The organism is Candidatus Merdisoma sp. JLR.KK011 (genome assembly GCF_036941125.1).
GTDB lineage: Bacteria > Bacillota > Clostridia > Lachnospirales > Lachnospiraceae > Laedolimicola.
Genome location: NZ_JAYWSZ010000004.1, coordinates 1,147,501 through 1,205,171, shown reverse-complemented (window position 1 = coordinate 1,205,171; position 57,671 = coordinate 1,147,501). Strand labels below are relative to the sequence as shown.

Here is a 57,671-nt window from a genome sequence, read left to right as displayed (position 1 = left end):
TTAACGCCAAGCTTCTTTACAGGTGTGGGAAGCTTTTCACTCAGGACGTCGCAGACTGCACTGCCAAGTCCTCCGATTACAGAATGCTCTTCTACGGTCACTACCTTGCCTGTTTTCTTAGCAGATGCAAGGATCAGCTCCTCATCCAGAGGCTTGATCGTATGGATATTAATCACCTCCGCAGAGATACCGTCGGCCGCAAGCTTTTCCGCTGCCTCCAATGCGCTGTTTACACAGAGCCCCGTTGCCACAAGGGTTACGTCAGTGCCTTCTCTTAAAACGATTCCCTTGCCAATCTCAAACTTATAAACTGCCTCGTCGTTGAATACCGGAACCGCCATTCTGCCAAACCGCAGATATACGGGGCCAACGTATTCCGCTGCCGCCTTCACGGCCGCACGGGCTTCTACATCGTCTGCGGGATTGATAATTACCATACCGGGAATGGTGCGCATCAGAGCGATATCCTCGTTACACTGATGGGTTGCCCCGTCCTCGCCTACGGAGATTCCTGCATGGGTTGCTCCAATCTTTACATTGAGATGGGGATATCCCACCGCATTACGTACCTGCTCAAACGCACGGCCTGCCGCAAACATGGCGAAGGAGCTGCAGAAAGGAATCTTGCCGGTAGCTGCCACGCCGGCCGCAATGCTTACCATGTTGCACTCTGCGATTCCGCAGTCAAAGAAACGATCCGGAAATGCCTTCTTAAATACGCCTGTTTTGGTTGCGCCTGCCAGGTCAGCATCTAATACCAGCACATTGGGATTTGCCTCTCCCAGAGCCTTCAGCGCATTGCCATAGCTTTCTCTTGTTGCAATCTTCTTTACTTCTGACATAATGCTTCACCTGCCTTCTCTAATTCTGCCATCGCGGCTGCATACTGCTCGTCGTTGGGAGCAGTGCCGTGCCATGACGCATTGTTCTCCATAAATGAAACGCCCTTGCCCTTTACGGTTTTCATAATGATGACCGTCGGCTGTCCTTTTACGGTTTTCGCCTCATCAAAGGCTGCTTTTAACTGATCAAAATCATGTCCGTCCACACTGATTGTATGGAAGCCGAACGCCTCAAACTTCTCCGGAATGGGATAAGGAGAGTTTACCTCCTCAATGGTTCCGTCAATCTGCAGGTTGTTGTTATCCACGATCACACAGAGATTGTCCAGCTTCTTGGCGCTTGCGAACATAGCCGCCTCCCACACCTGGCCCTCCTGGAGCTCGCCGTCTCCCAGAAGCGTGTATACCCGGTAATTCTCTCCGAATGTCTTGGCAGAAAGCGCCATTCCTACGGCTGCGGAGATTCCCTGCCCCAAAGAGCCGCTGGACATATCCAGTCCCGGCGTATGCTGCATACAGGGATGCCCCTGGAGATGAGAACCGATGTGGCGGAGCGTAGTCAGATCCTCCTTGGGGAAGAAGCCTCTCTCTGCCAGGGCTGCGTAAAGTCCCGGAGCTGTATGGCCCTTGGAAAGTACGAAACGGTCTCTGTCTGCCTTCTTCGGGTCCTTCGGATCGATATTCAGCTCTTCAAAATACAGATATGTAAAAACATCTGCTGCTGATAAAGAACCGCCCGGATGCCCGGACTTTGCACTGTGAACGGCTGTAACGATGCTCTTGCGGACTTCGTTGGCCGTCTTTTGAAGTTCTAACTTTGTCATGTTTGTCCCACCTTTTAAAATTTTTTAAGAATCCTGTCCCTGTCAACCGGCTCCTTCTTCCGAATGACAGCAAAATCTCTTCTTATAGTATACCCAGAGAATCCAGACCGGTCAAGGTATTCTTTCAATCTTTCCTTCAGCCTGCACGGGGCGTAATGCCAAGGCCGATATAACACCCGATACTTAATAAGCTCCAGATAACCACCAGCGCCACCAGCGCTTTTGCCGCCAATTTCTCTTCATGCTCCTTGATAAACCAGCCGAAAGCCGCACTTCCGGTCAGTACCGTAAGCGCAATATACCTAAAATCCATGCTGCACACTTTCGGATATTGAAAGCAGAATCTTATGTAAAAAGCCATCGTTATCACATAGAGCAGAAAAACAAAGCGTTTTTCCAGCAGTTCCCGTCCCCCTGCCTTTCCAAGGGAAAGCACCGCCGGCACAGAAAAGACTGCCAGGATGCCGTTAACAATGGTAAGCACAATGAGACATGCGTACTCAAGCCCCCAGCTCATCAAGATGTACTCTCCAAAAACAGAAGTTTTTAATAATGTAATACCGATATTATAGTCCTTAAAATCCCCTCGAAACTGCACGGACAGCTGGCGCAGGGGCCCGTCTTTCAGCCCAAACAGCCTCTGGCCCAGAGTATATCCGCCCACATCCTGGGAAGAAAATTCCGTCAATGCCGCCGGCGTAAAATCAAAAGGCATCCCGAATTTTATATAATTGTACACGCTCCAGGCAAGCCCCAGAGGAACCGTTGCTGCGCCGAAAACCAGAAACTGGATCAAAAGGTCTTTCCTCAAAGCCGTATCCTTCCAATTTTTTACCAGCACATACAAAAACACAAAGCCGATTGCCGGCGTAATTAAAAAGGTATTCTGTTTCGTCCAGATGCCTCCCAGAAGAAAAAGCGAAATCAGCAGAATATTTCCCATGGACTGCTTCCGGTACCAGCGCAGTGTGTATAGTACCGCCCCTGTCATAAACATCAGGCACAGTCCGTCATTGTTGATGCTCCCGGCAAACAGGTAAAACGTAGGGTGAAAGGCCGCCAGAAGATAAGCAGCCAGCAGCGCCCTGCCCCGGAATCCAAGCTCCGCCAGAATTTTCCCAAAAAGAACCAGGGTAATTACAGAATACAAAAGAGAGAGACACTGCAGATGCTCAAAGGCTTCCTCATAAGGCGTCCCCAAAAAGAGATCAAACCGCACCCAGGCAGCGGACAACAGATGCGACAGGGGCGGATGATAAAACTGATACCGGGTCATCGGATCAAAATCATGGATGATCTGGCCCCCTTCCAGGAAATATTCTATATATCCCAGATGCCCCTGGCCGGATCCCAGCACCGTCAAATCATGCTGTCCCATCATAAAAGGCGTATACAAAACATAGCCCAGACGCATCAGTACGCCCCAAAACGTAACAATGCCTATCTGGACTTTTTCATCTTTTATTCTTTCCACTGCCGGGATTCCTGCCCTCACAGCTCCACACGTCCTTCCAGTGCACGCAGAAGCGTCACTTCATCAATGTACTCCAAATCACCGCCTACCGGAACGCCGCTGGCTATCCTGGTCACCAGGATTCCTGTAGGTTTGATAAGCTTGCTGATATACATAGCCGTCGTCTCTCCCTCCAGGCTTGAGTTTGTGGCGATGATAACCTCTTCCACCTCTCCCTGAAGTCTTGTCATCAGCTCCTTTAAGCGGATATCGCTGGGCCCGATTCCCAGCATGGGGGAAATCGCCCCGTGAAGCACATGGTACACGCCCTCAAAGCGCCCTGTCTTTTCATAGGCCGCCAGATCCCGTGTGTTCTCCACCACCATAATCTGTCCCCGGTTGCGCTTCGGGTTACTGCAGATAGGACAGAGCTCCCGATCCGTCATAGTAAAGCACTGCTTGCAGTAGCGGACATTCTTCTTGGCGTCCAGAACGGATTCCGACAGGGCCTGCACCTTTTCCATCGGCATATTGACAATGTGAAAGGCCAGGCGCTGGGCCGTTTTGCTCCCAATTCCGGGCAGAGCCGACAGCTGTTCAATTAATCTGCTGATTTGACTGCCGTAGTAATCCATCAGAAAGGAAAGCCTCCGCCCATACCGCCGGTCAGCTTAGACATGGCTGCCGCTGAGTCCTCCTCCATCTGGCGGAATGCCTGGTTGGCCGCCGCCATAATCAGATCCTCCAGCATCTCAATATCGTCGGGATCCACCACTTCCTCAGACAGCTTTACCTTCACAATCTCCTTTTTCCCGCTTACGGTAATCTCTACTGCTCCGCCGCCTGCCGCCGCTGTGTATTCTTTTTCTTCCAGCTCTTTTCTGCTCTCTTCCATCTGGCGCTGCATCTTCTGCGCCTGCTTCATCAGATTGTTCATGTTGCCCGGCATACCCATTCCGCCGCCGGGAAATCCGCCTCTTTTTGCCATCTTAATCTCCTCCATTCCAATTTCGTAACATCCTTTGGGCTCCCTGGCGGAAAACCTTGCTTGGACATTCTCTTTTTAATCTTCTATTTCAATTTCCATATGGATAAGCTGTTCCATATCAATCGCCCCCACATCCAGATGCGGATCGTTATCCATGGATGCTATCACCAGCTCCATCTCTTTCCCTGTGCTCTTTTGAATCACCGTCCGGATTTCTTCCAAATGAGCCGGATCCTTTAAAAAGTCCTCCCCCGTAGCAGTAGGGGCTACAATTCCCAGACGATTGTCTCCCAGGGCCTTGAGACGGGCGTCTTTTAGGTAGGTGCGCAAAAGCGGATGCAGGCGGTTCACTACCTGATACCAGTTTTTCACCACATCCTGCACATCCTCCGGCAGGGCCTTCGGAGCCACAGGGGGCGCTTCCTGCTTCTTAGCTTCAGTCTCTGCCCCATAGACAGGCTCTCGCACGGGTGCAGCGGCAATGGCAATCCCCTCCTCCATCTGCTTTTCCAGCGCCCGGATGCGGTCTAAAAGTCCGTCCGGATTCACTTCCATGGCTGGTTTGCACAGCTTGATAAAGGCTACCTCCACCTGCACGCGCTTCTGGGAAGCATATCGTATCTGCCCTCCCAGCTCAGAAAAGATACGGATATAGCGCATCAGCGTATCCGTCTCTATCATCTGAGCCTCTTCCTGAAGCTTCAAGAGATTCTCTGTGGATACATCCAGAACATCCTCCATGTGATCAGAGCTTTTCAGCAGCAGAAGATTACGCAGATACCAGGTAAAGTCTGTCACAAACTGCCCAAGCTCCCTCCCCTTTTGCACCAGCTCTTCAATCTGCTCCATGATCCCGGTAAGATCCTGCTTTAAAGTCCGCCTAAGAAGCTCACTGTAGACTTCCGTGTCCACAGCCCCAAGCACATCCAGCACATGGTCGTAGGTCAGCTCTTCATTCAGATAAAAGGCAATGCACTGATCCAGGAGGCTTAGGGCGTCGCGCATGGAGCCGTCCGCCGCCTTGGCAATATAACGGAGGGCTTTTTCCTCTGCAGCCACGCTCTCCGCCTGAGTCAGCTCCTCCAGACGGGCCGTAATGGTATCCGCCGCAATCCGCCGGAAATCGTACCGCTGGCACCGGGAAAGGATTGTCACCGGAATCTTATGAGCCTCTGTAGTGGCCAGAATGAAAATCACATAGGAAGGGGGCTCCTCCAGAGTCTTTAAAAGTGCATTGAAGGCTCCGATAGAAAGCATATGCACCTCATCAATGATATAGACCTTGTACCGTCCCTCTGTAGGAGAATAAGCCACCTCGTCCCGAATCTCCCGAATATTATCCACTCCATTGTTGGAGGCTGCGTCAATCTCTATGACATTCATGGAAGTGCCTGCCGCAATGGAACGGCAGGCCGCACACTCTTTGCAGGGGTTTCCGTCCACTGGATGCTCACAGTTGACTGCCTTTGCAAATATCTTGGCAATGGTCGTCTTGCCGGTACCTCTGGTGCCGCAGAACAGATAGGCATGGCCTATCCGCTCTGCTTTTATTTGGTTTTTTAATGTTGTTACAATGTGCTCCTGTCCCTTTACGTCGCCAAACTCCCCAGGACGGAACTTTCGGTAGAGCGCCATATAAGACATGGGTTAATCTCCAAAGCTGATTCCTATCATCTTGGCCTCTGCAATAATAGAGGAATTGGGATCAACAAATTTTAATTTTCCTGCAGATTCCTGCAATGGAATTCTCTTAGTCTCGTCACCTACAATACCAATCATGTATCCGTAATCATCCTCAACAATCGCCTGAGCCGCAGCCGCTCCCAGTCTTGTGGAAAGAACACGGTCATACGGGCAGGGGCTTCCGCCTCTCTGGGTATGTCCGGGAACCGTTACCCTTACCTCTGTTCCGAGACGTTTGCCGATCTGATCCGCTATCTCATAGGAAACGGTGGGATACTGATAAGTCTCCATAAACTTCTTCAATTCTTTCTTGGACATCTCTGCCCTTTCCTTGGGGATGGCTCCCTCTGCCACCGCAAGAATGGTGAATCCCTTTTTCTGCTTATTCCTTGCCTCGATGGCATCGCAGATACTGTCAATGCTGTAAGGAATCTCGGGAATCAGTATGATATCCGCTCCCCCTGCAATTCCCGCATGAAGCGTCAGCTGTCCTACCTTGTGTCCCATTACCTCTACGATGAAAACACGTCCGTGGGAAGCCGCCGTGGTATGGATACAGTCAATACAGTCGGTTGCAATATTTACCGCGCTCTGAAAGCCGAAGGTCATATCCGTAGCCCAGATATCGTTGTCAATAGTCTTTGGCATATGCAGGACATTCAGCCCTTCTTCCCTTAAAAGATTCGCAGACTTCTGGGTTCCGTTGCCTCCCAAAATCACCAGGCAGTCCAGACGCAGCTTGTGATAAGTCTGCTTCATGGCCTCTACCTTATCCAGACCCTTTTCATCCGGCACGCGCATCTGCTTAAATGCCTGTCTGGAGCTTCCTAAGATAGTTCCTCCCTTGGTAAGGATTCCAGAGAAATCTCTCGGGGTCAGCATACGGTAATTTCCGTAAATCAGACCCTTATACCCCTCCTCAAAGCCGTACAATTCTACCTCGTCCAGAGCATTGCATACGCCTTTTACGATTCCTCTCATGGTCGCATTGAGGGCCTGGCAGTCTCCGCCGCTGGTAAGCATTCCGATTCGTTTCATAAAGCACGCCTCCATCCTTTTATTTCAGATTTTCCTGGGTTTTCGCCCATGCAATACGTAAATTTTAACATAAATATGAATTTCTCACAAGGGAATAACTTGAAAAATCTGCGAGACCATATTATAATGTATTTACTGTCTCCGTTGTACAGGGTTAAAAATATGGACGTACTACGGACGCATACCCTTGGAGGAGTACCCAAGCGGCTGAAGGGTCTGGCTTCGAACACCAGTAGGTCGGTAGCACCGGCGCGAGGGTTCAAATCCCTCCTCCTCCGTTATCTTTAAAAAGGATTGCTGCAATCCGCAGAAATATTCTATGGATTTGCCGCAATCCTTTTTTATATAAAAAATCAGGAGGACTTCTTATGACCAAACCCAAATCCTATATGTTCGCTGTCCCTTCCCAACCCAGAGACATCGAGGAACCGGAACTCTTTCTGGAACGGCTCCGCACAACCGGCGCCTTCCAGCTCTTATCGGAGCGAATGGAGGAAGAAACACTGTATCTGGAAATCATCTACGAGGGCCAAAGCTATTCTGCAGAGATTTACCCCTCGGATTTCACCCTTCCGGAGCTTTACCGCTGCCAGCATCTCTTTCCGGATGTAGACGCAGAGGCTGTTCAGGCCGCCCAGTTCGGACTTGCCATAGAGATGGAGTTCGGCTCCGATCCCCTCGTTTCCTACCACCTGCAGTTAAAGCTGATCCATACCCTGCTGCCGGATGTCCTGGCCGTGCTGGATGACAGCTCAGAGAAGATCCTTTCGGGCCGCTGGGTGATTCTGGCCGCCCAGTCTACCGTCCCCCCTGCCCCGCGTTATCTCTTTACCGCCCAGGCAGTTTCCGGGGAAGACGACTGTGTCTGGCTTCACACCCACGGGCTTAACCGCTGCGGCCGTCCGGAGCTTGAGGTGCTCAATTCTACCAAGGAAACGTACCAGACCCATTACAATACTCTGGAAGCGCTGGCCTTAAGGCTGCTGGATGATGAGAACACTCCCGAATACAAAGCGCCCTTTTTCCTGGCCTATGTAGATCAAGGCGTTCCCCTTGTAGTGACACTCATTGATTGGGAGGAAGCCATTTCCTGCTACCCTCCGGACATGCTGGGCGGAAAAAACGACCGGGAGGAGGGGCACAATGAAGATACCTGCGCCATCTTCGTATACCCGAACCAGGAAAGCTTTGAGGAGGGAAAATACTCCTCTCTTGCCATTTATGACGATATCCTGAAGGAAAACCCCATCTATATGCTTTCTACTTCTGAGACGAACCGGATGAAGGCTTTGGCCGCAGAACGGATGGAATATTTCTTCCAGGCCTTCAAGGATAAGCACAACCACCTTCTGGCTAAGATCGGGCTGCTGGTAGACGAGCCCCATCGAACAGATTTCAGCGAACGGGAGCATATCTGGTTTGAAGTGACAGAGATAAAGAACGGCCGCATTACCGCAAAGCTTACACAGGAGCCTTACTATATCGAGGGACTTCACGAAGGACATGTGGGCACTTACAGTCCGGAAGAAATCACCGACTGGCTTATCTTTACACCGGAGCGCAGACTTACGCCGGATGACATCTATATTCTGTCTCTTTGACCGCAAGAGGGGCTGCTTCCAAATATAGCGAAAGGAAGGTTTGACAAATGGGAACAACAATTTGTGCATAGCAAAGGCTGTTGCATAATCATTAAAAACATATTATAACCGCAAATGACAACAGCCTTTGCTAATCCTAAGATATTTTCAGGAGGCGCAAAGTGAGCTGTCAAAATTCAATCGATTTACTGCCAAAAGAGTTATTAGAGCAAATACAAAAATATGTTGATGGTAAAACCATATATATCCCTAAAAAGAGTGAAAACAAAAAGCATTGGGGAGATAATACCGATACAAAGCAGTTTTTAGCTTCTCGGAATTGCCAGATATGTTCCGATTTCCAAAACGGAATGAGCATCAGGCAGTTAGCAGAAAAGTATTATTTATCCGAAAAAACGATTCAGCGGATCGTAAAACAAAATAGTCTATAAGCAAGAGTGCGCTATGCTTTGTTCATGGCGCATTTTTATTTACAGAAAGAATATAAGGTTTTATATCTGTTTTTACATTGTTACAATGAATGAAAACGCAGGAGGAATGAAAGAATGGCATTTTTCAGATATGGGCAAAAAAACATTTATTATGAGGAAATCGGGGAGGGGCTGCCTGTTGTTTTATTGCATGGAGATACCGCCTCATCAAAGATGTTTGAACCTATCATACCTTTGTATGCAGATAGCTTCAAAGTGATTCTTATGGATTTTCTTGGGAACGGACGTTCTGACAGGATAGAGGCGTTCCCATCGGACTTATGGTATTCACAGGCCCAGCAGGTCATAGCGCTTTTGGAATATTTAGATTGCGGAAAAGTGAATCTGATAGGTACGAGCGGCGGAGCGTGGGTTGCTGTTAACACGGCATTAGAGCGTCCGGATCTTGTGTATAAGGTCATTGCCGACAGCTTTGACGGGAGGACGCTTCCAAATGATTTTTCAGAAAATCTTCTAAAAGAGAGAACAGCCGCAAAAACCGACGATTTTTCCAGACAGTTTTATGAATGGTGTCAAGGAGAAGATTGGGAAACAGTTGTTGACCTTAATACAAAAGCGTTGGCAGAATGTGCGGATTCCAAACTGCCTTTATTCCATAAGCCTTTAGAAACGCTCGCAGCGCCGATACTGTTTGTCGGAAGCACGGAAGATACCATGTGCCGCAAAGATCTTGCAGAGGAGTATCAGCAAATGGAGCAGCTTGTATCAAAGGGCAAAACCTTTCTATTTCCAACAGGCAGTCATCCTGCTATACTTACAAATGCAGAGAAATTCGCTGATATTGTAAAAGATTTCTTTGATTCCTATGTTCCCAAGGCGTTTCCGTAATATCAGCAATCATTTTTTCTGTAAAGAACCTTTTATCGTCGTCACAAGCGGCAGAGATTTCTCCCTGCCGCCTGGCTGTTTATATAATGATTTTTCCATTAATTGGTTTCACACTTTTTTATTACTTCTCGATACCCGCGGTTTTATAAATAAATCTTACGTTTCCTTCCGCCTCGTCGGAGATTCCGGCGAAGGAGCGGTATGCCCTGGCTGCGCTCTTGACGCCTTCGAAGCGGTCGGACAGCTCTTGAAGATCTCCGTTAAACTTATCTGTCAGCTTCTGTATGCCCTCGTCATTAAATTCAATCGTTCCGTCCTTCAATTCCTCAGAACCGTCTCTCAGCTCTTCTACGCCGTCCCGAAGCTCCTGACCGCCGTCTTTGAGTTCGCCCGTTCCGTCTCTTAATTCGCCTGTTCCGTCTTTCAGTTCTTTTGCTCCGTCTTTAAGTTTCCCTGCCCCGTCGCTAAGGGCGTCAATGCCGGAATTTAAGGCCGGTGCGTTTTTCATCAGCTCCTGTACGCCTGCATAGATCTGATCCACGCCCTGGGTGTAGCTCCCCACGCCCATGTAAACCTGGTATGCTCCCTCTAAAAGCTGCAGGGTGGACTTTGTCATCTCTATCAATTGCAGCTTTTGCTTTAGCTGTTCTGCTGCCGCAGCCGCCTGGGCGTTCCCTGCCTGGGAGGACTGAACCAGCACGGCTTCCTTCTCGCAGACCTCTGCCCTGGGTTCTTCCTGGCCGCTTTCTTCCTGGCCGGGTTCTTCCTGACTGCTTTCTCCCGCTTCCTTCTGGCCGGACTGCACCTGGGTGTCCTCCTGGTCTGCTGTCTCCTGAGACGCTTCATCCGTGGCAGGCTCCTGCTCCGCTGGATCCTTCACTGCCGGCTCCTGGGATGTTGGCTCCTGGGATTCCTGCTTCTGGCTGTTGTTTCCCTCGGAAGTGCTTTCGCTTTGAACCGGCTGCTGTTTTGTTTCCCCAGGCTCTTCCTGGGGCTTTGTCTCCTCCCTCTCCGTTTCGGCAGAGAGTGCCTCATTTTCTACCGCTTCTTTCTGCACTGTCTGGCCCTCTGCCGGCGCTTCGCTCTTCTCTTCCTTTTGCTCTTCCTCTATGGCTTCCTCTGCCAGAAGCTCCTCCGCCGGAATCTGGGATGTCACGTTTGGGATCTGCGCTTTCAGATTCTCTGCCAGAACATTCAGCTTTCCTATCGCCGCCTCAATCTCTGCACAGAACTGCTCCGGGGTCTTTCCCGAAGGATCCAGGGTCGGAACGCCGTATGCCGAAAAGCCTGCAAGCTGTGCATTTGCCAGCTTTAGGAGTCCCTCATATACGGCCTTTGCTCCCCCGTTCAGTTTCTCATTGTTCTGGGTAAGCTCCTGGAGCCCAGCCGACAACTGCTTCACGCCGGCAAAGAGCGCTCCGGCTCCGTTCTTCAGCGTTCCGATTCCGTCGTACAGTTCTCCGGCCCCGTCACGCAGCTCTCTGGCTCCGTCATTCAGTTTCTGTGCCCCTTCGTCCAGCTCGTCAATCCCGTCTGTCAGCTCGCCGGTTCCGTCATACAGCTCCAGCACGCCGTCGTAAAGCTCTGCCGTCCCGTCCATCAGCTCGTTCATGGCGTCCTGCAGTTCCTCCATATCCGCCGACAAATCATCCATTTTTTCCTGGGTATCCATATCCATGTCTCCAAAAATCTCATTGGACGCAACAGTCAGCGTGGCTGCCAGCTCAAAGTCTGTCACATCTGCCGTCAGTTCTACATAATCAGGAATATCCAGCTCTTCTACATCAAAATCCTCACTGCCGATATCCAGATTGTCTTTCAGCCCCGGCATTGCATAGCCCATTACGATGGTACGCTCTCCGTCATTGATAACCTTTCCGTTGGATACCTGGATGTTCCGGAAGTTCTCATTGTCAAGAACCAGGCTGGTCATCACTACGAAAGGCACATAAAGCTGCTCCTCCTTCTCTCCCACAGCCACGGTTTCCTTCTGCCGGTTCGTGTAATCAAAACGGATTGCCACCTTTCCGCTTTTGCCTGCCAGTTCCTCGGGAGAAATGGTTCTGCCGTTTAACTGATAAGCGACCTTCAAATCGATGGGGAGCTCCTTCTCTATGCTGCCCTGATAATAAATATCATTGCCTGCGGCATCCCATACGCCCAAAGAGCCTTCCTTTTGTTCAAAGCCCTCGGTGCCCTTTACATTGGTGATATTCGTAAGCTCTGTGACATCCTCCAGGGTTTCCTTTCCCATGGCATTTTTCAGCCAGTCACTGACAATCAGCTTTTCGGGGGAGCCGTCTGCATTTGCAATCACATAGACGGTTTCCTCCTTGGCAAGCTGCCCTCTGTCCTCATCTGACAATTCTGCTTCTATTGTTTTTATCTCCGGCTTGGGATTTTCCGCTGCTGACAAAGCGGTTTTCCAGATCCGGCTTTCAGCCTCCTTTGCCTGTGCCGGAATCTGTATGCCTCCGACCGCAAGCAGCGCGGCCATTGTGATCGAGATGCCCTTTTTCCATTCATTCTGTAATTTTTTCATTTTAAACCTCCTATTCCAGTTCCGTAATATCCCTCTCAGTACACTGGTCTGAAATCCATTTCCAGCCACAAACCCATGTGTCTGGAAATGGATTTGTGCACTGAGAGGGATATTACTGTTTTTAAGTCGCTGCGCGACAGCACTAAAGGGTAAAGCTGCTTCGACACACCGGTAATGAGAGAAACTTTTATTCGAAAAAGCACTCATAAAAGTTCCTCTCGTGCGCCTTTGCAGCTTTACCGTCCAGCAGAAATTATTTTTCAAAAACACTTGACATTTCTTAGCTGGACAATTCTAAGTCGCTGCGCGACAACACTATTAGTCTCATAACATTCTTTGATGTTACTGATTCCACAAACTCTTAAGCTGACTTTTTCGGCCGGAAGCCGGCGCTGGTTGCACAAATCAATCTATCAAATACCAGGAACATGGCCGGAAGGATGAAAGCTACCGCCAGAAGGCTTACAATCGCCCCCCTTGCCATCAATGCGCAGAGAGAACGTATCATATCCACATCCGAGTACACCGCCACGCCCAGGGTTGCAGCAAAGAACCCCAAAGCGCTGACAATTACCGACGGCAGAGAAGTTTCCAGAGCCGTGGAAATGGCTCCCACCCTGTCCTGCCCCATGAACCGCTCCCGTTTGTACCGGGTTGTCATCAGTATCGCATAGTCCACCGTCGCCCCAAGCTGAATGGTGCTGATACAGATGGGTGCGATAAACGGCAGGGACGTTCCTGTAAAATGGGGAATCCCCAGGTTGATAAAGATGGCAAATTCTATCACTGCCACCAGAATCACCGGCAGGGAAATGCTTTTGAGCACTGCCGCAATTATTACGAAAATCGCAATAATGGAAATGGTATTCACCACCTGGAAATCCCGGTCTGTAATCTCAATCAAGTCCTTCGTGCAGGGCGCTTCCCCAATCAGCATTCCGGTCTCGTCATATTTCTTCATAATCTCTTGAAGCTTTGTAATCTGCATGTTTACCTCGTCGGTAGCCGTACTGTACTTAGACTGTATCAGCAGAAGCTTCCAGTTTTCGCTCTCCAGCTCCTCCCGTGCTTTATCCGGTATCATCTCATCCGGAATTCTGGAGCCGATAGCGGAATCCATGCCCAGGGCAAATTCCACGCCCTCCACTTCCTTCATTTCGGCCACCATGTTTTTCACATCCTTGGCCGAGACATTTTTATCAAGGAGTACCATATGGGTAGCTCCTGCGGAAAATTCATCCTCCAGCTTGTTTGTAGCCTGCACATAGCCCATGTACTCCGGCAGGGAGCCGCCCAGGTTGTAGTAAACCTCGCCGCCCGCCTTGTTGTAGCCGTAATAGGATACGGGAAGAACCAGCACAAACAGAATCAGAAAAACCGGATAGCGCTTCACTACAAATCTTACAATCTTCCCGAAATCCGGCATCAAAGGCCGGTGCCTTGTCTTTTCAATGAATCTGTCAAGAACCAGAATCATGGAGGGCAGAATGGTTACGCAGCCAAGAACACCGAACACTACGCCCTTTGCCATTACAAGCCCCAGATCCAGGCCTAAGGTATAGCTCATAAAGCAGAGTGCGATGAAGCCTGCCACGGTTGTAATAGAGCTTCCTACTACCGAAGTAATGGTTGCTTTGATGGCATGAGCCATGGCCCGTTTTTTATCCCCTTCAAACCGCTCCTGCTGCTCCACGTAGCTGTGCCACAGGAAAATGGAGTAGTCCATGGTCACCGCCAGCTGGAGCACTGCCGCCAGAGCTTGGGTCAGAAAGGATATTTCTCCAAAAAAGATATTTGTTCCCATGTTCAAAAGAATTGCCATTCCGATACTGATTAGGAAAATGACCGGCAGAGCCAGGCTGTCCAGAAAGGCTGTCATTACAACGCTGGAAAGCACCACTGCCAGAACCACATAGATAACCTCCTCACGTTCGCAGAGCTCCTTCAAGTCCGCTACCATGGCCGTCATACCGGATACAAAGCACTGTTCTCCCGCCAGCTCTTTAATCTGCGCCGCTGCGTCCAGGGTTTCGTCCGCCGAGGTCGATGTCTCAAAGAAAACCGCCATCATGGTCGCATTTCCCGAATTGAAGATATCATAGTATTCGTCCGGCAGAATCTCCATGGGAACGGAAAGATCCATAAAGCTGTCATACCACAGTACGGTAGCTACGTGATCCACTTCTTCGATCCGCTCCCTAAGCTCTGCCACTTCCTTATCTTCCATTCCCTCTATGATAACGAAAGAAAATGCCCCTTTTCCAAACTCATCCATCAAAATGTCCTGGCCTATCATTGTCTCAATGTCACCTGGCAGATAAGTGAGCATATCGTAATTGATCCGTGTGGCCGCCATTCCCAGGGCCGACGGAATCATCAGCGCCAGTGTAAGAATCAAAATGGGGATGCGAAGCTTTACAACCCCTTTTCCAAATTTAATCATAACGTTCTCCATTCCAGTTCCGCAATGTTCCTCCCACTACACCTTAGGAAATCAATTTCCAGTCACAGAACCATGTGTCTGTAAATTGATTTGTGCACTGTGAGGAACACTGCTGTTTTCCAGTTCCGCAATGTCCTTATTTTTTTCTGTGCTGATTTTTTGTCTTGACGGTATATACCGCCACATACAAGTTCAGCAGCCCTTCCGTCAGGAGCGTAATTCCCAGAAGCACTATGGCCCCGGCAATTCCAGCATTTCCGAAGGGGTCTATGATAATCAGCAGCCCCAGAATGCTGGCAAACGCAGCCGCACCTCCAATCAGCCACCACTGTTTCAGTCCGAAGCGTCTGGCGTCTATGGCTGTCTGGATCTTTAAAAGGCCGTCCGTCATAACGATAATGCCCAAGACCAGATTGAAAAACCGCAGAAAACTGCCGCTGCGAAACATCATCAGACTTCCGATAATCACTGCCAGAATCCCTCCCGCCAGGTCAAACTGAAAAGCCAGCCGGTACAAATCCTCCGACAGATAACCGCATATTTTAAACACTCCGCACACTGCCAGCAAAAAACCAATTCCCTTACAGATAACCTCCGCCGAAATCTCCGGACAAAGAATCAACAAGATGCCAGCCATACAAAAAGCCACAGATGACGCCGCATAACCTCCCTTTGCAATCCGAACAGTTGTCATTTTTTTCACTCCCTTCTCTTTACAATCTCTATTGTAGTCAAAAGCCCTCTCCCTTGAAACGGGCAAACAAAAAGCAGTGTATGAAATCCATACACCGCTTTCCTATTAACCAAAATTCAGACACATGGGCTTATCTGCCTAAAACGCCCATGCTCCCCCAATGCTTTTACTGCTTTTTCCTTCCGGCTCTCTGACGGCCTTTTTCCATGGCCGACGCAATACTTCCTTTCAGCAAAGCTCCCAGGCTTCGAATCATCTGTTCCGGATCCGCCTTCATACCTTCTCCCACCCAGGCCATCACCATTCCTGACAGGCCGCATTTATAAAAATCGATGATCAGCTCACGGTCAGGCTCCGGCACATCCCGGGTGACGCTAAGCCCCTCCGCCAGACGTCTGACAACCTCCTGCGCAATGCTGTTCAGATAACGCTCCAGCTCCTCCCGGCTGACAGAATTGTAAATATGGTAAATCGCCCGTTTGTTGCTAAGGGCAAAACGGGCCGCTTCAATAAAGCCCTCCTCCAAGGACTGCACATCTGCGTTCTTTGCAGCCACGCGCTCCACCTCCCCGTCAATCACAAAGGTCAGCAAGGCGCGGATATCCTCAAAATGATAGTAAAAGGTATTGCGGTTGATTCCGCAGCTGTCTACAATCTCCTTTACCGTTATCTTATCCAGCGGCTTCTCGTTCAGAAGCTCCAGAAACGCCTCGACGATTGCTTTTTTTGTAAATTGAGCCATAGAAAAAACTCCCTTTCCTTCCATTGCTTTTGATTATAGCGGATTTTTTTTCGCTTTTCAAGAAATGCTGCCGGTCAGTTTATGTACCTCTTAGGATTACCGGCACGATGCTTTTTACAAAAAAATAAAGCGGGTGATGGGAATCGAACCCACGTGTCCAGCTTGGAAGGCTGGTGTTCTACCATTGAACTACACCCGCATAATACAAATATGAAACTTTCAATGCCCAGAACCGGAATCGAACCAGTGACACGAGGATTTTCAGTCCTCTGCTCTACCAACTGAGCTATCTGGGCAGATAACATCTGTTGTGCGACACTCTTTCACAACAGATGTTATTTTACACGATTACTAATTATTTGTCAACATTTTTTTGACAGCCTGCCTTCCGGCCGTGTCTTACAACATTTTTAAAAGGAGCCGCTCTATTTTGCAGCCGCTTCAAAACCCGGCAGTTTCTACAGCTTCACACGCCCGGCCAGAATTTCTTTGTAATCCGCATAATTTTTCTCCAAAAGCGCAGGCGTATCCAGTCCAAAGGGGCATTTCTTTTTGCATGCGCCGCAATGCCTGCACTCCTCCACCTTCTTCATCTTCGCCTGCACCTCCGGCGTCAGCTGAAGCTCTGAGGGCGAGCGCCGGATAAGCTGGGACATCCTGGCGCAGGTATTAATCTCAATCCCCACAGGGCAGGGCATACAGTAGCCGCAGGCCCGGCAGAAATCAAGCCCCAGCTCTTCCTTGTCCCTGGCAATCTGCTCCTTGATCTCCTCCGTCATGCCGGGAGGATTCTCTATGTAAGAGAGGAACTCGTCAAGCTCCTTTTCCTTTTGAATTCCCCAGATAGGAAGCACATGATCAAACTGAGCCAAAAATGCATAGGCAGCGGCAGAATTCGTCAACAGCCCGCCGGACAGCCCCTTCATGGCAATAAAGCCCATCTCTGCTTTTTTACACTTCTCCACAAGCTTTAGCTCATGCTCTGTGGCAAGATAACAGAAGGGAAACTGCAGGGTTTCATACAGTCCGCTGTCAATGGCCTCATGGGCTGTCTTAAGACGGTGGTTTGTAATTCCGATATGGCGGATCTTCCCCTGTTCCTTTGCTTCCAGCATAGCCTCATACAGTCCGCTTCCGTCTCCCGGCTTCGGGCAAAAAGGCGGATTGTGGAACTGATACAGATCCACATACTCTGTCTGAAGATTCTTAAGGGACAGCTCCAGATCCTTCCAAAACTCCTCAGCCGTCTGAGCCATGGTTTTCGTTGCAAGATAGATCTGATCCCTTACTCCGGCGAATGCTTCCCCCAGCTTTTCTTCACTGTCCGTATAAAATCTGGCCGTATCAAAGAAGTTCATACCGCCTTTGCGGGCTCTTCTTAAAAGGGACACTGCATCCTCCATACCGATTCTCTGAACCGGCAGCGCTCCGAAACCGTTTTTATGAGCCTCGATTCCTGTTTTTCCAAGTACTACCTTTAACATACTGCCTTCTCCTTGCAAACCATTTTCTTTTTTTCTTTTTCGGCTGCACGCTCTCTTTCTTTACCGCCTTGCGCGTGCGCAGTACCGCTGCCGAGAAAGGAGGCAGGAAAATCTCAATGGCCCCGTCAGACACAAGATAGCAGGCGTTCTCTGTGGTGAAACCGTCCTCCACCGACAGAATCAGCCGCTCCATCAAGACCCCGTCAAACACCTCGCCAATCCAGACAGGAACCGAAACCTTCTGTCCTTCCTCGTTATTATTGACCACAACAAGAACCTGGCTGCCCTTGGCAAACCGGATCATGCCGATAATTCCGTGAAGCGCCAGAACAATCTTCCCCGAACCCGTCCGACAGGCCTGGTTCTCCTTATGAATCCGAATCATTTCCTTATGAAATGCTATCAGCTCATGATCCTCCCTGCCCCAGGGATAAGTCCTCCTGTTATCCGGATCTGTAAAACCGCACAGCCCCGCTTCATCTCCATAATAAAGCGTAGGCGCACCGGACCATATCATCTGCAGGGCTACAGCCTCCCGGAACACGGCTTTTGAAATTCCAAGGGACGCATCCTCCGAGCTGCGGCTTCCCAGCCGCCCTTCCATATGGCTGGTTCTGGTCAGAAACCGGGAATGATCGTGGTTGGAAAGCTGGTTCATTGCAATCAGAAACGACGGTCCGTAAAAAGCACGTATATTTTCTCTTAATGCTCCAAGAAGCGCATGCTCATTATTCAGCAGATCCGCCCGGAAATACTCGCTGTGTTTCTCCATTCCCGTGAGAAACCAGGTAAGCGGCTCCATAAAAGAGTCGTAGTTCATAACGGAATCCCACTCTTCTCCCTTCAGCCACGCCGAAGCGTCTCCATAGTGCTCCGCATAAATCACGGCTTCCGAATTGGCCTCCTTAACGCTGCTGCGGAATTCCTTCCAGAAATCGTGGTTGTAATCTTCTTTAAGCCCCAGATCCGCCGCCACATCCAGCCGCCATCCGTCTACCGAATAAGGCGGAGACACCCATTTCCTGGCAATATTCATAATATATTCCCGAAGCTCCGGCGACGTCTCGTAAGCAAGCTTGGGAAGCGTCTTGTGCCCCCACCATCCGTCATAATATTCATTATAGGGCCACTCATGCTCATTGTTAAACCGGAAAAAATCACGGTAAGAGCTCACCTCTGATACGTAAGCTCCCTCCTCATAATCTCCGCTGCTCTCATACAGCCGTTCCCGATCCAGCCATTTATTGAAGGAACCGCAGTGATTGAACACGCCGTCCAGCAGAATCCGTATGCCGCGCTTGTGTACTTCTTCCACAAAATGAATAAAAAATTCATTGCTGGCCTCCAGGTTTTCCCTGTTTACCACGCGCTGGATATACCGTCCGGCCTTCCGGTTATCCTGCTCTCCCTGGGGAAGCAGATCTCCTCCGTCCTTCTTGATCACTGTAAAATGAGGATCGATATAATCATAGTCCTGGCAGTCATACTTGTGGTTGGAAGGAGATACGAATATGGGATTCATATAAATCACTTCCACACCCAGATCCACCAGATAATCCAGCTTATCCAGAATCCCCTGGAGATCCCCCCCGTAAAAGGAGCGTACATCCATGACATTCGGACATTGATTCCAGTCCTCCACCTTCTCTACCTGCTGGCCGATATAACTGTACTCCCCTGTCAATACGTCGTTAGAGGGGTCGCCGTTGCAGAACCGGTCTACGTAGATCTGGTACATCACCGCTCCCTTTGCCCAGTCCGGCGTAAAAAAGCCCGGAACAATCCCAAAGGAATATACGCTCTGGAGCTCCTCTGTAATTCCACGCTTATTGTAAAACACGCGTTCCTCTCCGGAACGAATCTCAAAATAGTAAAGCATCCTGCGGGTTCCCACACGCAGCTGAATCCGATAGTAGTCAAACCTCTCGTTTGACTGATATTTTTTCATGGGCAGACGGTTTCCCTTGCTAATCAGATATACGGCATCTACATTATCCTTCGCTGTGCGGAAAACAACGGTTGCCACATCTCCTGGATTGACCTCCATGGGAATCCGGTACTGGCTTGTTTCGTCCGAAAAAAGTGCGTCTCTGTTAATCTTACTCATCTTCTTTCTCTCCCTTGGATCTATTTTATAATACACTGCTGTAGATTACAAGATAGTTTTTTGTCTTATAAATAGGTCGTAAATAGGCAGTAAAAAAGACAGCCGTTACGTCCTGCTGTCTTTTTTAGGAGAAGGTATTTCTTTTACTTATGGGGTGTAGCAAAAACTATATAATGTATTGGGGGTTTTACAAGTATTATTATAGCACAGTTCTCAAATAAGTGTGCACAAACTTAACAAAAATTGCATGTCGTTTTTGTAAGGTTTTCACAAAAGAATTCCGTCATAATGACGGAATTCCCTGATTTCAATCCTGCTCCTATGAATCAAAAAGCGGACTGTCCTTATCCTTCTCAAAGAGAGCCTCGAATTCTTCCCGTGTAATCCGCTCTTTCTCAAGCAGAAGCTGCGCAGTCTCATCAAGCACTTTGCGGTGAGCCAGAATAATATCCTTCGCTTTCTGATAGCACTCATCGACAATGCGCTTAATTTCCATATCAATCTTACTGGCAACAGCCTCTCCGTATCCCTTCGTATGGCCGAAGTCCCTTCCGATAAAGACCTCCTCATCAGAATCATAATTTACAAGGCCCAGGCTCTCCGACATTCCGTACTTGGTCACCATAGCCCTCGCTACGCCGGTAGCCTGCTTGATGTCCTGGGAAGCGCCTGTGGTAATGTCGTCAAAAATCAGCTCCTCCGCAATCCGTCCCCCCAATGAAACCTGGATGTCCTGCAGCATTTTTCCCTTGGTATTGAACATATCGTCCCGTTCCGGAAGAGGCATGGTATAGCCTGCTGCCCCCATGCCCGTAGGAATAATGGATACCGTGTAGACCGGCCCCACATCCGGAAGCACATGGAACAAAATCGCATGGCCCGCCTCATGGTATGCGGTAATCCGCTTCTCCTTTTCGGAAACCACCCGGCTTTTCTTCTCCGCGCCGATTCCCACCTTTACAAAGGACTTGCGGATATCGCTCTGGAGGATGTACTGCCGATCCTCCTTGGCCGCAAAGATCGCCGCCTCATTCATCAGATTCTCCAGATCTGCGCCAGTCATTCCCGCCGTAGTCTGGGCTACCTGCTTTAAGTCCACATCCTCCGCCAGGGGCTTATCCTTGGCATGCACATGCAGAATCTCCTCGCGGCCCTTTACATCCGGCCTGCCTACCATAATCTTCCGGTCAAAACGTCCCGGACGCAGGATAGCCGGATCCAGAATATCCACCCGGTTGGTAGCCGCCATCACAATAATTCCTTCGTTTGCGCCGAAGCCGTCCATCTCCACCAGAAGCTGGTTCAAGGTCTGTTCCCGCTCGTCGTGGCCGCCGCCCATGCCGCTGCCCCGGCGTCTGGCCACCGCGTCAATCTCGTCAATAAACACAATACAGGGGTGATTGCGTATGGCATCCGCAAACAAATCCCTCACTCTGGAGGCTCCCACGCCTACGAACATCTCCACAAAGTCCGAACCGGAAATGCTGAAAAACGGCACGCCTGCCTCTCCGGCCACCGCCTTGGCAAGCAGCGTCTTACCCGTTCCTGGAGGCCCCTCCAGCAATACACCCTTGGGAATCCTGGCTCCTACCTTGATGTATTTTTGAGGCATCTTCAAAAAGTCTACGATTTCACGAAGGTCTTCCTTTTCCTCTTGAAGCCCCGCCACATCCTTAAAGGTGGTATGGATCTGCTCCTGGGTCGTCATCCTGGCCCGGCTTCTTCCGAAATCCATCATACGACTGTTGCCGCCGCCAGACTGCCTGTTCATCAGCATCATCATGGCAAACACCACCACAACCGCCACCAGAAGCGGAACTCCAAGGCTCTGAAGCCAGCCCTGGCCTCTTACATTATCATAGGCTACCGGAATACCCGCCTCCTGAAGCAGCCTCCCGGCCTCTGCCGTATCCGGAACGTTGACCTTTGCGGTTGTTCCGCTCACCCTTATCAGCTCCACGACTCCCGTAGGCGCCGCCTCATTCTGGATAATCACAGCCCGCTCTACAATTCCCGATTCAATGTCCTCTTGAAACTGGGTATATGTGTACAGGTTCTGCATCTCCGCTCTCTTTGCAAATTCAGATACAAAAAACAAGAGCACCATTAAAAGGATTAGATAAAAAAATGATACCTTGTATGTTCTGTTGTTCAATATGCTTCCTCCTATTCCAGTCTTATTCCAGTTCCGTAAAGGGTAAAGCCTCCTCGGCTTTACCGTCCAGCCTCATAATGTCCTGCTGTTTAATCTACAAATTCTATTATACCGATATAGGGAAGATTCCGATATCTCTGATCATAGTCAAGACCGTATCCTACCACAAACTCATCGGGAATCTGGAAGCCGGTGTACTTCACCTCCACGTCCACCACCCGGCGGGAAGGCTTATCCAGAAGGGTGCAGATTGTCATACTTCTTGGATTTCTCTGCCCCAGAAGCTTCACCAGATGATTCAGCGTGCGTCCGGAATCAATGATATCCTCCACAATAATCACATTCTTTCCCTGTAAAGGTTCATCCAGATCCTTGCTCAAACGCACAACGCCGCTGGACTTCGTCTCTGCTCCATAGCTGGAAACCTGCATAAAGTCTATTGTCACCGGAAGGGTAATCCGCTTTGCCAGCTCGCACACAAAAAAGATACTTCCCTTCAGAATGCAGATCAAATGTACCTCCTGACCGGCAAAATCTTCGCTGATCTTCTGTCCCAGCTCCTGGATCTTTGCATCCACCTCATCCTCCGGTATCATAATACGGACCTTCTCTGCCATTTTCCTCTCCTCCACCTATCTGTACTTTTAAAATCTGTCTCGTATCTTCCGTCACTTTAAATCCTTCACTGATACGCATGCCCGGAATCCATATCACATGACTTCCGTCTGCCAGAAGAAAAAGCTCGTCACGTTCTCTGACCGGAACCTTCTGATCTATCAGATAATCCTTCAGCTTCTTCCTTCCGTGGTTCCGGTTTATCTCAAGATAGTCCCCCGGCCTGCGCCTGCGAATCACCGGATAATTTTCTATTTTATCATAATCAAACCATTTCGTATATGTTTTTTCCGGAATTATTTGAATTTTTTGTGCTTTTTCCAGGAAAAAAAGCCATTTTTTCTCTTTCACCGTACAGACGCCCGGAATCTGGGGACAAAACTCCGTCTCCATGTCTGTCTCTCTTTTCGGCTCTTCCCTGCCAAGCCCTACGCCCTCATATTCCCGCAGAGCCCTGCGCCCTCCCGGCAGGCTTAAGCTGCTTCCTGTCTGCTTATCAAATAAGCTCTTCACCAAACCAATGTGATTCCGCTCCACATCCTTTAGTCCGCCCTCCAGCTCTCCCAGACAGCGCCGTATCACCCGGTCTGCCAGCAGCGGCGAAAGCTCCCCAAAGGGCTTCTCCAGAATCAGGCGCTTCTCTTCCTCACGGCATACAGCCATGGCGTATGCCTTACCTGTCTCCTCCTCCAGATAACGCTCAATCTCTGACAGCTCTTCTGCCGTCCGAAGCATATGGCGCACCGCCCCTTCGTTGATCTGTTCCCTGGCACAGGGCAGAATGGTATGGCGGATCCGGTTCCTGGTATAAGCCTCCTCCAGATTGGTACTGTCCGTACACCAGGGAATCCTTCTCTCGCGAAGCCATTCCAGAATCTCCTGCCGCTCCACGCAGAGCAGAGGGCGGATGATGCCGTTCCTCTCCGGCTCCATACCCGCAAGCCCCCGGATTCCCGTCCCCCGGAAAAGATGGAACAGCATGGTCTCCGCCTGGTCGTCTCCATGATGGCCTACGGCTATCCGGCTGCAGCCGGTTCTGTTGGCTTCCTCCCGAAAGACCTCATAGCGGCATATTCTTCCCGCCTCCTCAAGAGTCAGCTTCTCCTTCAAAGCCCTTTCCTGCACTTTACGGGAAACACATTCCAGGGGAACCCCCCGTTCCCCACAGAACTTTTCCACAAACCGCTGATCCCGCAGAGCTTCCTCTCCACGAATGCCATGATTTACATGAACTGCCGTCACTTCAAAATCCAGCTCTGCCTTTAATTCCAGCAGTACCAAAAGCAGGCATACGGAATCAGGTCCTCCCGATACGCCTGCCAGAACCCGATCCTTTGGCCGTATAAGCTGTTTCTCTCTGACAAATGCGCCGATCTTTGAAAGCACCCTCTCCATACACCTCGCTTTTCCTCCTGCCCGGGCAGAAATACTTATTCACAGTATACAGGCGTTTTCCCCAAAAAGTCAACATTTCTTAATACTTTACCAGGGATACGGCCATTACCGTCATATCGTCGGCAGGCTGCTTATCCTGATACTGCTGCACCCGTCCCAGTATGTAAGATGCCAGCTCTTTTGGATTCTCCGTATCATGCTCCATAATAATATCTTTCATCAAAGCCTCCTGGCATTCCGCCGGAAGCGCATCCAGCACCCCGTCCGTTACCATGATCACCATATCCCCGTCGTATAGCTTTTTACTTGAGGAATCCGGATCCAGCTTGTGGAATACCCCGGCCGGAAGGCTGGTGGAGGAAATGGTCTCCACCCAGTTTTCCCGCCGGATAAAGGTAGTTGACGCCCCCACCTTCAAAAATTCACAGATTCCCGTATACAAGTCCAGCGAGCTGATATCTATCGTCGAAAATACCTGTTCATCAGATCCCACGATCAAGGCGGAATTAATCATGCGCACCGCCGTCTCCTTGGTAAAGCCTGCTTCCAGAAACTGTTCCAGCAGATCGATGACTCGTTCACTCTCCTTGTAGGCGGTCATTCCCGATCCCATCCCGTCGGACAGTGCGGCGACAAACTGCCCTTCCCTGCAGTGATACAGGGAAAAATTATCTCCCGATACTTCCTCCTCTTCCTTTACCGCCTTTTCAATCCCGTAAAGCACCTCAAAGTTTGTCCTCTCCACAAACTGGACGGTAATCCGCTCGCTTCCCACAAATGCCCGGCTGTCCCGGGCAGGCATCATGGATTTTTTCATCATCTTGGACAGGACAGAGGCCACGTCCTTCACCGCCACACAGCGCCTGCGCCTGGTATTTACCATCAGATAGACCTCCTGGCGCTTATTTTCCTGCTGATATACCAATACTCCGTGAACGGAAAGCCCCATACTGCGGAGCTTCTTTTTCAAACGGGTCTCCAGGCTCTCATCTGTCTGAGTGTCCCAGGCATATTCTATGGTGTCCGTCATAATCTGGGCCATCTCATTTAACTGCACGGCCACTGCCGCCCGGTTTTCCTCCAGCTTTGTGTGAAAAAGCAGATTCATTTTTGATGGCATGTCCAATACGGCTGCTCCGTCTGCGCCTTCCACCATCATTTCTTTTGACAAAGATCTGCCGGAAAAGCTGTCGGCCAGACTGTGAAATGCCGACTCATACTCTCGTACTCTTACCCTGGCCGGATGAAGAGGCCCGTCCTCCTCTTCCATGGGAAGGGGCGTCAGAAGCCACTCCATCATGCTGCCGCAGATAACGGTAAGGGAACATACCAAAAGCCCCTGGGCCGCTCCCAGCATTATGGCAAACTCCCCTTCCACCTGCAGCAATCCCACGCCAATCTGCATTGCGGCTACACAGCCGCCCGCAATCACACCGTAAAGCCAGGCATAGTGCCCTGTTTTACGTTCTTCTTCCTGTTTCATATCCTCACATCCTCCATTTTAGTTCCGTAACATTCTCCTGCAGCACCTTCCTGAGATCAATTTCCGGTCACAAAAACATGTGCCCGTAAATCGATCTGTGCTTCAGTAGAATGTTACTGATTCCAGTTCCGTAACATTCTCCCACTGCGCCAGAAAAATGTTACTGATTCCAGTTTTGCACTTCTTCATCCTCTGTGTGTGTCTGTGTAGTTGTGCATTATAGAGGAGAGAAATTACTTTTTTTGTCAAACCGAGGAGATGATTTTAAGAAATTTCAGACAAAATCGGACATAGAATCCGTTTAGAAAAGCTGTCACCAGGGTAACAGCTTTTCTCGTATGCTTCATGGCATAACCTTTATTTATTTCCTCTATCTTCACCTAAATCTCATACCACCGGATCTCATTTGCCTCCAAATCCAGTGCGAAGCTGCTTTTATCCCCTTTATAGACAACGGTGCTCTGAGGCTCATATGTATTATTCACCACACAGAACTTTCCGTTCTTTACATAGGCATGGACGTCCACATTGTAATTCTCCGAAAACCAGTTCTTAAGAAGCTCCTCGCTCCCGGCGCTCCACAGAATCGCTCTGTGGAGAATCCGGCTGTTTTCAAAGCTGTAAGGAAGTCCGGAGATATAAACCGTGCGCCCCAATCCGCAGGTATTCACCGCCATCTGAACCTCTTTCTCCCTCTGAACCAGAACTTTTGTTCCATCCAGGGCATACATGCATTTCTTTCCTTCCCCGAAGTCAACCTCTCCCGGACAATCCTCCAGAATAAAATGATCCCGATGCTCTTCCCAGTTATATTTATCATAACCAAAAGTAAAGCCTGTCTCCTTCTCTACCCCGAGAGCCGCTGCAAGCTGAATGTAACGCCCCTGATACTGATGTCCGGAGGGCTCGCCCACGCCGATAAATCCGCCGCCGTTATAAATAAACCCATGTATCGCAGCCGTAATCCTGGGGTCTTCCCACATGTATCCGCCCGTATGGGCCGTATCCCCGTCACCTACATTAATCAGCACGTCAATGTCTTTCAAAACCTCCGGATTCTCCCGAATCTCCTCAAAGGAGAGGAATACTACCTCATAGGGTGCGCCGGACAGCGCTTCAATCACGCCGGCATAGCTGTAATTCTGCTTCTGGTAGAGGGCATGATGCACCATATGGCAGCCCCAGGAACGCATACGTCCCCAGCAGTTCAAAACTCCCACCTTTTTATAGCAGAAGCCCTCCGCGCCTTTGATGTTCTCATACAGCTCCCGGAATTCGTTACACACGCTTTCCACATAATCGATAAACTCCGGAAACTGGCAGGCCAGCTTTAAGTAGCCCCCATAGCCAATCCGGTCAATGGGCTTTCTAAGAATCGCCCTTCTGGCCGTCACCCAGTTTTCCTTTGCCTCCTTTACCGGATCGCCGCCCTCGTGGAAGGTATCCGGGAAAAAGTAGGGCAGAAAACGCCCTTCCGTATAGCGGACGCCCTGGATATCGGAGATCAGACGCAGGGTCATTCCGTTCCCCACGCTCCCCACAACAGAGTCCAGACCGATTGTCTTGAACTCGTCCATAAAAGGCTCTGTGCCAATCCAGTGATCTCCCAGGAACATCATTGCTTCCTTCCCCAGCTCATGGGTCAGATCCACCATTTCCTTTACCAGGGCCGCCACCTCTCTGCGCTGGAAAGCCACAAAGTCCTGATACTCCTTGGAGGGAATGCGGTACTGATTGTTGTAATAGCCTTGGTCAATGATATACTCCGGCCGGAAGGGATATCCAGCCTCCTTCTCAAACTGCTCCAGAATATAGGGCGAAACGGATGCGGAATATCCGTACCAATCCACATACTTCTCCCTCTTCAGCTCGTCAAAAACCAATGTGAACTGGTGGAAAAATGTAGTATACCGGATGACGTCCACATAAGGATGTTCCTTCACAAACCTTTTCAGCCGTTCCATGGTGTAGGCACGTGTCTTAGGCTGACGCACGTCAAAGGTAATCTGGTGCTCAAAATCCTTCCAGTCATTAACCACCGCATTGTACATATGCACCGGGTCCCAGATCAAATAAGCCAGGAAGCTGACTGTATACTCATGATAGGGAACCGGATTCGGCAGAACCACGCAGCCCTCCTCCTCGCAGTAATCCCATTCCAGGGGAGAGACCGGCTGTCCGGCGGTACGGTCCATCACCTCCCACCAGCGCTTCCTGTCATCCCGGGTATTTACCATCAGAAGCTCCCTGCTGATGCCGGACATCAGGGGAATGGACAAAGCCTCCTCCTGCGCCATGTGGAATCCCGTCATAATATAGCATTGCTGGACTTCCTCCGGATGCGCTTTGGCCCACGCATTATCCTTGCGGGTCGTGTAATAGGTGGAATACACCTTGGCGTCCACGGACTTCAGCCCTTCCGGATAGTCCGTCCCGTCGCAGTCCCGGATGGCATCGGCTCCCCAGCGCTCCAAAAGCTCCAGGGTGGCAGGAACCACATCCACATCTGTGGGTATCGTTACCCTGCCTCTGTTCTTATCTTGGTTGCTCATCTTACATACCTCGTCTATTCTTGTCCTTAATCAAAGCCCTTATTGTAAATCAGCAAAGCAGCCAGAAGCAGCACCAGGCCTACAAGCATCAGCACCAGGCCTGTCATTTTTCCCGTCATCTTCCATCCGACCACAACCAGAACCATCCCGATTATAAAAAATAATGCAATCAATGTCATGCGCAAGCTTGCATGCTCTTTCCAATAATTCATATTCCCACCTTATCCTTTCAGTCCGCCCAGAGTCATACCCTGTGTAAGCTTCTTCTGCACGCAGATATAAAGTATCAGTGTGGGCAGCATAACCAGTACCAGGCCCGCATAGAGCTGGCCGTACTGGGTCGCCGCCTGCTGCGCCTGTGTGAGCTGCATCAAACCTACAGGAAGCGTCTTCGCCCCCTTGGGATCTGCCAGCAGCGTCATGGCGATGATGTACTCATTCCAAAAGGACAGGAAATTGAACAAAATCACCGTCACGATAGACGGCTGGGCCATGGGGAAAATAATCCGCACCATGGTTGAAAAATATCCTGCTCCATCTATGTAGGCCGCCTCCTCAAAATCATGGGGAAGCGTTGCAAAATAGCTGGATAAAAGATAGATGGTAAAGGGAAGGGCCGTTGCCGCATATACCACAGCCAGTATAAAAATATTGTTCAAAAAGAACCCGCTGCCGATCATTCCCTTCAAGAACTTATCTCCGTCCACCAGCATAAGGAAGATTGGCACAACAATGTAATTCACATTGATGAACAAGCCCCCCATAAACAATGCGTTCAGAAACTTACGCCCTTTAAACTCAAAGCGTGACAGGGCATAGGACGCCGGCAGCGCAACGGCCAGAAGTATCACAAGCGCCAAAGCCGTCACAATCACGGAGTTCAGCATAAACTCGCCCATCCGCGCCTTACTCCAGGCATCCGCAAAGTTCTGAAGATAAACGCCGGCAGGCAGCGCCCAGGGATTACCGTAGAATTCGCTGTTCTGCTTGATGGAGGCCATGAATACCCAGGCCACCGGAACAATGATGGTAACGGCCAGCAGAATAAGCGCCAGGTAAATAAACACTTTATATAAAGTCTCGCCCGATGATTTCTTTGTTTGTTCCATTCCAATCCCCCCTTAAAATTCCAATGGCTCGCGCTTTGTAACCACGTTCACCAGCGCCGACAATCCAAAGGAAAACAGAAATACCATCACGCCGATGGCCATGCCGTAACCGTAGGTGGAATTGGTGTAAGCCTGCTTATACATATAGGAAAGCGCAACCTCCGAAGCACCGTTGGGTCCTCCCGAGGTCATGGCCTTGACGAACAGAAACGCCATGTTAATCGTACTGATAATGAAAAAGGTCAGCGTGGTACGGATATTCGTCCAGATAAGCGGAAGCGTAATCTGGAAGAACTGGGTCAGCCGTCCGGCGCCGTCCAGGCTGGCGCTCTCATAGAGGCTCTGGGGAACGCTGGCCATAGACGCCATATACATGACCATATAATATCCGATGGCCTGCCACACCATGGCAATGATCAGGCTGACCATAACCATGCCCTCTCCCTTCCAGAGAACCGCCACTGTCTCTCCCTTAAACAGGGACAGAAGGCTGTTCAAAGTTCCGTTGTTTGTATCGTATATGGCGCTGAAAATTGCCGAGATAACTACTACAGACAAAATATTCGGGATGTAAAAAATAATCCGGAAAAAATTCTGCCCCTTAATCTTTTCTCTTGATAAAATTGCGGCAAAGATCAGTGCAAGCCCAAAGGTAACCACAGTCACCACTACAATCAGCAGAATGGTATTCTGCATAGAACGGATAAAATTAGAATCCGCCATCAGCCGGGAAAAATTCTGCAGCCACACGAACTCCTCCGTGGTAGAATACGCGCTCCGAACAAACAGAGACATTCTGAAGATATTCATGGTCGGAATAAGCATAAAAACAGTAAATAAAATTACTGCCGCCGCCAGACACAGAAAAATAAATCTGCTGCGGCCCGATCGTTTCGTCATTGCCATAACCCCTTTCCGGTCAACCGCAGTCCCTGCCTGCGATCTCCTTTTAAAAAAACGGCGGCGGAGTCCGAGTCCGCACCGCCGTTTCTTCATTCACTTGTAATTCTCTTTTGAAAGGTATTTGTCCAGATATCTGAACCCTTATCGAAAAGCTTACTGCATCAGATTCGCTCTCATCTGATCGCTTGCGCTCTTGATGCCCTCAACCCACTCATCCTGTTTCATGGTTCCGGAAACAAGAGAGTTCACCGGGTCAAACCATACGGTACGGTTGTCCAGACCCTCAATGGGGCTGAATGCCGCAAAGTTACCCATAGCAGCCTTTGCGCCGTTGTCGTAGATGGCATAAAACATCTTGTTGTCTCCCTCCAGCTTATCAGCAATTCCGAGAACCGGCTGAATAGCATTCTTTGCAGCGAAGATCTCACAAGCCTTGTCACTGTACAGGAAAGCGATAAACTGCTTTGCAGCATCCTGATTTACTGCGCCGCCGGGAATCCATGCCTGCTCAAACCAAGTGTAGCTGTAGCCGTCTCCGCCTGCAGTAACAGCCGGAAGAGCCGTCATGCCCCACTGGAAGCCTTCTGCACGGGGAGCCTCTGCCATCTCGCCTACAATCCAGGTACCATTGGGCATAAACAGAGCCTTGTTGTCCAGTACAAGCTGCTGATTCTTGGTGAAATCCTGGTCATTCGCCTGTGCCGGTGTGGTGGGTTCTGTGTAGGTAGCCAGCTTTGCTACGATATCAAAGCAGGTCTTTGCTTCCTCTGTGTCCCAGATGCCCTCTTCATAGCTGGTTGCCTTATTAAAGAAGTCAGCTCCGCCTACGGAGTACATCAAAGCGTAGAAGAATGCGTCAAAATATCCGGTTGTAGGATATGTAAACAGGGAGATTCCCTCTGCCTTAGCCTTGTCGCCCAGGGCCCACATCTCATCCCAGGTCGCAGGTACCGTCCAGCCCTTCTCCTCGAACAGGCCCGCATTGTAGAACAGTCCGCAGGGAGAGTAGAACATCGGCGCCAGATAAGTCTTGCCGTCGCCGTAAGGATTGGTCAGGGCAGTCTCCGTAAAGCCGCCTGCAATCTTATCGCCTACCACCTTGTCCTCGCCCGGAACGGTCATGGACAGTACATCTGTAATATCAACAATATTCTTGTCCTTAATGAAGGTCTCTGTCAGAGCGTCCTCACGTCCGGTTGCCAGGTGAATCACATCCGGGAAATCTCCGGCCTTCATGGAAGAACCGATTACATCCTCCAGATTCTTGTCTGTGATGAGCTCTACCGCAATACCGGTCTCAGCCGTAAATGCGTCGCAGACCTCCTGCCACATCTCGCTGCCGTAAGCAGTCTCAATAGCCGCAACCTTGATGGTTCCGCCCGCTGCCGGTTCTGCTGCTTCTTCTCCGCCCTCTGCCGGAGCTTCACTCTGCCCGCTGTCCTCTGCCGGCGCCTCAGCTGCAGGCGCATCAGTCTTTCCTCCGCAGCCGGCAAGCATAGAAGCTGTCAAAGCTGTTGCAAGAAGGATACTAATTACCTTTTTCATAACTTCTTACCTCCTAGTAAAAAAATGAATAAAAATGATTGTGTTACTTATGAGCCAAGTATAACAGCATCCCCTTTTATTTCCAACCCCTATGTTGCTTACTTTTTTATACATCTTGCTTATTTTAGATATTTCCTTTATTTTTAACATTAATTATACTTTTTTCTTATACAAGATAACGAATTATTTTAACATCATCTTTCACTATCTTGACTATTTGAATATTTTTTTATTTTCTTTCTTGTGATACCGGGAATATTGCATTATAATGATGTGATATAGAACAATATTTTTTTGCAAATTATTATTTATATTGCTTTTTTATCTCATTTATAGCAATATCTATAATATATAAGGAGTTTTTATGAGTACAAATTGCTATGTTCTGGATCCTCTGGCTGTGAATCCCATCGACCGTTCCGTAACAAAGCTTCTCTATGTCAGTGTCGCCCGTTACAGTACGGAATGGCACTCCATTCTTCATACCCATCCCTGTGCGGAGGTATTCTTTGTCACCGGCGGATACGGCCACTTAAAACTGGCGGACGGCACTCTTCCTATTAATGTGGGAGATTTTATCATTGTGAATTCCAATGTAGAGCATACGGAGGTCAGCTCCGAGGAGCATCCTCTGGAATATATCGTCATGGGCGTGGACGGGCTGGAGGCTCTCTCCGGAGACGACGGGGGCAAGGGCTATTCCATTGTCCATTTCCAATCGGAAACCGAGCAGCTTCTCTTCTATTTAAAAAGCCTGCTCGGTGAGATCGAAACGCATCTTCCCGGTTACAACATCATCTGCCAGGATATTCTGGAAGTGATCCTCCTGCAGCTGATGCGCCGCAGCGAATTTACCATAACCTTTATCCCCTCCACCCGGAAGTCCAGCAAGGAATGCGCCGTTGTGCGCCGCTATATCGACAACCACTTTAAGGAAAATCTGACCCTGGACGACCTGGCGGCCGTGGCCCATGTGAGCAAATATTATCTGGCTCACGTTTTCAGCCGGGAATACGGAACCTCGCCTATTAACTACCTCCTTTCCTGCCGGATCAAAGAAAGCCTTTATCTCCTTTCCGAAACCCGGCTGCCCCTTTCCCAGATTTCGGAGACCCTGGGCTTCTCCTCGCCAAGCTATTTTTCCCAGAGCTTCCGCCGGATCCAGGGCATCAGCCCTATCCAGTACCGGAAGAATTCTCAGAAGGATTAAAAAAGGGCTGCTGCAAAATAAGCCTGATGGCTTATTTTGCAGCAGCCCCATGTAATTACCCTTTTACTCGGTTGCCTTAAACAGGATCTCATCTTCATAGACAAGTCCCAGACGCTCTTTTGCAACCTCTTCCACATACTTCTTCGTCTCGGTGTATTTTCGAAACTCCTCAATCTCTTCCGTCCGGGCTTCCTCCTCCGCAATGGCGGATAAGAGCTCCTCCTCACGCTGCCGGTACGCCTCGCCCTTCTGCCGCAGCTGAATCTTTCCCACAGAGGCCACGACCAGCAGACACAGTACGGCAAAAGCAATGACACGCAGTCCTATGCGCTTGCTTCTCTGTAAAGCACGTCTTGTCTTTGTCATTCTCATCTCTTTCACCGCCTCCTATTCCAGTTCCGCAATCCCACATTATCGTGATTTAGATTTCATTATACCTCTTTTAACAGAATTATGCAATTTTTTTCCCATTTTTTTAATTAATTTTGTAAATTGCAGATACAACAGCATCCCCAGCACCACCGCTGCTATGGCGAACCCCCGGATGGCGCCGCTGTTCTCCACATACAGCATACGGAAAATGCACACGCCGCAGAACAGCCAGTACAAAATATCCTCCGCCGCTACGGCCGCCGCGCCATGGGGAAGAATTCTGCGGAAAATCCGGACCCCGTCATACAAAATCATCATCACGGCGCCCAGGAGAAAAGCTTTGGAAAAAAACTGCAGTTCAAACAGAATCCCTTCACTCATAGGCATCATTTAAACAGGCGGCCCAGCAGAGAAGCGCCCGCCTTCTGGAAATCCGCCACCTCAGAGTAAGCCATGCTGTCAATCCGGCCCTCAATGTCCACCTCGCCCTTCTCCAGGGTCAGACGGTTCACATGCAGATCTGCGCCCTTAATGGTCAGCATACCCTGCTCCGTCTCCAATAAGATTTCTGCTATGTCAAAGGAAATTACATCCGTCACCCCGCTTACAGTACCTGTCCGTCTATTGTTCAGCAGAATCCGGTGAGATTTTGCATATTGCTTCTCTTCCAATAAAAGACCTCCTAATATATCCAACCTGTTGTTAAATATATTAGGAGGCAGTCTCTTTTATTCCTCATTTAAAGATATTTGTACAATTCTTTGGCTTCGTCCTTCTTTACAGTCTCCTGGACATCCAGAACTTCCACCTTTACAGACTTTGTACCAAACTGTATCTCTATGACATCTCCTGCCTTCACATTCACAGATGCTTTGGCAGTCTTACCGTTGACCAGAACTCGTCCCGCATCGCAGGCTTCATTTGCCACAGTCCGCCGCTTTATGAGACGGGAAATCTTTAAATACTTATCTAAGCGCATAAATTAGTTCAGAGCATCCTTTAATGCTTTTCCTGCTTTGAATCTGGGAGCCTTGGATGCGGCAATCGTCATAGACTTGCCGGTCTGGGGATTTCTTCCCTCTCTCGCTGCTCTCTCAGATACTTCAAAGGTTCCAAATCCAACAAGCTGAATCTTGCCGCCCTTTTTCAGTTCTTCTGTAACAACATCCGTAAAAGCCTTCAAAGCCTTCTCTGCGTCCTTCTTAGATAACTCAGTCTGCTCTGCAATTGCAGCTACTAATTCCATTCTGTTCATCGGTGTTTCCTCCTACTAAATATAAAGTCTTATTGTTTTGAAGGATATGTCTGTGTGTGTGTTCCATATCTTCTTTCCTATTTATACTCGTTTCTTTGCTGTTTGTCAAGGATTTTCCCGTATTTTCTCCTGCCTTAAAGCTTTCTCCCGGGCTTTCACGGCGTTCCAGCTTGCCAGCCCTTCCTCCGCAGTCAAGGCTTTCTGGTCTCCAAACACATGGGGATGGCGGCGCACAAGCTTTTTCGCCAGCATGTCAACCACGTCCTCTATGGTGAATCGGTTCTCCTCTGCGGCAATCTGACTGTGCATCAGAACCTGCAGCATCACATCCCCCAGCTCCTCGCAAAGATTCTCGTCATCCCGCTTTTCAATGGCCTCTATAACCTCTTCACTTTCCTCACGCAGACATTTGATCATACTCTCATGGGTCTGCTTTCTGTCCCATGGGCAGCCATGATCGCTCCGAAGCTCTGCCACAATTTCAAGAAGCTCCTGGTAAGTGTATCGTTTCTCCATACGTTTTGCTTCCTCTATGCAAAAACCGGCTTCAAGGCTTCTGCCAGCTTATCCTTCTGGGCCTGTGCCTCTGCCAGATCCTTCCCCAGAGTCGTAAAGTAGGTCTTAATCTTCGGCTCCGTACCGGAGGGACGCACAATCACCTCCGCGCCGCCTTCCAGCTTGTAAATCAGCACATTGGCAGCCGGCAGCCCCGTCTCCTCTGGCTTCTTGAAGTCCGTAACCTTCACAACCGGATATCCGCCGAATTCCTTAGGCGGATTCTTGCGCAGATCCTCCATAATGCCGGCCATCTTATCCATACCGGACAGACCCGGGAACTCAAAGCTGTCCACCTTATTCAGATAACGCCCGTATTTATCATAGATCTCTTCCATTCTCTGCTTCAAGGAAGAACCGATGCTTCTATAATAAGCCGCCATCTCACAGATGAGCATAGAGCCGATGATGGCATCCTTATCCCGCACATAAGGTCCGGCCAGATAGCCATAGCTCTCCTCAAATCCAAATATAAAGCGCTCTGCCTCGCCTGCTGCCTCAAGCCGGGCAATCTGATCCCCGATCCACTTAAAGCCCGTAAGAACACTCCGAAGCTCCACGCCATAGTTAGCCGCAACCGCATCTGCAAGAGGCGTAGAAACAATTGACTTCACCGCAACCGCATTTTCCGGCATAGTGCCTTTCTCCTTACGGCCCGCGCAGATATAATCTAGCAGCAGAACTCCGACCTCATTACCGGACACCAGCTCATAGCTTCCGTCCGGACACTTCATGGCAATCCCCACGCGATCCGCGTCCGGATCCGTAGCCAGCATCAGATCCGCTCCGGACTTCTCTGCCAGCTCAAGCCCCAGACGAAGAGCCTCAAAAATCTCCGGGTTGGGATAGGGACAGGTTGGGAAATTGCCGTCCGGGTACTGCTGCTCCGGAACAATTGTAATATCCGTAATCCCGATATCCTTCAGAATCCGCATAACGGGAACCAGTCCCGAACCGTTCAGCGGAGAATAAACCAGCTTAAGTCCGGCCGTCCCACAGATACCCGGCCGCACACTGCGGGCCTTAATCGCATCATACAGAGCCTCTTTACAATCCTCGCCCACATAAGCAATCAGGCCGGCCTTCATTCCCTCGTCAAAATCCATCAGCTTCGCCCCGGTCAGAATATCCGTCTTCTGAATCTCCGCATAGACAATATCAGCCGCCTCATCCGTCATCTGGCACCCGTCCGGCCCATAAGCCTTATAGCCGTTATACTTAGCCGGATTATGAGAAGCCGTAACCATAATCCCCGCATTCGCCTCATAGAACCTGGTCGCAAAGCTAAGAGCCGGCACCGGCATCAGCGCATCATAGATCCGCACCTTAATCCCATTGGCCGCCAGCACACAGGCCGCCGTCCTGGCAAACACATCACTGTTAATCCGGCTGTCATAGCTGATAGCCACCAGCTGGTTTCCTCCCTGAGTCTTCACCCAGTTAGCCAGCCCCTGCGTCGCCTGCCGCACCACATAAATATTCATCCGGTTCGACCCAGCCCCCAGCACACCCCTAAGTCCGGCCGTTCCGAACTTCAAAGCAACCGCAAAGCGATCCTTAATCTCCTCCTCATTCCCTTCGACAGACCTAAGCTCCTCTGCCAAAGCCGGATCCTCCAGATCCGCCTCCATCCAACGCTTGTACTCTTCCAAAAACATAATCACACACCCCATTCCTAAATTATGAAGAATCTTCCTTCATTTACATCTAATTCTAATAAATTTATCCCCAAAAGTCAACCAAAGTTCCCCACAAATCCCCCACCCCTCCATCACAACCGTCTCCAAAACCAGGTTCATCCGCAAAATAAGCCAGGAGGCTTTTCCAATATCCCAGTGTCCGGCTGTTCACGCACACTTTGTCTGATATGGACAGACATTACCCCAACCCCAATCACCATAAAAAGCATCAAGAGTAATGTCTGTACAGAGCAGACAAAGTGTACGTGAACCGTCCGAACACGGGATATGGAAAAGCCTCCTGGCTTATTTTGCGGATGAACCGTCCCCCTCACCCCACCCCCAAAACATTCCAAATCATCCTCTTCCGTTCCCCTTCCTGTTCCAAAAAAACTTCCATCTTATCCGCACTCTTCTCCGGAATCCAGGCCTTATTCGCATTATAATAATGATGCGCCAGCTTCCACACCTTCTCCGGATAAAACAGGCAGACTGCCAGATACATCCGCTCCTCCCCGGAAAGAGGCCTCTCCCTTTCATAAGCCTCCAGCATCCGCCCGGCCAGCCTTTCATCCCAGCATTGCTTCTCCATAATCTTCCGCAGGAACAGACAGAGATCATTCACCTGCACATTCACCTCACACCGCCCGAAGTTCACCACCGCCGTCTCCTGCCGGTTGATAAAAATGTTGTGATGTATAAACTCCCCATGACAGATATGCCCTTCCTCCAGAGCCCTGTCCCGAAGCCTCTCATACCCGGAATCCGCAAGCTGCTTCAAGGCATACCGGCCATCCTCTATAATCTCCTCCGCATACTTCAGAAACAGCAGTTCAAAGCTTCCCTTTTTCCGTTTGCTGCGGATAAAATTCTGAACCCGTCTAAGCTCCCGGTTATGCTTATCCAGCTCTGTCCGCCGATCATTTCCCAGCAGACGCTTCACCGTTTCATCCTCCGCATTCCATACTCCCCTGGCCGCCTTGTGAATCCGCGCCAGCATCCGCATGCTTTTCAGCAGCTCCTCCTCGCTCCGGGTATCGCACTCTTTCCCAGACGGCCAGTTCCGAATCATCCAGCTGGTATCATATTCTCCAAGAGACACCAGCTCCCCATCCTTATTTGCAACAGCCCGGTCTGTCCGGCAGACTCCTTCCTCCTCAAGCACAGCCAGCAGCATCTGCTCGTAGGGAAGTTTTGTCTTGGAGCCTGCAAATTCCTTTAATATTTTTAGTCCCTGGTCTGTCTCCAGCATAATTGCACCACGGCCGCCATAGCTCCGAAGTAATCTGATTTCATACTGCTCTAAAATTTGCAGCGCCTTTTCGTTCACAAAAATCCCCCCGTTCCTTTCAAATCTATGAAAGCACGGGGGGAATTATGCACCGGAGCGTATGTGAAATATGAATTTTCAAACACGCCCTAAAGTTCTTTTATTTTACCCAGCAGATACTCCCTGGTATTGCACTCCGGGTGCTCGATCACAAGCTCCAGAAGCTGATTCAAAGCAGCTCCGAGCTCCGGCCCCGGCTTCATGCCTGCCTCTATCAAATCTTTTCCGGTCACGGCAAGCTCCTTTAGGGAAAGGCAGGACTGCTCCTCTAAAACCTCTTTGTATAACCGCTCCACTTCCTCAAGGACTTCCAGCTTTTCCTGCTGCATCGCCGGATTCTGGGCCAGAATATCCGCCCGGCGCAGCTTCAGGTAATCTGAAAAATATTCTTTTCCAATCCGGAATATCCCTCTGCGCACTCCTCTGGGCGTAAGGGGGATTTGGCGATCGTCATGGACCCTCACCAGATGCTTTACACGGCAGATGGTATCATTGTCAAACTTTAAACGCCGCAGAATATCCACTGCCATCTTCGCTCCCACATCCCCATGTCCTTTAAAATGGTCAATCCCCTGGGCATCCCTCAATCGCACTTTCGGCTTTCCGATATCATGGAGCAGAGCCGCCAGCCGCAGCGTTTTATCCGCCTCTACAGCCTCCACGGACAGAAGAATATGCTCCCCCACAGAATAACTGTGATGGGGATGATTCTGGGGCGTCTCCATACAGGCATCAAATTCAGGAAGTATCACCGCCGTAATCCCTGTATCATAGAGCGTCCGGAACACTTCCGGATGGCCGGAGGCCAGAAGCTTCACAAGCTCCGTTTGAATCCGCTCGGCGCTGATCCTGGAAAGACTGGGGGCAAATTCCTTCACAGCCTCCAGGGTGCGTTCCTCAATTGCGAAATTCAGCTGGGCCGAAAACCGTACCGCCCTTAAGATCCGCAGTCCGTCCTCCGTAAAACGCTCCCTGGGATCGCCCACACAGCGGATATGTCCCTTTTCCAGATCTCCCATCCCGTCAAAAGCATCTATGAGGCCTTCTTTCTCATTATATGCCATGGCATTGATGGTAAAGTCCCTTCTTTTCAAATCCTCCAGAAGACTGGGGGTGAAAATAACCTCCGAGGGATGCCTGCCGTCCTGGTACTCTCCGTCTATGCGGTAGGTTGTAACCTCAAATCCCTCTTTGCCCCGCAGCACTGTCACGGTCCCATGCTGGATTCCCGTATCAACGGTTCTTGAAAATAAAGCCTTCACCTGCTTTGGCCTGGCATTGGTGGTAATATCCCAGTCCGCCGCCCTGCGCCCTAGGAGCGCATCGCGGACACAGCCGCCTACCACATAGGCTTCATAGCCCGCCTCTGTAAGACGGGCTATGATCTGATTCGCTTTTTCCGGTATCTTGATTGTCATAAGGTTTCTGCCTTTCCTTGCTCCGCCATGCCGTCCTCTGCAGGCCTCTTGCCTGCAGGCGCTTACGACTCACATCAATACGCTTTTCCCCAGTATACCATAGCCTTTGCCGGCTTTTTGCAGCAGATGCATGTATCGGAAAGCTTTTCCTGCTCAAAAGGCATACACCGGGAGGTTGCTGTGGTATCTTCCTTGATCTTGTCCTCGCAGGCTTGATCGCCGCACCACATAGCTCTTACAAAACCCGGCTTTTCCTCCAGGGTTTTTACAAATTCCTCATAGTCTGTCACATCGTAAGTGTGGGCATCCCGGTGCGCCCTTGCCCTCTCCAGCATCTCCCTCTGCATGGTATCCAGAACCTCCCCAAGCTTTCCGGTGAGCTCATCCAGGGAGACAACCGTCTTCTCCCGGTTATCGCGCCGCACAATCACCGCCTGGTTCGCCTCAATATCCTTTGGCCCAATCTCAATCCGCACAGGGATTCCCTTCATCTCCTGCTCTGAAAACTTCCAGCCCGGGCTCTTGTCGGAGTTATCTACCTTTACCTGGAAGCCTGCCTTAAGAAGCTCCTCCCGGATGGCAAATGCCTTATCCAGAACGCCCTCCTTATGCTGGGCAATGGGAATCACCATCACCTGTACCGGAGCAATCCTTGGCGGAAGCACCAGTCCGCTGTCATCCCCGTGCACCATAATAATCGCGCCAATCATTCGGGTTGTCATGCCCCAGGAGGTCTGATGCACATATTGGAGCTGGTTGTCCCGATCCGTATACTGGATCTCAAATGCCTTCGCAAAGCCGTCCCCAAAGTTGTGGCTGGTTCCCGACTGCAGAGCCTTGCCGTCATGCATCAAAGACTCGATGGTATAAGTGGCCTCCGCTCCGGCGAATTTCTCCTTGTCCGTTTTCTGGCCCTTGATCACCGGAATGGCCAGAATCTCCTCACAGAAATCTGCATACACATTCAGCATCTGGATGGTCCGCTCCTCCGCTTCCTCCGCCGTAGCGTGGGCCGTGTGTCCCTCCTGCCATAAAAATTCCCTGGAGCGCAGGAATGGACGTGTGGTTTTCTCCCAGCGCACAACGGAGCACCACTGATTGTATACCTTGGGCAGATCCCGGTAGGACTGCACCTCTTTTGCATAGAAATCACAGAACAGGGTCTCGGAGGTAGGCCTTACGCACATCCGCTCCTGGAGAGGCTCCAAACCTCCGTGGGTTACCCAGGCAACCTCCGGCGCAAAGCCTTCTACGTGATCCTTTTCCTTCTGCAGAAGACTCTCGGGAATAAACATGGGAAGGTAAACATTCTCCACGCCCGTGGCCTTAAACCGCCTGTCCAGCTCCTTCTGGATATTCTCCCAGATTGCATAGCCTGCCGGCTTAATCACCATGCAGCCCTTTACGCTTGTATAATCTATCAGCTCCGCTTTCTTTACAACATCCGTGTACCACTGCGCAAAATCCGTGTCCATGGACGTGATTGCCTCTACCAGCTTCTTATCCTTTGCCATCACTTTTCTCCTCTCAATGCCTGATTTTCAAAATATGCGCACAAAGCGTTCACAGCCTGCTTTGCTTCGGACTGTTATCATTCTATTACCCGGCAATAGGCTTTGTCAAGGAAAACAGGGGCTTTCTGCGGTTTCTTCCTTTTTATTCGGGGGTAATCTGCTCCCAGAGCTCCCTGATGAGCAGAACCGATAAAGGCCCCAGAAGAATTCCCCCAAAGCCGTAGAGCTTTACCCCCACATAGACGCTCATAAGTATAACAATCGGCAGTATTCCCAGACGGTTTCCAATCAGCCTTGGCTCCAGGATTTCCCGGGTAAGCATGCAGATTCCGTAGGTGACAGCCAGCACGGCGGCGGAGGCGAACCTTTTCTGGAGAGCCAGCACCAGAATCCACGGGACAAAGACAGTCCCTGTACCGAATACAGGCAGCGCATCCAGAAATCCAATACCAATCCCCACCGGAATCGGAGCCTTTGTGCTCCCGGAAATCCACACCCCCAAAATGCTGAGCGCCATAATGATTCCCATAATAATACTCTGTGCTTTCAGATAGCCGCCGACTGCATGGAGCATTCCCTGGATGGATGCCTTGGTCTTTTCATACAGAGGATATTTCTTCCCCATTTCTTTTATTTCCTCAAAATCTGCCGACAGAAGGAGTACCGAGATCCCTGTCACCAAAAGGCCGGCTGTCCAGGAGCCGGCTCCTTTTAAAAACTGCCAGGAACCGCCGAAGGCTCCTGGAAGGATGTTCTGCCGGGCCTGGTCGCGGAATACATTCAACTGATCTGTCACAAAGACGCGCACACCGGATGCTTCCATATGAAAAAGCTCGCTGATGCTGTCGCAGCAGTCATAGAGAACCTGCTCCATCTGCCCCCAGATTCCCGGAGAGGAACCCAGCCGCACGGCCAGGCTGCCCAGCCAGCGAAAGGCCGTATAACAGCCTGCTGACAGAAGCACCGCTGTAACCAGAAGCAGCACCGCCATCACATAGGGCGGACGAATATGGAGCCGGCGCTTCAGCCACCGCAGCAGAGGCCAGCTCTGACAGACAATAACGCCTGCAAGCAAAAAAGGAATCACCAGGGGTACCAGGTACTTCATTCCCAGATACACACCGACTATGATTCCGATTTTTTTACAAAGTATTTTATTTTCCCTGATCCATTCCATTCCCGTTCCAAATCCTCCGGCTGTCCATTGTTCTTTCCATGGATAGTATAAGTCCAAGGAGGAGATTTTACCCTGTTACATTCATCCAGATACTGACGGAATGCTTTTCCTGCCCTGTGTCAGTCCGGCAGCCCCGAAAACGGGAAAAAGGGAGCAAAGGCCGGATTTTCCGGTTCTGTCCGAAAAACCATAGGCTTTTGCGTCTTTGGGTGTATAAATTCCAGCCGATATGCACATAAAGCCGGAAAAGATTTATCCACAGAATCCACATCCGCCTCTTTTCCGCCATACTTTCGATCCCCTGCAAGGGGTGTGCCCATTCCTGCCATCTGCACCCGGATCTGATGGTGGCGTCCCGTTAAAAGCTGTATTTCCGCCAATTCCAGCCCCTCCAGAGCCTTTAAGATCCGATAGCGGAGGACGGCCTTTTTTGCCCCTGCCGTTCCTTCCCTCACAATCTCCGAACGATTCTCTTTCCCGTTTTTTCGAAGAAAATCTACTTTTTCCGACCAGTTATCCACCGGTTTTTCCACATTTCTGCCAAGTTTTCCACCATCTTTTCCAGTTTTGCAACTGTTTTTAACAAAGTTATCCACGTTCCTGCGGACTGCCAGATAGTACTTTTTCATCCGGCCCTCCTGGAGATCGCGGTTCAGGACGGCAGCCGCCTCCGCACTTTTGGCAAACACCAAAAGTCCCTCCACCGGCTGATCCAGGCGGTGGATCAGTCCCAGGTAAGGCACCCCTTTTTCCGGATTCTTTTCATACAAATAGTTTTTCAGTATACTTTCGCAGTCCTTTACCCCCATCCGGGCGCTCTGGACAGGAACACCTGCCGGTTTGCAGCAAACCAGCAGGTGCTCATCCTCAAATACAATCTTCAGATTCATTCTGCAGCCTCTTTAGATGTCCAGCAGCTCACTGTACATCTTTAATGCTCCGTCCGTCTCATGGGCAAGCACGCGCTTTGCAAGCACCTTGCCCAGCTGTACGCCTTCCTGATCGAAGCTGTTCACGTTCCATACAAAGCCCTGGAACATCACCTTGTTCTCAAAGTGTGACAGAAGCGCTCCCAGCGCCGCCGGAGTCAGCTGATCCCCGATGATGATACTGGAAGGACGGCCTCCCTCAAAGCGCTTATTGGGATTCTCGTCCGCCTTGCCGCAGGCAAAGGCCACAATCTGGGCGGCCACATTCGCACACAGCTTCTGCTGGCTTGTGCTGTCCTGTATCACAACATCCACATCCATCTGATTCTTTTTAAAGCCCACAAACTGCAGCGGAACAATATCCGTTCCCTGATGGAGAAGCTGATAGAAGGAGTGCTGTCCATTGGTTCCCGGCTCGCCGAAAATAACCGGGCCTGTGGGATAATCTACCGGTTCGCCGAAGCGGTTCACGGACTTTCCGTTGGATTCCATATCCAGCTGCTGCAGATGTGCCGGGAAACGGCTCAGAGCCTGGGAGTAAGGAAGCACAGCCGTCCCCGGATATCCCAGAACGTTGCGCTCATATACGCCGATGAGGGCATCCAGCATGGCCGGATTCTCCAGCATGTTTTCATTTTTGGCAAGGGCATCCTCTGCCGCCGCGCCGGCCAGGAAATCTGCAAATACTTCCGGCCCGAATGCCAGGGATAATACAACGCCGCCCACTCCGGAGGTAGAGGAGTAACGGCCCCCAATATAGTCGTCCATAAAGAAGGCTGCCAGATAGTCGTCGCTCTTGGCAAGAGGCGAGGTCTCGCTGGTAACGGCAACCATATGCTTTGACGGGTCAAGACCCGCCTTCTTAAGTGCGTCCTTTACAAAGGATTCATTGGTCAGAGTCTCCAGCGTCGTGCCGGATTTGGATACCAGCACAAAGAGGGAGTGAGCCACGTCAATGGAATCCAGAACCGCCGCCGCATCATCCGGATCTACGTTGCTGATAAACTTTGCTTCCATCTTCAAGGTATTGTTCTTCTTCGCCCAGTTCTCCAAAGCCAGGTACATGGCCCTGGGGCCCAGGTCGCTTCCGCCGATACCAATCTGTACCACGGTCGTAAACTTCTCGCCTGCCGCATTTGTCAGCTGTCCTGCGTGAACCTGGCTGGCCAGTTCCGTAAACTTCTTCTGCTGTTCCACATAAAAAGCGCGCTTGTCCACGCCGTCCACAACCACGGCTTCTCCCAGCTGTCCCCGGGTCAGCTGGTGCAGCACCAGACGCTTCTCTCCGGTGTTGATGACTTCGCCATTGTACAGGGCTTCGAATTTCTCTGTAAGCTGAGCTTCATCCGCCAGCTTTGCCAGAGCTGTCAGCACCTGATCGTCCACCTGCTTTGCAGCATAGTTGTAGGTAAGTCCGCCTGCCATGGGAACGCTGTACTTTTTCACGCGCTCTGCGCCGTTCTCTCCGGTCATGGCTTCCGCAAGGTTTACACGCTCTGTCTTTGCAAGCTCCCGATACGCCCCCAGGGTGTCCAGATTTTTCCAAGCTATCATAAAACGAATCCTCCTTAGTTTCCTGTGCTTTTCAGCTTTTTATTACTGGTATTGTAACATATTTATCCAGATTAATCCACTGGATTTTGAAGCGGAAAGCCCTATAACATCCGGCAGAAAGTTACAGTTCCGTCTGCTGTCTTAACCCAGAAATTCGGTCAGAACCTCTTTCAGCACCTGCTCTTCCGACTGGTTTAGCAAAGATGGTTTCTGCCGCCTCTCTTCTTTCTCCTCACTCGTCTCTCTATGTATCTCCTCCCGGAGATTGGGATAGGTTTCGTTTGTTCTTCCTCCGAAGCTGTTTTTTAACTGCTCTCTCCGGCTCTCCTTCATAATGGCCATAAGCTCCCGGATATCTGCCCGGATGCACAGGAGCAGTATCATAAGCGCCGCCCAGCCTATGGTTAAACCTATTTGAAACATCTGGCTTCCCCCTTGCTTGTCCTGTTTTTGCTCCTAAAGCTTTGAGAATGCGCATATTCTGCGCCCGTCTCGGCTCTCTTATGATTTACATTATACCCGGGGAAGCCCGTAGTGAAAAGAACGGTTTAGCGCCAGGCTTTGACAAAAGTCTCTGCCTGGCGCTCTAATTCGTCTTTTTTCTTCTTAGATTTAATAGGTATCCTCAGGAATCCGAGATACAAATGCCTCTATCAGCTTTACGGAATGCAGGATGGCCTGCTGCTCAAAGGTGGGGTAATCCATGGATGCGCTGTCATCTGCCTTATCGGAAATGGCTCTTACAATGACAAAAGGCACTTTGTTCAGATATGCTGCCTGGGCAATGGCGGCGCCTTCCATCTCGGTGCAGTACCCTTCTGTCCAGGAGGCTATCTCATTTTTGACAGTCCTTTCGGCTATGAACTGATCGCCGGTTACGATACGCCCCACAAATACTTTGATATCCGGGTTGGCCTCCTCGCAGGCTGTCTTTGCAATGGAGATAAGGTCTGAATCCGCCGGAAAGCTTACGGTATCCATACGGGGAATCTCTCCTCTGGCATAACCGAAGTTCCGGGCATCCATATCATGCTGGAGAGCGTCGGAGGAGATAACGATATCTCCGATGTCGATGTCTGCTTTTAGGGAACCGGCTATTCCTGTGTTTATCAGCCGGTTTACATGAAACACATCTATCAAAATCTGGGCGCACAGTCCGGCATTTACTTTTCCGATTCCGCTGCGCACGACTACAATCTCACGTCCGTTCAAGGTTCCCTGATAGAATTCCATGGAGGCTTTTTTTACTATGACTTCTATCTCCATCTTTTCTTTTAAAAGGGCAATCTCTTCTTCCATTGCCCCAATGATTCCGATTCTTCCCATATAAGTACTCGCTTTCTTTTTTTCTTTTGATGCCTTTTAGGTAATTACAACAGCGGTTCTGCCGGCCTGTTTTTGTCTATTTTAGCAATATCAACAGGGAATTGCAACCTTTTTACGCTTTCTCTCTCTGAAGCTGCTCCAGTTTCTTTCTTAATTCCGCATTCTCTCTGGACTGCTGCTCCAAAAGTGTATTCTTTTCTTCAAGCTGCCGCTCCTTCTCCGCTATCAGAAGCTTTTGCTGTTTTATCTCTTTTTCCTGCTCCTCGATCATATATCTGACTGTATTCCTGTCCAAGGTGCGCAGCGCCTCTGAGTACATCCCCAACACCTCCTTCGGATTTTTTCGCATCTCTGCCGCTTCCCGGTAGATTTCTTCCAGCCAGGGATATTCTTTTATCAGTCTCTCTGCCTTCTGTATATCCTCTGTGGCCAGAAGCGACAGCCATGCCGTCCGCTCGCTTCTCTCTTTAGGATAAGGGCTTTCACGAAATACGTCAAGAGCTATCAGACAATATTCCTGGAGCAGCTCCAGCTCAAGGCCTGTGTCAAAGGTATTTTTTCCATAGTGAATATAGACGCCGGGCTCTCTGTGAAATGCGGAAATGCTTTTTTCAAACAGTACAATCGTATATACTTTTTTCATATCCCGATATGTAAAATGGCGGCCCTTCTCTCCCTTGGTTCTGGTATACTGGCGCATAATCAGATCCGAGGAGTAGCAGGACATCCGCTCAGCCGGAAATGTATAGGGAATCTTCTGTATCTCAATATTGCTTAAAGTGCCGTCTTCCAATTCTACCAGAATATCGAGGATCAGCAGGGATTCGCCGTCCATCATGCTGTCCTCGGAGGGGAGTATCCCCTTGACTTTAACTTTAACTCTAAGCAGGCTGGAAATAAACCGCGATAAGCGTTCCGGGTGAATGTCGGGATGGAAGATTAATTTAAAAAACGGGTCATAAGTTAAGGGAAGCGTCTTTTTCCCACAACAGAAATCCATAAACTTCTGTCTCCATTCCTCGTCCATCTGGAAATAGCGGCCATACAGGCTGGGAACTTCCTTCAAGCTTTTCAGCACCTCTTTCTCCGATTGTCTGGTGCTGTTCCAATTTGGTAGTGTTTCTTTCTGATTCAAATATTTTCTGCCTCCTTTTTTTAATTTGTTTTATTTGCTTTATTTGTTTCAATCATTTAGGGAAAGATGGTGAGAACTCACCGGAATTCCGAAATGTAATTGATGGGTTTATCCTATCATAAAGTGATATGACTGTCAATTGGTTTTTACATTTTATTCCAATATTTTGTTTGGGGGTAGGTTTTGTTTTGATAATTGTTGGAATTGTTTTATGTTAATGGAATTTTTGAAGATTTATTTTTGTATTATGGTTGTATCATTCTGTGTATGTGTGATTCCGGTTGTTGACGATTTTGGGGGAGGCTGTTATAATTACTACGTTTGAAAATGGTTTGTAAATATAGCGGATGCGTGAAAGGAGATGTGCTATGACATATCGGACGAAAGGTACTTGCTCTATGGCTATTCATGTGGAGCTGGATTCTGAACATGTTATTCAGAATGTGGAGTTTGTTGGAGGATGCTCTGGGAATACTCAGGGGGTGGCTGTTCTGGTGAAGGGTATGAAGGCGGAAGAGGCTATTGATAAGATTGAAGGGATTCGTTGCGGCTCGAAACCTACTTCTTGTCCGGATCAGCTGGCTAAGGCTTTGCGGATGGCTTTGGAGGGGGATGGGGACGGGTCAGTTGCAAAATAGGAGAGCAGGCTTTTCCATATCCTGTGTTCGGACGGTTCTCGTACAGACGTCTGCTCTTGTCGGACTGATAGTCCGCCAATATCAGACGCCTGTACGCGAACAGCCGGACACTGGATATCGGAAAAGCCTGCTCTCCTATTTTGCAACGACCCTAGGGGTTTAATACTTTTTGGAATAATTTTCCAAATTCAAACAATCATTAATATATATTATGAAGCTGTCAAAACACCCGTACGAGTTGTTGTTGATTCTGTTGTAGAACCTTTTGTTGCACTATGTCCTCCACGAGCCATATAGCATCTGCCACTAGTCACTGGAATGTTTGTTTTATTACCATAACAAGTTGCCGTATTATTTTCTGAAAAATAATAACTTCCAATTTGACCAAATGATTTTCCCCCATCTGTGCTTTCATCCAAATAAACTCCAACTTTTATTGTGTCACAAACAGCATGTGCAAATGTTGTACCAGACACACTTACTCTGCCTTTTCCTGCATCTTTAATTCCACAAATTCCTTCTTTAAGATATGTTCCCCTAGCTATTCCATACCAATGATCAATAGACTCCTTTTCTGTTTCAAAATATTCATGATAGCCTGGTATTTCAATTTCTTGTGCATACACATTTAATGCTTGTGGGCTCCATAATCCTCCTACCAGGAACATATTAAAAATCAAAAAAAATAGTTTCTTTTTCATTTCTTCCCTTTCTAGTATTCTATACTAATTAACTTAAATAAATTAAAAACTATTCGCTTTTAAAAATAACACCATATAAAATGCCTTTAAATTCCTCTAAATTCATATCGCTTGAAAGAAGATAATAAGCGTTTGCATACTCAATTTGAGCCCTATAAAATATTGCTCCATCATTATTATCAATTTCCATAACTTCAATTTCTTTTCCTAAATAAAATGTTTCTATTGTATCAATTAATTTGCCATCTATTTGCGTATTAAATGCAGCATCTCTATTCTGCTTATTTTCATATATGCTTAAAACATGCTCATTATATTGAAATTCCATTATTACTTCGCCCATATCTTTTGAAATATATACCTTCTTCAATTCCATCCCATTAGGTTTATCACCCAATCTCAAAGCCAGAATTCCAATCTCTTCCTCAATCTTTTCATAAGCCTCTTCTTCTGTTAATTCCACATAAAAGATATCATCGGTACTCGCTGCTATGTCAAGCTTCCCATTTCTTTCACGATTTTCCACATTCAGCACAAATAATCGTGCTCCACTCGCCCCCACGCCGGCCATCGATATGAATATTGCGGCCATTGCTGCTGTGGTTAGGGCTTTTTTGAAGAGAGCGCTCTTTCTGGATCTTAATTTTTCTTTTTTGTGAATCTCGCTCATAAGCCTTTCATAGGAATTCTCGGGCATCTTTAGGGATGCAAGCTCTTTTTTTGTGTTCACTCTCCTTTCTAATTGAATCGCCTCATTCTCAATCTCCTGTCTTAGTTTTTCCTCTAAGTCTCCGTTTTCCATTGTGTTTCCTTTATTTTCACAGAATTTGAATTGACAGACAGGCTGGAAGCTATCATAATATCCATAGATTGTTGTCTCTATGGAGGTTTGATCATGAAACGAATTCTTTTGACCGGCGGCGGAACTGCCGGACATGTAACTCCCAATCTTGCCCTTTTGCCAAAGCTCCGTGAACTGGGTTATGAAATCTCTTATATGGGTTCCTACAACGGGATTGAGCGGAAGCTCATTGAAGAGCTCCAGATTCCTTACTATGGTATCTCTTCCGGAAAACTCCGTCGTTACTTTGATCCGAAAAACTTCAGTGATCCCTTTAAGGTGATTAAGGGTTATGGGGAAGCCTGCCGAATCATTAAAAAGCTTTCACCGGACGTTCTTTTCTCCAAAGGCGGCTTTGTGTCTGTTCCGGTGGTTCTGGCAGCCAGGCGCTATCATGTGCCTGCAATCATTCATGAGTCTGATATGACGCCGGGGCTGGCCAATAAGCTGTGTATTCCTTCTGCCGTTAAGGTTTGCTGTAATTTTCCGGAGACGCTGCAGTATCTGCCCTCCGGCAAGGCGGTGCTTACCGGTTCGCCTATCCGCCAGGAGCTTCTTCAGGGCGATCGCCTGTATGCCCTGCGCTTCACCGGCCTTTCCGCCAACAAACCGGTGATTCTGGTCATGGGCGGAAGCATGGGCGCCGTTGCTGTAAATGAGGCTGTCCGCAAGGTTCTTCCCTCGCTTTTGAAGGAGTTCCAGGTGGTTCATCTCTGCGGCTCCGGGAAGCTGGATGCTTCTCTGGGCCATCTGTCCGGATATGTACAGTATGAATATATCCAGAAGGAATTGAAGGATCTTTTTGCACTCGCCGATATTGTTATTTCCAGGGCCGGCGCAAATGCGATTTGTGAACTTCTGGCTCTTAAAAAACCCAGCCTGCTGATTCCGCTCTCCGCTGCCGCCAGCAGAGGCGATCAGATACTGAACGCCAAATCTTTTGAAAAGCAGGGATTCAGTATGGTGCTGGAGGAAGAAGAGATTACGGGGGAATCCCTCCTTAAGGCCGTCCATTCTCTCTATGAAAACCGTTCTTCCTTTGTCCAGGCTATGAAGCTCAGCAGTCAGACGGATTCCATACAAACTATCATTGGTCTGATTGAAGCAGCTGTTTCACATACTTAATCTTAAATCCGGATCCGGCGGCTGTCTGATGAACGAACAGCCGCTGGGCTTTTGGCATGTTTCTCTTTAAAGCTTTTCATATTCTTTCTGATATTGGGTAATCAGCCATTTCTTTGCTTTCCGCAGATATACGTCTACAGTACTTAAGGATACGCCTCTCTGCTTTGCAATTACTTTTCTTGGAACTTCCAGGTATTCCGCCAGCAAAAAGACCTCGTACCAATTTGGGTTCTTCTCCCTCAAACCGTCCATCATTCTGCCTAGAAGTTCTCTTTTGGCTTCTCTTTCTATATGCAGTTCAATACAATTCTCATTCTCCATCAGGTAGTCCAGCTCTGCCGTTCCGCTGAGGAGTACGCTGTAGTTTCCGCCTTTTCTGCAGTAATCCCGGGCTTCATTGGATGCAACAACGATCAGCCAGGACTTTACCCTGTCCTCGTCCACATGGTTCTGATAACCATACAGCTTTTCAAAGGTTTTCTGACAGATATCCTGTGATAAGTGATAGTCCTTTGTAATATCGTAGGCTATCTTTAATATCAGATTTTTATACTTTTCATATATTTCACGAAACTTCTCATTTGTATTTACCATCTTATGTTCTAACGAACGACCTCCTTTAGTTTTTCCTCAGCAATCCTGTCAGTTCTTCCAATTCCTCCAAAGATGCTTTTTTCGGATTCCAGGTGAATCCTGCGCTGTCTCCTTCATATCTGGGTATCAGATGCAGGTGGAAATGGAAGATGGTCTGACCGGCTGCTGCACCGTTATTCTGCACCAGATTGAAACCATCGCAGCCCAGGGCCTCTTTCATCCGGCCCGCAAGCTTTTTCGCCAAAGCCATAGCCTTTTGGCATAGCTCGTCGTTCATCTCAAAAAGATCGTTAAAGTGTTCTTTGGGTACAAGCAATGCATGTCCCCGTGCGGCCGGATTCAAATCCAGAAATATGCGGAAGTCCTCATCCTCATATATCGTGGATGATGGAATCTCCCCGTTTGCAATCTTACAGAAAATACAGTCGTCCTTGTTCATAGCTCGCCTTCTTTCTATTAATTCAGCCAGGAAAAGCCCTGCCTATGTCGAATTTTGCCGATGGGTTCTATATTGTCAACCCTGTCTTCTCATGTTACACTTATTTTCAAGAGTAGCCGGACTGAAAACAGAATCTTCAATTTTTGGTCTGTGCCTGCAGATACGCACGCACTCTTAAAGCATCGGGAGACAAATCTTATGGAAGATACAATTTTTACTGTTTCAAAAATAACACACGAAATTCGTAATCCACTGACTTTGATCAATAGTTCACTCCAGCTTATTGAATCTATGCATCCGGAAGTAAAGGAATTCCAATTCTGGTCCCAGACTCTGGAGGATATGGCCTTTGTCAGCCAGCTTCTGGACGATCTGGCTGCTTACAGTGACAAGCGGCGCTTTTTTATGTGCGAGGTGGATTTAAAAGAAGTCATTCATTCTTTAGAAGAGAGTCTGAAGCCCTATGTTGTCATGAATAAAAAACATTTTTCCGTACATATGCCGGCTCAACTGCCTTTAGTCTTTGGAAACCCTGTAAAGCTAAAGCAGGCATTTCTGAACCTTCTCAAAAATGCCTTTGAATCCACTGGAGAAGAAGGCTGCGTTTCTATGTCTGCCAGAAAATATCTGGATCGTATCATTATCCGAATCTCGGATGACGGCTGCGGTATGAACCAGGAAACCATCGAAACGCTTTTCACGCCTTTCTCATCTCAAAAGCCGTATGGTACGGGCCTTGGGCTTGCAATTACACAGAAAATTATTCATGCACATTACGGTGAAATTGAAGTCTCTTCCACCTTGGGCCGAGGAACTACCTTTACGATTACCCTGCCACATCTATAAGCACATTTTAGTATATTTTCCTAATTATTACAAGTCATTTTTCAAAAAAGCAGCTATTTTTAACTTTATATTAACAAGCTGCATTAAAAAAGCACCGACCCCACGGCTAATCCGCAAAACCAGTGCCCTGCCTGCGCGATCAGGGGTTCGAACCCTGGACACCCTGATTAAGAGTCAGGTGCTCTGCCAGCTGAGCTAATCGCGCTTATGTTTTTTTCTTTTGGTCTTTTATTTTCGACGCAAGAATTATTATAATGCATGATTTCATAAAATGCAAGTACTTTTTTTATATTTCTTGATTTTTTTCCCGTTTTCTTATAAAATGATTACGATTTAATAAAAAACGAATCATAAATAGTGAAACATAACCAATTTTTGATGGCGTAAACCACATTTCAGGAGAAACTATTTCCTTATTTTCCCAGAAACCATACGCCAGCCGGCGCAGCATATACGTCAGAAAGGAGAACAGATGAGACTTCGCAAAATCAAAGGAGCAGATGAAGCTGTGGCTGCCAGCCCTTATGTGATACAGCACAGCGAGCAGGCTCCTCTTCCCTGGAAATCCTTGTTTAAAAATGAACATCCGCTTCATATAGAAATCGGCATGGGCAAGGGACGCTTCCTTATGGAACTGGCAAAGGCCAACCCACAGATAAATTACATCGGCATTGAGCGTTACACCAGCGTCCTTATCAAAGCCATTCATAAAATGGAGGCAGACCCTCTGCCGAACCTTTATTTTTTATGCATGGATGCTGCCGGTCTGGAACAGTACTTTGCTCCCGGCGATGTAGAACGTATCTATCTGAATTTTTCAGATCCCTGGCCAAAGGACCGCCACGCCAGACGGCGTCTGACTTCAGTAGTATACTTAAAGCATTATGACGCTGTCTTATCCCCTAAGGGGCAATTGGAATTTAAGACGGATAATGAAGCTTTATTTGACTTCTCATTGGAAAGTATTAAGGCTTCCGGCTGGAAGCTCCTTGGGTGTTCCCGGGATCTGCACCGGGATCCTGATATGAACCAGGGTAACATTATGACAGAATATGAAGAAAAATTTTCCGCTCAAGGGAACCCCATTTATAAATTAATTGCTGCTCGTTAAAGAAATCCCAAGCCTGCAAAGATTCTTTTCTTTCCTCCGCCGGTTAAGGGTAGTTATCAAGGTTCACAAATATCCTTAGCAGATAATGGGATGCTTAGATGAGACGGCCTTTGTCTATCGAGGTTATTTTCAGACAATTTGCATTATATTTTGACATCAATGATGTCAAGCATTATTTTGTTTTTTTCCCGTGAAAAAGCAATTTATCTGATTTGTACAGAACGCACGTTTTTACTTTTACTATGTAAACCCCTCTTTTCCTGGGGATAAAATGTGGATAATGTGGATAACTTTGTTGATAACCTTCTTTTACGCTTTTTTTAATCATTTTTAATGTGGATAACTTTTGGGAAACTTTTTGAATATCGATTGGAACTTTTTTGCTTTATGAAAACTTTGTGCAAAATGTAGATTTGAATTTTTCTCGGCCCTTTCCTGGCAAATAACCTGTCTGAAAATATTTGATAGATATTCTAATAGAAGTTTAAAAGGCCTGCCATAGAAACGTGCTCTGACTTTTCTATAGCAGGCCTTTCACTGTCTTTTAGTTTGTCTTGGCAAAGCTAAAAGAAGGCGGTTACCCTTCAATAGCGATAAATTTATTCTCTTCTGCCCGCTTCTGTTCCTCTACTCTGGGAACCGTAAGCTTCAGAATTCCATCCTCAAATCTTGCCCGGATATCCTCCTGCTTAACTGCCTCTCCCACGAAAAAGCTTCTGGAGCATTGGCCTGTATAGCGTTCTCTGCGAATGTAATTTCCCTGTGAATCCTTTTCCTCATTGGATGCATTTCTAGATGCCTGAACGGTCAAATAACCGTCTTTTAGCTGCGCAGTCACATCTTCCTTCTTGCAGCCCGGAAGCTCCATCTCAAGCTCGTAGGCGCCGTCACACTCTCTCACATCGGTTTTCATCAGGCTGCTCTCTCTTTTTACTCCCTTAGAAAATCCGCTGTCAAAGGGGAAATCCATCCACTCGTCAAACAAACTGTTTCCAAAAAGACTTGGCATCATCATCATAATTCATTCCTCCTAACATGATTATCAACTTATTTTTCCACTTTTTTATGAGTTGATACCTTTTTTGAATTTTTTTGTTTACAAATGTACTATAATCCTTTTTGTTAGCACTGTCAAGAGGTGAGTGCTAATTATTATGTGAACTTTCTGTGAAAACCAGCGGACAAAAAAATACTGCAGATCTCCTTTTACAAAGAAGCTGCAGCATTCCTTCTGGTATAACTATCTATTGGCATGAAAAATGCCCAGAACCGGAATCGAACCAGTGACACGAGGATTTTCAGTCCTCTGCTCTACCAACTGAGCTATCTGGGCTTATAAATTTAGGAGCACGAACATCTTACTCCATGCTTCGTGCTGCCTGAGTGGCGAGGACAGGATTTGAACCTGTGACCTTCGGGTTATGAGCCCGACGAGCTTCCAGACTGCTCCACCTCGCGATATTTAATTACAACAACAGCGAACTACTGCTGTGAGTGGGGGAAAGTGGATTCGAACCACTGAAAGCACAGCTAACAGATTTACAGTCTGCCCCCTTTGGCCACTCGGGAATTCCCCCATATATTACTCTAGAGCCGATGATCGGACTCGAACCGATAACCTGCTGATTACAAATCAGCTGCTCTGCCAATTGAGCCACATCGGCAGTAGTGGGACCTATAGGGCTCGAACCTATGACCCTCTGCTTGTAAGGCAGATGCTCTCCCAGCTGAGCTAAGATCCCGTATATAAGCGACCCGAATGGGACTCGAACCCACGACCTCCGCCGTGACAGGGCGGCGCTCTAACCAACTGAGCCATCGGGCCATTACACCTTCAAAACTATATACTGATTTATCACACATCTTGGTTTTCTTTGTTCTTCCTTTCCTATGACGCTCTGGTCAAGCCCTCGACCGATTAGTAGCAGTCAGCTCCATGCATTGCTGCACTTCCACCTCTGCCCTATCTACCTTATCGTCTTTAAGGGGTCTTACTGCTTTCGCATGGGATATCTCATCTTGAGGGGGGCTTCACGCTTAGATGCCTTCAGCGTTTATCCCGTCCCGGCTTGGCTACTCTGCCATGGCCTTGGTAAGCCAGCAGATGCACCAGCGGCCGGTCCATCCCGGTCCTCTCGTACTAAGGACAGCTCCTCTCAAATATCCTGCGCCCACGCCGGATAGGGACCGAACTGTCTCACGACGTTCTGAACCCAGCTCGCGTACCGCTTTAATGGGCGAACAGCCCAACCCTTGGGACCTGCTGCAGCCCCAGGATGCGATGAGCCGACATCGAGGTGCCAAACCACTCCGTCGATGTGAACTCTTGGGAGTGATAAGCCTGTTATCCCCAGGGTAGCTTTTATCCGTTGAGCGATGGCATTCCCACTTAATACCACCGGATCACTAAGTCCTACTTTCGTACCTGCTCCACCCGTCGGTGTCACAGTCAAGCTCCCTTCTGCCTTTGCACTCTTCGAATGGTTTCCAATCATTCTGAGGGAACCTTTGAGCGCCTCCGATACCCTTTCGGAGGCGACCGCCCCAGTCAAACTCCCCGCCTGACATTGTCCCACCGCCGGTTCACGGCGGCTGGTTAGAAACCCAATACTGCAAGGGTGGTATCCCAACAGCGGCTCCATGGCAACTGGCGTCACCATTTCCTAGCCTCCCGCCTATCCTGTACATGCAGTACCGAATCCCAGTATCAAGCTGGAGTAAAGCTCCATGGGGTCTTTCCGTCCTGGCGCGGGTAGCCAGCATCTTCACTGGCACTTCAATTTCACCGGATGCATTGTTGAGACAGCGCTCAAATCATTACGCCTTTCGTGCGGGTCGGAACTTACCCGACAAGGAATTTCGCTACCTTAGGACCGTTATAGTTACGGCCGCCGTTTACTGGGGCTTAAGTTCAAAGCTTCGCGTTTCCGCTAACCTCTCCCCTTAACCTTCCAGCACCGGGCAGGCGTCAGCCCATATACCTCACCTTTCGGTTTCGCATAGACCTGTGTTTTTGCTAAACAGTTGCTTGAGCCTATTCTCTGCGGCCGGTTCGCACCGGCACCCCTTCTCCCGAAGTTACGGGGTCATTTTGCCGAGTTCCTTAACAATGCTTCTTCCGTCGGCCTTAGGATTCTCTCCTCATCTACCTGTGTCGGTTTACGGTACGGGTACCATATAAACAATAGCGGCTTTTCTTGACGCATGGCTCACGGACTTCCCTACTCTAATTCGGTACGCATCACGCCTTTGGATTGCAAGGGGGATTTGCCTCCCCTGCTCCTGCTTCGCTTGCACCGGCTTTTCCATTTCCGGCTCCCGCTCTCCACACGTGTCCCCACAGTTCTGTTATACGGCAGTACAGGAATCTCAACCTGTTGTCCATCGGCTACGCCTCTCGGCCTCGCCTTAGGTCCCGACTTACCCAGGGCAGATCAGCTTTACCCTGGAAACCTTAGATATTCGGCCGGAAGGATTCCCACCTTCCTCTCGCTACTCATTCCGGCATTCTCTCTTCTTAACAATCCACAGCTCCTTACGGTACTGCTTCCTCTCGTTAACAATGCTCCTCTACCAATTGACATTCATCAATTCCTGAGCTTCGGCGGCGTGTTTTAGCCCCGGACATTTTCGGCGCAGGACCTCTCGACCAGTGAGCTATTACGCACTCTTTTAATGTATGGCTGCTTCTGAGCCAACATCCTGGTTGTCTTTGAAATCCCACATCCTTTTCCACTTAACACGCACTTTGGGACCTTAGCTGCAGGTCTGGGCTCTTTCCCTTTTGACTGCCCAACTTATCTCGTGCAGTCTGACTCCCGGTCATCATCTCCATGGCATTCGGAGTTTGATATTCTTCGGTAAGCTTTGACGCCCCCTAGGAAATTCAGTGCTCTACCTCCATGAGACTAAACCGAGGCTAGCCCTAAAGCTATTTCGAGGAGAACCAGCTATCTCCGGGTTCGATTGGAATTTCTCCCCTACCCACACCTCATCGCCACCCTTTTCAACGGATGTGCGTTCGGCCCTCCATCGCCTTTTACGGCGGCTTCAGCCTGGACATGGGTAGATCACCCGGTTTCGGGTCTGCCTGGTCTGACTTAATGCCCTGTTAAGACTTGGTTTCCCTTCGGCTCCGGACGTATGCGTCCTTAACCTCGCCAGACCCGGCAACTCGCCGGACCGTTCTACAAAAAGTACGCGGTTGACCTCTTAAGGGTCTTCCACAGCTTGTAAACACAGGGTTTCAGGTTCTCTTTCACTCCCCTCCCGGGGTCCTTTTCACCTTTCCTTCACAGTACTATGCGCTATCGGTCACTAAGGAGTATTTAGGCTTACGGGGTGGTCCCCGCTCGTTCCCACAAGGTTCCACGTGTCTCGTGGTACTCTGGATACCGCCATGTCA

51 protein-coding genes, 10 tRNA genes and 1 rRNA gene (2 of these 62 only partly in view) are annotated in these 57,671 nt (G+C 49.1%); 9 read left to right on the top strand and 53 right to left on the bottom strand.

Annotation, left to right across the window (positions count from 1 at the left end; translation table 11 throughout):
- The 7 genes from VV089_RS19715 to VV089_RS19685 form a co-directional block, all read right to left on the bottom strand.
- On the bottom strand, positions 1–842 hold the 5' portion of the coding sequence (locus tag VV089_RS19715) for a transketolase family protein (RefSeq protein ID WP_172543735.1). The gene continues 97 nt to the left of window position 1, outside the view; only the first 842 of its 939 coding nucleotides appear in the window; its start codon is at positions 840–842; its stop codon lies beyond the left edge, outside the window.
- Complete coding sequence (locus tag VV089_RS19710) at positions 830–1,666, bottom strand: transketolase (RefSeq protein WP_172543734.1); 837 nt, start codon at positions 1,664–1,666, stop codon at positions 830–832. Before VV089_RS19710 ends, VV089_RS19715 begins: the two co-directional genes overlap by 13 nt.
- Positions 1,667–1,802: 136 nt before the next feature.
- Entirely contained in the window at positions 1,803–3,140 is a 1,338-nt protein-coding gene (locus VV089_RS19705) for an ArnT family glycosyltransferase (protein WP_334337097.1), read from the bottom strand.
- Positions 3,141–3,157: 17 nt separating this feature from the next.
- Complete coding sequence (gene recR / locus VV089_RS19700) at positions 3,158–3,754, bottom strand: recombination mediator RecR (RefSeq protein ID WP_334337096.1); 597 nt, start codon at positions 3,752–3,754, stop codon at positions 3,158–3,160.
- Complete coding sequence (locus VV089_RS19695) at positions 3,754–4,107, bottom strand: YbaB/EbfC family nucleoid-associated protein (RefSeq protein WP_172543731.1); 354 nt, start codon at positions 4,105–4,107, stop codon at positions 3,754–3,756. Before VV089_RS19695 ends, recR begins: the two co-directional genes overlap by 1 nt.
- A 75-nt stretch (positions 4,108–4,182) precedes the next feature.
- A complete protein-coding gene (gene dnaX / locus VV089_RS19690) occupies positions 4,183–5,751 on the bottom strand; it encodes a DNA polymerase III subunit gamma/tau (protein WP_334337095.1) in 1,569 nt (522 codons plus the stop codon).
- A 3-nt stretch (positions 5,752–5,754) separates the two neighbouring features.
- Positions 5,755–6,828, bottom strand: coding sequence for a 6-phosphofructokinase (locus VV089_RS19685; protein ID WP_172543729.1), 1,074 nt, complete (start codon positions 6,826–6,828; stop codon positions 5,755–5,757).
- Between the two features lie 189 nt (positions 6,829–7,017).
- Between VV089_RS19685 and VV089_RS19680 the strand changes: the two genes are divergently transcribed.
- From VV089_RS19680 to VV089_RS19665, 4 genes are all read left to right on the top strand, one after another.
- A tRNA-Ser gene (locus VV089_RS19680) sits at positions 7,018–7,106 on the top strand.
- A 90-nt stretch (positions 7,107–7,196) separates the two neighbouring features.
- Positions 7,197–8,429 carry a DUF4026 domain-containing protein gene (locus VV089_RS19675; RefSeq protein WP_334337094.1) on the top strand — a complete coding sequence of 411 codons (1,233 nt, stop codon included), beginning with the start codon at positions 7,197–7,199 and terminating at the stop codon, positions 8,427–8,429.
- Between the two features lie 161 nt (positions 8,430–8,590).
- The gene (locus VV089_RS19670) at positions 8,591–8,860 is read left to right on the top strand and encodes a CD3324 family protein (protein WP_334337093.1); all 270 of its coding nucleotides are present in this window, start codon (positions 8,591–8,593) and stop codon (positions 8,858–8,860) included.
- Positions 8,861–8,974: 114 nt separating this feature from the next.
- On the top strand, positions 8,975–9,748 hold the full coding sequence (locus VV089_RS19665) for an alpha/beta fold hydrolase (RefSeq protein ID WP_334337092.1): 774 nt from the start codon (positions 8,975–8,977) through the stop codon (positions 9,746–9,748).
- Between the two features lie 121 nt (positions 9,749–9,869).
- Here VV089_RS19665 and VV089_RS19660 read toward each other — a convergent pair whose 3' ends face one another.
- From VV089_RS19660 to VV089_RS19580, 17 genes are all read right to left on the bottom strand, one after another.
- A complete protein-coding gene (locus VV089_RS19660; RefSeq protein WP_334337091.1) occupies positions 9,870–12,290 on the bottom strand; it encodes a hypothetical protein in 2,421 nt (806 codons plus the stop codon).
- 361 nt (positions 12,291–12,651) lie between these two features.
- The gene (locus VV089_RS19655) at positions 12,652–14,733 is read right to left on the bottom strand and encodes an efflux RND transporter permease subunit (protein WP_172542701.1); all 2,082 of its coding nucleotides are present in this window, start codon (positions 14,731–14,733) and stop codon (positions 12,652–12,654) included.
- A gap of 136 nt (positions 14,734–14,869) precedes the next feature.
- On the bottom strand, positions 14,870–15,427 hold the full coding sequence (locus tag VV089_RS19650) for an HdeD family acid-resistance protein (protein WP_172542702.1): 558 nt from the start codon (positions 15,425–15,427) through the stop codon (positions 14,870–14,872).
- A 166-nt stretch (positions 15,428–15,593) separates the two neighbouring features.
- Positions 15,594–16,169 carry a TetR/AcrR family transcriptional regulator gene (locus VV089_RS19645; RefSeq protein ID WP_334337090.1) on the bottom strand — a complete coding sequence of 192 codons (576 nt, stop codon included), beginning with the start codon at positions 16,167–16,169 and terminating at the stop codon, positions 15,594–15,596.
- A gap of 128 nt (positions 16,170–16,297) precedes the next feature.
- Positions 16,298–16,368: transfer RNA gene (locus tag VV089_RS19640), tRNA-Gly, on the bottom strand.
- A gap of 24 nt (positions 16,369–16,392) precedes the next feature.
- Positions 16,393–16,465 (bottom strand) — tRNA-Phe (locus VV089_RS19635).
- Positions 16,466–16,627: 162 nt separating this feature from the next.
- Complete coding sequence (locus VV089_RS19630) at positions 16,628–17,653, bottom strand: aldo/keto reductase (RefSeq protein ID WP_334337089.1); 1,026 nt, start codon at positions 17,651–17,653, stop codon at positions 16,628–16,630.
- Positions 17,610–19,760 carry a glycoside hydrolase family 13 protein gene (locus tag VV089_RS19625; protein ID WP_334337088.1) on the bottom strand — a complete coding sequence of 717 codons (2,151 nt, stop codon included), beginning with the start codon at positions 19,758–19,760 and terminating at the stop codon, positions 17,610–17,612. The genes VV089_RS19630 and VV089_RS19625 overlap by 44 nt, the downstream gene beginning before the upstream one ends.
- A 319-nt stretch (positions 19,761–20,079) precedes the next feature.
- Positions 20,080–21,915: an ATP-dependent zinc metalloprotease FtsH gene (gene ftsH / locus VV089_RS19620; protein ID WP_172544072.1), complete on the bottom strand. Its 1,836-nt coding sequence runs from the start codon at positions 21,913–21,915 to the stop codon at positions 20,080–20,082.
- Between the two features lie 89 nt (positions 21,916–22,004).
- Positions 22,005–22,532 carry a hypoxanthine phosphoribosyltransferase gene (gene hpt, locus VV089_RS19615; protein ID WP_172544071.1) on the bottom strand — a complete coding sequence of 176 codons (528 nt, stop codon included), beginning with the start codon at positions 22,530–22,532 and terminating at the stop codon, positions 22,005–22,007.
- On the bottom strand, positions 22,495–23,925 hold the full coding sequence (tilS, locus tag VV089_RS19610; RefSeq protein ID WP_334337087.1) for a tRNA lysidine(34) synthetase TilS: 1,431 nt from the start codon (positions 23,923–23,925) through the stop codon (positions 22,495–22,497). Before tilS ends, hpt begins: the two co-directional genes overlap by 38 nt.
- Positions 23,926–24,004: 79 nt before the next feature.
- Positions 24,005–25,408, bottom strand: coding sequence for a SpoIIE family protein phosphatase (locus VV089_RS19605; RefSeq protein ID WP_172470167.1), 1,404 nt, complete (start codon positions 25,406–25,408; stop codon positions 24,005–24,007).
- Positions 25,409–25,788: 380 nt separating this feature from the next.
- Positions 25,789–27,960 carry a 1,3-beta-galactosyl-N-acetylhexosamine phosphorylase gene (gnpA, locus tag VV089_RS19600; protein ID WP_172544069.1) on the bottom strand — a complete coding sequence of 724 codons (2,172 nt, stop codon included), beginning with the start codon at positions 27,958–27,960 and terminating at the stop codon, positions 25,789–25,791.
- Positions 27,961–27,986: 26 nt separating this feature from the next.
- Positions 27,987–28,172: a DUF6903 family protein gene (locus VV089_RS19595; RefSeq protein ID WP_172544068.1), complete on the bottom strand. Its 186-nt coding sequence runs from the start codon at positions 28,170–28,172 to the stop codon at positions 27,987–27,989.
- Positions 28,173–28,181: 9 nt separating this feature from the next.
- Positions 28,182–29,069, bottom strand: coding sequence for a carbohydrate ABC transporter permease (locus VV089_RS19590; RefSeq protein WP_172544067.1), 888 nt, complete (start codon positions 29,067–29,069; stop codon positions 28,182–28,184).
- A gap of 12 nt (positions 29,070–29,081) precedes the next feature.
- Positions 29,082–29,969 (bottom strand): carbohydrate ABC transporter permease, encoded by an 888-nt coding sequence (locus tag VV089_RS19585; protein ID WP_172544066.1) that lies wholly within the window; start codon positions 29,967–29,969, stop codon positions 29,082–29,084.
- Positions 29,970–30,125: 156 nt separating this feature from the next.
- Positions 30,126–31,517, bottom strand: coding sequence for a carbohydrate ABC transporter substrate-binding protein (locus tag VV089_RS19580; RefSeq protein ID WP_334337086.1), 1,392 nt, complete (start codon positions 31,515–31,517; stop codon positions 30,126–30,128).
- A 364-nt stretch (positions 31,518–31,881) separates the two neighbouring features.
- Between VV089_RS19580 and VV089_RS19575 the strand changes: the two genes are divergently transcribed.
- Positions 31,882–32,727 carry a helix-turn-helix transcriptional regulator gene (locus VV089_RS19575; protein ID WP_172544064.1) on the top strand — a complete coding sequence of 282 codons (846 nt, stop codon included), beginning with the start codon at positions 31,882–31,884 and terminating at the stop codon, positions 32,725–32,727.
- Positions 32,728–32,790: 63 nt separating this feature from the next.
- On the opposite strand, the gene VV089_RS19570 is transcribed toward VV089_RS19575, so the two are convergent.
- The 16 genes from VV089_RS19570 to VV089_RS19495 all read right to left on the bottom strand — a co-directional run bounded on the left by VV089_RS19570 (position 32,791) and on the right by VV089_RS19495 (position 46,971).
- Positions 32,791–33,099, bottom strand: a complete 309-nt coding sequence (locus VV089_RS19570) for a septum formation initiator family protein (protein ID WP_334337085.1) — start codon at positions 33,097–33,099, stop codon at positions 32,791–32,793.
- A gap of 39 nt (positions 33,100–33,138) precedes the next feature.
- Positions 33,139–33,480: a spore cortex biosynthesis protein YabQ gene (gene yabQ, locus VV089_RS19565; RefSeq protein ID WP_172544063.1), complete on the bottom strand. Its 342-nt coding sequence runs from the start codon at positions 33,478–33,480 to the stop codon at positions 33,139–33,141.
- A gap of 5 nt (positions 33,481–33,485) precedes the next feature.
- The gene (gene yabP / locus VV089_RS19560; RefSeq protein ID WP_172544062.1) at positions 33,486–33,770 is read right to left on the bottom strand and encodes a sporulation protein YabP; all 285 of its coding nucleotides are present in this window, start codon (positions 33,768–33,770) and stop codon (positions 33,486–33,488) included.
- A gap of 68 nt (positions 33,771–33,838) precedes the next feature.
- Positions 33,839–34,078 (bottom strand): RNA-binding S4 domain-containing protein, encoded by a 240-nt coding sequence (locus VV089_RS19555; protein ID WP_172544061.1) that lies wholly within the window; start codon positions 34,076–34,078, stop codon positions 33,839–33,841.
- A gap of 3 nt (positions 34,079–34,081) precedes the next feature.
- Positions 34,082–34,354 carry an HU family DNA-binding protein gene (locus VV089_RS19550; RefSeq protein WP_172544060.1) on the bottom strand — a complete coding sequence of 91 codons (273 nt, stop codon included), beginning with the start codon at positions 34,352–34,354 and terminating at the stop codon, positions 34,082–34,084.
- A 105-nt stretch (positions 34,355–34,459) separates the two neighbouring features.
- A complete protein-coding gene (locus VV089_RS19545; protein WP_172544059.1) occupies positions 34,460–34,870 on the bottom strand; it encodes a MazG family protein in 411 nt (136 codons plus the stop codon).
- Positions 34,871–34,884: 14 nt separating this feature from the next.
- On the bottom strand, positions 34,885–36,567 hold the full coding sequence (locus VV089_RS19540) for a phospho-sugar mutase (RefSeq protein WP_334337599.1): 1,683 nt from the start codon (positions 36,565–36,567) through the stop codon (positions 34,885–34,887).
- A gap of 352 nt (positions 36,568–36,919) precedes the next feature.
- Positions 36,920–37,918, bottom strand: a complete 999-nt coding sequence (locus VV089_RS19535) for a CotS family spore coat protein (protein WP_334337084.1) — start codon at positions 37,916–37,918, stop codon at positions 36,920–36,922.
- 89 nt (positions 37,919–38,007) lie between these two features.
- On the bottom strand, positions 38,008–39,336 hold the full coding sequence (locus VV089_RS19530) for a CCA tRNA nucleotidyltransferase (protein ID WP_334337083.1): 1,329 nt from the start codon (positions 39,334–39,336) through the stop codon (positions 38,008–38,010).
- A gap of 74 nt (positions 39,337–39,410) precedes the next feature.
- Complete coding sequence (gene proS, locus VV089_RS19525; protein ID WP_334337082.1) at positions 39,411–40,850, bottom strand: proline--tRNA ligase; 1,440 nt, start codon at positions 40,848–40,850, stop codon at positions 39,411–39,413.
- 142 nt (positions 40,851–40,992) lie between these two features.
- Complete coding sequence (locus tag VV089_RS19520; RefSeq protein ID WP_334337081.1) at positions 40,993–42,027, bottom strand: AI-2E family transporter; 1,035 nt, start codon at positions 42,025–42,027, stop codon at positions 40,993–40,995.
- 119 nt (positions 42,028–42,146) lie between these two features.
- The gene (locus VV089_RS19515) at positions 42,147–42,917 is read right to left on the bottom strand and encodes an RluA family pseudouridine synthase (protein ID WP_334337080.1); all 771 of its coding nucleotides are present in this window, start codon (positions 42,915–42,917) and stop codon (positions 42,147–42,149) included.
- A 12-nt stretch (positions 42,918–42,929) separates the two neighbouring features.
- Complete coding sequence (locus tag VV089_RS19510; RefSeq protein WP_334337079.1) at positions 42,930–44,510, bottom strand: glucose-6-phosphate isomerase; 1,581 nt, start codon at positions 44,508–44,510, stop codon at positions 42,930–42,932.
- A gap of 141 nt (positions 44,511–44,651) precedes the next feature.
- Positions 44,652–44,933, bottom strand: coding sequence for a hypothetical protein (locus VV089_RS19505; RefSeq protein WP_172544052.1), 282 nt, complete (start codon positions 44,931–44,933; stop codon positions 44,652–44,654).
- 189 nt (positions 44,934–45,122) lie between these two features.
- Positions 45,123–45,836 (bottom strand): 5'-methylthioadenosine/adenosylhomocysteine nucleosidase, encoded by a 714-nt coding sequence (locus VV089_RS19500; protein ID WP_172544051.1) that lies wholly within the window; start codon positions 45,834–45,836, stop codon positions 45,123–45,125.
- Positions 45,837–45,948: 112 nt separating this feature from the next.
- Positions 45,949–46,971 (bottom strand): PD-(D/E)XK nuclease family transposase, encoded by a 1,023-nt coding sequence (locus VV089_RS19495; protein ID WP_172544050.1) that lies wholly within the window; start codon positions 46,969–46,971, stop codon positions 45,949–45,951.
- 368 nt (positions 46,972–47,339) lie between these two features.
- On the opposite strand from VV089_RS19495, the gene VV089_RS19490 reads away from it, so the two are divergent.
- A complete protein-coding gene (locus tag VV089_RS19490) occupies positions 47,340–47,609 on the top strand; it encodes a TIGR03905 family TSCPD domain-containing protein (protein WP_172544049.1) in 270 nt (89 codons plus the stop codon).
- A gap of 209 nt (positions 47,610–47,818) precedes the next feature.
- On the opposite strand, the gene VV089_RS19485 is transcribed toward VV089_RS19490, so the two are convergent.
- Complete coding sequence (locus VV089_RS19485) at positions 47,819–48,310, bottom strand: DUF6147 family protein (protein WP_334337078.1); 492 nt, start codon at positions 48,308–48,310, stop codon at positions 47,819–47,821.
- Positions 48,311–48,359: 49 nt separating this feature from the next.
- The gene (locus tag VV089_RS19480) at positions 48,360–49,112 is read right to left on the bottom strand and encodes a DUF4367 domain-containing protein (protein WP_334337077.1); all 753 of its coding nucleotides are present in this window, start codon (positions 49,110–49,112) and stop codon (positions 48,360–48,362) included.
- 93 nt (positions 49,113–49,205) lie between these two features.
- Between VV089_RS19480 and VV089_RS19475 the strand changes: the two genes are divergently transcribed.
- A complete protein-coding gene (locus VV089_RS19475; protein WP_334337076.1) occupies positions 49,206–50,276 on the top strand; it encodes an undecaprenyldiphospho-muramoylpentapeptide beta-N-acetylglucosaminyltransferase in 1,071 nt (356 codons plus the stop codon).
- A gap of 66 nt (positions 50,277–50,342) precedes the next feature.
- On the opposite strand, the gene VV089_RS19470 is transcribed toward VV089_RS19475, so the two are convergent.
- Together VV089_RS19470 and VV089_RS19465 are read right to left on the bottom strand one after the other, a co-directional pair.
- On the bottom strand, positions 50,343–50,870 hold the full coding sequence (locus tag VV089_RS19470) for an RNA polymerase sigma factor (protein ID WP_172543841.1): 528 nt from the start codon (positions 50,868–50,870) through the stop codon (positions 50,343–50,345).
- 25 nt (positions 50,871–50,895) lie between these two features.
- The gene (locus tag VV089_RS19465) at positions 50,896–51,309 is read right to left on the bottom strand and encodes an HIT family protein (RefSeq protein WP_334337075.1); all 414 of its coding nucleotides are present in this window, start codon (positions 51,307–51,309) and stop codon (positions 50,896–50,898) included.
- A gap of 198 nt (positions 51,310–51,507) precedes the next feature.
- Between VV089_RS19465 and VV089_RS19460 the strand changes: the two genes are divergently transcribed.
- Entirely contained in the window at positions 51,508–52,155 is a 648-nt protein-coding gene (locus VV089_RS19460) for a sensor histidine kinase (protein WP_172543839.1), read from the top strand.
- A 132-nt stretch (positions 52,156–52,287) separates the two neighbouring features.
- Here VV089_RS19460 and VV089_RS19455 read toward each other — a convergent pair.
- Positions 52,288–52,360: transfer RNA gene (locus tag VV089_RS19455), tRNA-Lys, on the bottom strand.
- 267 nt (positions 52,361–52,627) lie between these two features.
- On the opposite strand from VV089_RS19455, the gene trmB reads away from it, so the two are divergent.
- Positions 52,628–53,266 (top strand): tRNA (guanosine(46)-N7)-methyltransferase TrmB, encoded by a 639-nt coding sequence (gene trmB, locus VV089_RS19450; protein ID WP_334337074.1) that lies wholly within the window; start codon positions 52,628–52,630, stop codon positions 53,264–53,266.
- A 577-nt stretch (positions 53,267–53,843) separates the two neighbouring features.
- On the opposite strand, the gene VV089_RS19445 is transcribed toward trmB, so the two are convergent.
- The 8 genes from VV089_RS19445 to VV089_RS19410 all read right to left on the bottom strand — a co-directional run.
- Positions 53,844–54,281 (bottom strand): Hsp20/alpha crystallin family protein, encoded by a 438-nt coding sequence (locus VV089_RS19445; protein WP_172543845.1) that lies wholly within the window; start codon positions 54,279–54,281, stop codon positions 53,844–53,846.
- Positions 54,282–54,526: 245 nt separating this feature from the next.
- Positions 54,527–54,599, bottom strand: a tRNA-Phe gene (locus VV089_RS19440).
- Positions 54,600–54,650: 51 nt separating this feature from the next.
- Positions 54,651–54,724 (bottom strand) — tRNA-Met (locus tag VV089_RS19435).
- A gap of 37 nt (positions 54,725–54,761) precedes the next feature.
- Positions 54,762–54,843 (bottom strand) — tRNA-Tyr (locus VV089_RS19430).
- A gap of 14 nt (positions 54,844–54,857) precedes the next feature.
- Positions 54,858–54,930 (bottom strand) — tRNA-Thr (locus VV089_RS19425).
- Between the two features lie 5 nt (positions 54,931–54,935).
- A tRNA-Val gene (locus VV089_RS19420) sits at positions 54,936–55,008 on the bottom strand.
- A 9-nt stretch (positions 55,009–55,017) separates the two neighbouring features.
- A tRNA-Asp gene (locus VV089_RS19415) sits at positions 55,018–55,091 on the bottom strand.
- Between the two features lie 72 nt (positions 55,092–55,163).
- A 23S ribosomal RNA gene (locus tag VV089_RS19410) occupies positions 55,164–57,671 on the bottom strand; it runs 386 nt beyond the window's last position.

Coding starts and splice junctions, on each gene's coding strand:
- VV089_RS19605 (WP_172470167.1), bottom strand. CDS start 25,408: ATGAAACAGGAAGAAGAACGTAAAACAGGGCACTATGCCTGGCTTTAC.
- VV089_RS19675 (WP_334337094.1), top strand. CDS start 7,197: ATGACCAAACCCAAATCCTATATGTTCGCTGTCCCTTCCCAACCCAGA.
- proS (WP_334337082.1), bottom strand. CDS start 40,850: ATGGCAAAGGATAAGAAGCTGGTAGAGGCAATCACGTCCATGGACACG.
- VV089_RS19625 (WP_334337088.1), bottom strand. CDS start 19,760: ATGAGTAAGATTAACAGAGACGCACTTTTTTCGGACGAAACAAGCCAG.
- VV089_RS19545 (WP_172544059.1), bottom strand. CDS start 34,870: ATGGAGAAACGATACACTTACCAGGAGCTTCTTGAAATTGTGGCAGAG.
- VV089_RS19515 (WP_334337080.1), bottom strand. CDS start 42,917: ATGAATCTGAAGATTGTATTTGAGGATGAGCACCTGCTGGTTTGCTGC.
- VV089_RS19575 (WP_172544064.1), top strand. CDS start 31,882: ATGAGTACAAATTGCTATGTTCTGGATCCTCTGGCTGTGAATCCCATC.
- dnaX (WP_334337095.1), bottom strand. CDS start 5,751: ATGTCTTATATGGCGCTCTACCGAAAGTTCCGTCCTGGGGAGTTTGGC.
- VV089_RS19665 (WP_334337092.1), top strand. CDS start 8,975: ATGGCATTTTTCAGATATGGGCAAAAAAACATTTATTATGAGGAAATC.
- VV089_RS19540 (WP_334337599.1), bottom strand. CDS start 36,567: ATGTTTTTGGAAGAGTACAAGCGTTGGATGGAGGCGGATCTGGAGGAT.
- VV089_RS19470 (WP_172543841.1), bottom strand. CDS start 50,870: ATGGTAAATACAAATGAGAAGTTTCGTGAAATATATGAAAAGTATAAA.
- VV089_RS19505 (WP_172544052.1), bottom strand. CDS start 44,933: ATGTTTCAAATAGGTTTAACCATAGGCTGGGCGGCGCTTATGATACTG.
- VV089_RS19645 (WP_334337090.1), bottom strand. CDS start 16,169: ATGGCTCAATTTACAAAAAAAGCAATCGTCGAGGCGTTTCTGGAGCTT.
- VV089_RS19580 (WP_334337086.1), bottom strand. CDS start 31,517: ATGAAAAAGGTAATTAGTATCCTTCTTGCAACAGCTTTGACAGCTTCT.
- VV089_RS19710 (WP_172543734.1), bottom strand. CDS start 1,666: ATGACAAAGTTAGAACTTCAAAAGACGGCCAACGAAGTCCGCAAGAGC.
- VV089_RS19460 (WP_172543839.1), top strand. CDS start 51,508: ATGGAAGATACAATTTTTACTGTTTCAAAAATAACACACGAAATTCGT.
- VV089_RS19685 (WP_172543729.1), bottom strand. CDS start 6,828: ATGAAACGAATCGGAATGCTTACCAGCGGCGGAGACTGCCAGGCCCTC.
- VV089_RS19555 (WP_172544061.1), bottom strand. CDS start 34,078: ATGCGCTTAGATAAGTATTTAAAGATTTCCCGTCTCATAAAGCGGCGG.
- VV089_RS19465 (WP_334337075.1), bottom strand. CDS start 51,309: ATGAACAAGGACGACTGTATTTTCTGTAAGATTGCAAACGGGGAGATT.
- VV089_RS19650 (WP_172542702.1), bottom strand. CDS start 15,427: ATGACAACTGTTCGGATTGCAAAGGGAGGTTATGCGGCGTCATCTGTG.
- VV089_RS19630 (WP_334337089.1), bottom strand. CDS start 17,653: ATGTTAAAGGTAGTACTTGGAAAAACAGGAATCGAGGCTCATAAAAAC.
- VV089_RS19485 (WP_334337078.1), bottom strand. CDS start 48,310: ATGAAAAAGAAACTATTTTTTTTGATTTTTAATATGTTCCTGGTAGGA.
- recR (WP_334337096.1), bottom strand. CDS start 3,754: ATGGATTACTACGGCAGTCAAATCAGCAGATTAATTGAACAGCTGTCG.
- VV089_RS19475 (WP_334337076.1), top strand. CDS start 49,206: ATGAAACGAATTCTTTTGACCGGCGGCGGAACTGCCGGACATGTAACT.
- yabQ (WP_172544063.1), bottom strand. CDS start 33,480: ATGAGTGAAGGGATTCTGTTTGAACTGCAGTTTTTTTCCAAAGCTTTT.
- VV089_RS19655 (WP_172542701.1), bottom strand. CDS start 14,733: ATGATTAAATTTGGAAAAGGGGTTGTAAAGCTTCGCATCCCCATTTTG.
- VV089_RS19530 (WP_334337083.1), bottom strand. CDS start 39,336: ATGACAATCAAGATACCGGAAAAAGCGAATCAGATCATAGCCCGTCTT.
- VV089_RS19570 (WP_334337085.1), bottom strand. CDS start 33,099: ATGAGAATGACAAAGACAAGACGTGCTTTACAGAGAAGCAAGCGCATA.
- VV089_RS19660 (WP_334337091.1), bottom strand. CDS start 12,290: ATGAAAAAATTACAGAATGAATGGAAAAAGGGCATCTCGATCACAATG.
- VV089_RS19490 (WP_172544049.1), top strand. CDS start 47,340: ATGACATATCGGACGAAAGGTACTTGCTCTATGGCTATTCATGTGGAG.
- VV089_RS19500 (WP_172544051.1), bottom strand. CDS start 45,836: ATGGGAAGAATCGGAATCATTGGGGCAATGGAAGAAGAGATTGCCCTT.
- VV089_RS19695 (WP_172543731.1), bottom strand. CDS start 4,107: ATGGCAAAAAGAGGCGGATTTCCCGGCGGCGGAATGGGTATGCCGGGC.
- VV089_RS19590 (WP_172544067.1), bottom strand. CDS start 29,069: ATGGAACAAACAAAGAAATCATCGGGCGAGACTTTATATAAAGTGTTT.
- VV089_RS19550 (WP_172544060.1), bottom strand. CDS start 34,354: ATGAACAGAATGGAATTAGTAGCTGCAATTGCAGAGCAGACTGAGTTA.
- VV089_RS19595 (WP_172544068.1), bottom strand. CDS start 28,172: ATGAATTATTGGAAAGAGCATGCAAGCTTGCGCATGACATTGATTGCA.
- tilS (WP_334337087.1), bottom strand. CDS start 23,925: ATGGAGAGGGTGCTTTCAAAGATCGGCGCATTTGTCAGAGAGAAACAG.
- VV089_RS19585 (WP_172544066.1), bottom strand. CDS start 29,969: ATGACGAAACGATCGGGCCGCAGCAGATTTATTTTTCTGTGTCTGGCG.
- hpt (WP_172544071.1), bottom strand. CDS start 22,532: ATGGCAGAGAAGGTCCGTATTATGATACCGGAGGATGAGGTGGATGCA.
- VV089_RS19445 (WP_172543845.1), bottom strand. CDS start 54,281: ATGATGATGCCAAGTCTTTTTGGAAACAGTTTGTTTGACGAGTGGATG.
- VV089_RS19480 (WP_334337077.1), bottom strand. CDS start 49,112: ATGGAAAACGGAGACTTAGAGGAAAAACTAAGACAGGAGATTGAGAAT.
- VV089_RS19510 (WP_334337079.1), bottom strand. CDS start 44,510: ATGATAGCTTGGAAAAATCTGGACACCCTGGGGGCGTATCGGGAGCTT.
- VV089_RS19520 (WP_334337081.1), bottom strand. CDS start 42,027: ATGGAATGGATCAGGGAAAATAAAATACTTTGTAAAAAAATCGGAATC.
- trmB (WP_334337074.1), top strand. CDS start 52,628: ATGAGACTTCGCAAAATCAAAGGAGCAGATGAAGCTGTGGCTGCCAGC.
- gnpA (WP_172544069.1), bottom strand. CDS start 27,960: ATGAGCAACCAAGATAAGAACAGAGGCAGGGTAACGATACCCACAGAT.